At 57.1% G+C, this 57,671-nt stretch carries 45 protein-coding genes (2 of these 45 cut by a window edge); 27 read left to right on the forward strand and 18 right to left on the reverse strand.

Features of this window, described 5'->3' with window-relative positions:
• The 7 genes in view from KDX30_RS00290 to alc are tightly spaced (at most 34 nt apart) and all read left to right on the forward strand, a layout consistent with a single transcriptional unit that may run on beyond the window.
• Positions 1-552 carry the 3' portion of a transporter substrate-binding domain-containing protein gene (locus tag KDX30_RS00290; RefSeq protein ID WP_027898546.1) on the forward strand. The gene continues 300 nt to the left of window position 1, outside the view, so the window shows 552 of its 852 coding nt (coding positions 301-852); its start codon lies beyond the left edge, outside the window; its stop codon occupies positions 550-552.
• Between the two features lie 8 nt (positions 553-560).
• Positions 561-1,178 (forward strand): DUF1989 domain-containing protein, encoded by a 618-nt coding sequence (locus KDX30_RS00295; protein WP_095097686.1) that lies wholly within the window; start codon positions 561-563, stop codon positions 1,176-1,178.
• 9 nt (positions 1,179-1,187) lie between these two features.
• Positions 1,188-1,832: an urea carboxylase-associated family protein gene (locus KDX30_RS00300; RefSeq protein WP_231674618.1), complete on the forward strand. Its 645-nt coding sequence runs from the start codon at positions 1,188-1,190 to the stop codon at positions 1,830-1,832.
• 3 nt (positions 1,833-1,835) lie between these two features.
• Positions 1,836-2,495 carry an amino acid ABC transporter permease gene (locus KDX30_RS00305; protein ID WP_027898549.1) on the forward strand — a complete coding sequence of 220 codons (660 nt, stop codon included), beginning with the start codon at positions 1,836-1,838 and terminating at the stop codon, positions 2,493-2,495.
• Positions 2,495-3,157 carry an amino acid ABC transporter permease gene (locus tag KDX30_RS00310; protein ID WP_231674619.1) on the forward strand — a complete coding sequence of 221 codons (663 nt, stop codon included), beginning with the start codon at positions 2,495-2,497 and terminating at the stop codon, positions 3,155-3,157. Before KDX30_RS00305 ends, KDX30_RS00310 begins: the two co-directional genes overlap by 1 nt.
• 19 nt (positions 3,158-3,176) lie before the next feature.
• A complete protein-coding gene (locus KDX30_RS00315) occupies positions 3,177-3,863 on the forward strand; it encodes a DUF1989 domain-containing protein (protein WP_027898551.1) in 687 nt (228 codons plus the stop codon).
• Positions 3,864-3,897: 34 nt separating this feature from the next.
• Positions 3,898-4,902 (forward strand): allantoicase, encoded by a 1,005-nt coding sequence (alc, locus tag KDX30_RS00320; protein ID WP_231674620.1) that lies wholly within the window; start codon positions 3,898-3,900, stop codon positions 4,900-4,902.
• A 208-nt stretch (positions 4,903-5,110) separates the two neighbouring features.
• Here alc and KDX30_RS00325 read toward each other — a convergent pair whose 3' ends face one another.
• Complete coding sequence (locus KDX30_RS00325; protein WP_231674621.1) at positions 5,111-6,022, reverse strand: LysR family transcriptional regulator; 912 nt, start codon at positions 6,020-6,022, stop codon at positions 5,111-5,113.
• A gap of 121 nt (positions 6,023-6,143) precedes the next feature.
• Here KDX30_RS00325 and KDX30_RS00330 point away from each other — a divergent pair, with 121 nt between their 5' ends.
• Positions 6,144-7,070: an alpha/beta hydrolase gene (locus tag KDX30_RS00330; protein ID WP_231674622.1), complete on the forward strand. Its 927-nt coding sequence runs from the start codon at positions 6,144-6,146 to the stop codon at positions 7,068-7,070.
• 177 nt (positions 7,071-7,247) lie between these two features.
• On the opposite strand, the gene KDX30_RS00335 is transcribed toward KDX30_RS00330, so the two are convergent.
• Positions 7,248-7,694 (reverse strand): GNAT family N-acetyltransferase, encoded by a 447-nt coding sequence (locus KDX30_RS00335; RefSeq protein WP_231674623.1) that lies wholly within the window; start codon positions 7,692-7,694, stop codon positions 7,248-7,250.
• A gap of 190 nt (positions 7,695-7,884) precedes the next feature.
• On the opposite strand from KDX30_RS00335, the gene KDX30_RS00340 reads away from it, so the two are divergent.
• The 4 genes from KDX30_RS00340 (at position 7,885) to KDX30_RS00355 (ending at position 11,490) form a co-directional block, all read left to right on the forward strand.
• Positions 7,885-8,358, forward strand: coding sequence for a hypothetical protein (locus KDX30_RS00340; protein ID WP_231674624.1), 474 nt, complete (start codon positions 7,885-7,887; stop codon positions 8,356-8,358).
• A 113-nt stretch (positions 8,359-8,471) separates the two neighbouring features.
• The gene (locus KDX30_RS00345; protein ID WP_231674625.1) at positions 8,472-8,969 is read left to right on the forward strand and encodes a hypothetical protein; all 498 of its coding nucleotides are present in this window, start codon (positions 8,472-8,474) and stop codon (positions 8,967-8,969) included.
• A 135-nt stretch (positions 8,970-9,104) separates the two neighbouring features.
• On the forward strand, positions 9,105-9,560 hold the full coding sequence (locus KDX30_RS00350) for a GNAT family N-acetyltransferase (RefSeq protein ID WP_231674626.1): 456 nt from the start codon (positions 9,105-9,107) through the stop codon (positions 9,558-9,560).
• Positions 9,561-9,636: 76 nt separating this feature from the next.
• On the forward strand, positions 9,637-11,490 hold the full coding sequence (locus KDX30_RS00355; RefSeq protein WP_231674627.1) for an ABC transporter ATP-binding protein: 1,854 nt from the start codon (positions 9,637-9,639) through the stop codon (positions 11,488-11,490).
• A gap of 93 nt (positions 11,491-11,583) precedes the next feature.
• On the opposite strand, the gene KDX30_RS00360 is transcribed toward KDX30_RS00355, so the two are convergent.
• The 9 genes from KDX30_RS00360 to KDX30_RS00400 all read right to left on the reverse strand — a co-directional run bounded on the left by KDX30_RS00360 (position 11,584) and on the right by KDX30_RS00400 (position 24,204).
• Complete coding sequence (locus tag KDX30_RS00360; RefSeq protein ID WP_027898404.1) at positions 11,584-12,606, reverse strand: ABC transporter permease; 1,023 nt, start codon at positions 12,604-12,606, stop codon at positions 11,584-11,586.
• A gap of 36 nt (positions 12,607-12,642) precedes the next feature.
• Entirely contained in the window at positions 12,643-14,196 is a 1,554-nt protein-coding gene (locus KDX30_RS00365) for a sugar ABC transporter ATP-binding protein (RefSeq protein WP_231674628.1), read from the reverse strand.
• Positions 14,197-14,266: 70 nt separating this feature from the next.
• The gene (locus KDX30_RS00370) at positions 14,267-15,202 is read right to left on the reverse strand and encodes a sugar ABC transporter substrate-binding protein (RefSeq protein ID WP_231674629.1); all 936 of its coding nucleotides are present in this window, start codon (positions 15,200-15,202) and stop codon (positions 14,267-14,269) included.
• A gap of 475 nt (positions 15,203-15,677) precedes the next feature.
• Positions 15,678-16,688, reverse strand: a complete 1,011-nt coding sequence (locus tag KDX30_RS00375) for a Gfo/Idh/MocA family protein (RefSeq protein ID WP_231674630.1) — start codon at positions 16,686-16,688, stop codon at positions 15,678-15,680.
• Positions 16,689-16,895: 207 nt separating this feature from the next.
• Positions 16,896-18,827 carry a 3D-(3,5/4)-trihydroxycyclohexane-1,2-dione acylhydrolase (decyclizing) gene (gene iolD, locus KDX30_RS00380; protein WP_231674631.1) on the reverse strand — a complete coding sequence of 644 codons (1,932 nt, stop codon included), beginning with the start codon at positions 18,825-18,827 and terminating at the stop codon, positions 16,896-16,898.
• Between the two features lie 181 nt (positions 18,828-19,008).
• Positions 19,009-20,511, reverse strand: coding sequence for a CoA-acylating methylmalonate-semialdehyde dehydrogenase (locus KDX30_RS00385; RefSeq protein ID WP_231674632.1), 1,503 nt, complete (start codon positions 20,509-20,511; stop codon positions 19,009-19,011).
• A gap of 24 nt (positions 20,512-20,535) precedes the next feature.
• Entirely contained in the window at positions 20,536-21,324 is a 789-nt protein-coding gene (iolB, locus tag KDX30_RS00390) for a 5-deoxy-glucuronate isomerase (protein WP_231674633.1), read from the reverse strand.
• Positions 21,321-22,214 carry a myo-inosose-2 dehydratase gene (iolE, locus tag KDX30_RS00395; RefSeq protein ID WP_231674634.1) on the reverse strand — a complete coding sequence of 298 codons (894 nt, stop codon included), beginning with the start codon at positions 22,212-22,214 and terminating at the stop codon, positions 21,321-21,323. Before iolE ends, iolB begins: the two co-directional genes overlap by 4 nt.
• Before the next feature lie 52 nt (positions 22,215-22,266).
• Complete coding sequence (locus KDX30_RS00400) at positions 22,267-24,204, reverse strand: bifunctional 5-dehydro-2-deoxygluconokinase/5-dehydro-2-deoxyphosphogluconate aldolase (protein ID WP_231674635.1); 1,938 nt, start codon at positions 24,202-24,204, stop codon at positions 22,267-22,269.
• 284 nt (positions 24,205-24,488) lie between these two features.
• Between KDX30_RS00400 and KDX30_RS00405 the strand changes: the two genes are divergently transcribed.
• Both KDX30_RS00405 and KDX30_RS00410 read left to right on the forward strand, forming a co-directional pair.
• Complete coding sequence (locus tag KDX30_RS00405; protein ID WP_231666559.1) at positions 24,489-25,409, forward strand: MurR/RpiR family transcriptional regulator; 921 nt, start codon at positions 24,489-24,491, stop codon at positions 25,407-25,409.
• 198 nt (positions 25,410-25,607) lie between these two features.
• On the forward strand, positions 25,608-26,723 hold the full coding sequence (locus KDX30_RS00410; RefSeq protein WP_231674636.1) for a Gfo/Idh/MocA family protein: 1,116 nt from the start codon (positions 25,608-25,610) through the stop codon (positions 26,721-26,723).
• A 47-nt stretch (positions 26,724-26,770) separates the two neighbouring features.
• Here the strand turns inward: KDX30_RS00410 and KDX30_RS00415 are convergent, their stop codons facing one another.
• Positions 26,771-27,772, reverse strand: coding sequence for an NADP-dependent oxidoreductase (locus KDX30_RS00415; RefSeq protein WP_231674637.1), 1,002 nt, complete (start codon positions 27,770-27,772; stop codon positions 26,771-26,773).
• Between the two features lie 193 nt (positions 27,773-27,965).
• A complete protein-coding gene (locus KDX30_RS00420; RefSeq protein ID WP_231674638.1) occupies positions 27,966-28,754 on the reverse strand; it encodes an SDR family NAD(P)-dependent oxidoreductase in 789 nt (262 codons plus the stop codon).
• 304 nt (positions 28,755-29,058) lie between these two features.
• Between KDX30_RS00420 and KDX30_RS00425 the strand changes: the two genes are divergently transcribed.
• The gene (locus KDX30_RS00425; protein ID WP_231674639.1) at positions 29,059-29,628 is read left to right on the forward strand and encodes a TetR/AcrR family transcriptional regulator; all 570 of its coding nucleotides are present in this window, start codon (positions 29,059-29,061) and stop codon (positions 29,626-29,628) included.
• Positions 29,629-30,183: 555 nt separating this feature from the next.
• On the opposite strand, the gene KDX30_RS00430 is transcribed toward KDX30_RS00425, so the two are convergent.
• Both KDX30_RS00430 and KDX30_RS00435 read right to left on the reverse strand, forming a co-directional pair.
• Positions 30,184-31,380, reverse strand: a complete 1,197-nt coding sequence (locus KDX30_RS00430; RefSeq protein WP_027899671.1) for a GGDEF domain-containing protein — start codon at positions 31,378-31,380, stop codon at positions 30,184-30,186.
• Between the two features lie 132 nt (positions 31,381-31,512).
• Entirely contained in the window at positions 31,513-33,537 is a 2,025-nt protein-coding gene (locus tag KDX30_RS00435) for a methyl-accepting chemotaxis protein (RefSeq protein ID WP_231674640.1), read from the reverse strand.
• Between the two features lie 542 nt (positions 33,538-34,079).
• On the opposite strand from KDX30_RS00435, the gene KDX30_RS00440 reads away from it, so the two are divergent.
• From KDX30_RS00440 to KDX30_RS00470, 7 genes are all read left to right on the forward strand, one after another.
• The gene (locus KDX30_RS00440) at positions 34,080-36,512 is read left to right on the forward strand and encodes a TonB-dependent receptor plug domain-containing protein (protein ID WP_231674641.1); all 2,433 of its coding nucleotides are present in this window, start codon (positions 34,080-34,082) and stop codon (positions 36,510-36,512) included.
• Positions 36,513-36,796: 284 nt separating this feature from the next.
• Positions 36,797-38,038 (forward strand): multidrug efflux RND transporter periplasmic adaptor subunit MexE, encoded by a 1,242-nt coding sequence (mexE, locus tag KDX30_RS00445; protein ID WP_027898638.1) that lies wholly within the window; start codon positions 36,797-36,799, stop codon positions 38,036-38,038.
• A gap of 12 nt (positions 38,039-38,050) precedes the next feature.
• Positions 38,051-41,242, forward strand: coding sequence for an efflux RND transporter permease subunit (locus tag KDX30_RS00450; RefSeq protein WP_099269507.1), 3,192 nt, complete (start codon positions 38,051-38,053; stop codon positions 41,240-41,242).
• Positions 41,242-42,639 (forward strand): efflux transporter outer membrane subunit, encoded by a 1,398-nt coding sequence (locus KDX30_RS00455; RefSeq protein ID WP_231674642.1) that lies wholly within the window; start codon positions 41,242-41,244, stop codon positions 42,637-42,639. Before KDX30_RS00450 ends, KDX30_RS00455 begins: the two co-directional genes overlap by 1 nt.
• Before the next feature lie 954 nt (positions 42,640-43,593).
• Entirely contained in the window at positions 43,594-44,406 is an 813-nt protein-coding gene (gene xthA, locus KDX30_RS00460) for an exodeoxyribonuclease III (RefSeq protein ID WP_231674643.1), read from the forward strand.
• 197 nt (positions 44,407-44,603) lie between these two features.
• Positions 44,604-45,941, forward strand: coding sequence for a substrate-binding domain-containing protein (locus KDX30_RS00465; protein WP_231674644.1), 1,338 nt, complete (start codon positions 44,604-44,606; stop codon positions 45,939-45,941).
• A gap of 284 nt (positions 45,942-46,225) precedes the next feature.
• Positions 46,226-46,402, forward strand: coding sequence for a DUF2970 domain-containing protein (locus tag KDX30_RS00470; RefSeq protein WP_080238313.1), 177 nt, complete (start codon positions 46,226-46,228; stop codon positions 46,400-46,402).
• Here the strand turns inward: KDX30_RS00470 and KDX30_RS00475 are convergent.
• The gene (locus KDX30_RS00475) at positions 46,355-47,497 is read right to left on the reverse strand and encodes an ABC transporter substrate-binding protein (RefSeq protein WP_122703659.1); all 1,143 of its coding nucleotides are present in this window, start codon (positions 47,495-47,497) and stop codon (positions 46,355-46,357) included. The genes KDX30_RS00470 and KDX30_RS00475 overlap by 48 nt on opposite strands.
• A gap of 496 nt (positions 47,498-47,993) precedes the next feature.
• On the opposite strand from KDX30_RS00475, the gene KDX30_RS00480 reads away from it, so the two are divergent.
• Positions 47,994-49,652: a nitrite/sulfite reductase gene (locus KDX30_RS00480; RefSeq protein WP_231674645.1), complete on the forward strand. Its 1,659-nt coding sequence runs from the start codon at positions 47,994-47,996 to the stop codon at positions 49,650-49,652.
• Positions 49,636-50,130: a DUF934 domain-containing protein gene (locus tag KDX30_RS00485; protein ID WP_027902228.1), complete on the forward strand. Its 495-nt coding sequence runs from the start codon at positions 49,636-49,638 to the stop codon at positions 50,128-50,130. Before KDX30_RS00480 ends, KDX30_RS00485 begins: the two co-directional genes overlap by 17 nt.
• A 532-nt stretch (positions 50,131-50,662) precedes the next feature.
• Here KDX30_RS00485 and KDX30_RS00490 read toward each other — a convergent pair.
• Positions 50,663-54,280 (reverse strand): NEL-type E3 ubiquitin ligase domain-containing protein, encoded by a 3,618-nt coding sequence (locus KDX30_RS00490; RefSeq protein WP_231674646.1) that lies wholly within the window; start codon positions 54,278-54,280, stop codon positions 50,663-50,665.
• Between the two features lie 140 nt (positions 54,281-54,420).
• On the reverse strand, positions 54,421-55,443 hold the full coding sequence (gene sohB, locus KDX30_RS00495) for a protease SohB (RefSeq protein WP_027899115.1): 1,023 nt from the start codon (positions 55,441-55,443) through the stop codon (positions 54,421-54,423).
• Between the two features lie 192 nt (positions 55,444-55,635).
• Here sohB and KDX30_RS00500 point away from each other — a divergent pair, with 192 nt between their 5' ends.
• From KDX30_RS00500 to KDX30_RS00510, 3 genes are all read left to right on the forward strand, one after another.
• Entirely contained in the window at positions 55,636-56,343 is a 708-nt protein-coding gene (locus KDX30_RS00500; RefSeq protein ID WP_231674647.1) for a histidine phosphatase family protein, read from the forward strand.
• Positions 56,344-56,386: 43 nt separating this feature from the next.
• Positions 56,387-56,701, forward strand: coding sequence for an SCP2 sterol-binding domain-containing protein (locus tag KDX30_RS00505; RefSeq protein WP_027899113.1), 315 nt, complete (start codon positions 56,387-56,389; stop codon positions 56,699-56,701).
• Positions 56,702-57,062: 361 nt separating this feature from the next.
• Positions 57,063-57,671, forward strand: partial view of a phosphotransferase family protein gene (locus KDX30_RS00510; protein ID WP_231674648.1) — the 5' portion only. It continues 459 nt past the right edge of the window; 609 of the gene's 1,068 nt are visible here — the first part of the coding sequence; it begins with the start codon at positions 57,063-57,065; its stop codon lies off the right edge, out of view.

The following is a 57,671-nucleotide window of genomic DNA, read 5'->3' on the forward strand; positions in this document are numbered from 1 at the left end:
GAAGGCTCGTCCCTCAACGTCACCGCCGAGCGGGCGAGCAAAGTGCTGTTCGTGGCGCCGTTCGGTAAAAGCGTCAATGCGGTCATGACCCGTGCCGATGACAAGCGCCTGGACCCTGCCAGCCTGAAAATCGAAAGCCTCTCCGGCTTGAGCGCAGCGGTTAAAACCACCTCCGCGCCGGAACAACTGGTCAAACAATTTAACGTCGAACTCAAAGCCAAGGGGCTGGCACCGATCAAGATCGTCGGCGTCGACAGTGTCGATCAGACACTCTCAGCGCTGATGACCAAGCGGGCCGATTTCATCCTCGACGACATCACCGTACTGGGCAGCCTGCGCAAGCAGCATCCTGAAAACCTGCGCCAGGTCGGCGAACTGGGCGACAGCCAGTGGATCAGTTGGGCCACACGCAAAGATGATGTTCGCCTGAACAAAGTCATCAGCGATCAGATCATCGCCATGAAGAACTCCGGCGAATTGCAGAAGCTGCAACAGCAGTATCTCGGGGTGACCTTCGACCTGCCTTCCAGTGACTTCATTCCTGCCAAATGAGTACCCACATGTCTTCCCCTGTCACCCAAGTCCATGTACCGGCCGGGCACGGCCGCACGTTCGAAGTCCGCAGCGGCCAATTCATCACGGTGATCGACCGTGACGGCCAGCAAGCCGCTGACTTCGTCGCCATCGTCAACGGTCAGCCCGAGCAATATCTTTCGCCCACCCACACCCGTCGACGTCTGAACTCGCTGTTTTTTGCCATCGGCGACAGCCTCTACTCAAACGCCGATGAGCCTTTATTGCAGGTACTGCATGACACCGTCGGTGTGCACGACGCCAACGTTCCAGCCTGTGACTGCACGCGCTTCAGCGTTGACTTCGGGGTCGACGGCCATCGCAATTGCCTGGACAACATGCACGAAGGCCTGAGCCATTACGGAGTGCTGCCGGTAAACGTGCCCGAGCCTTTCAACCTGTTCCAGAACGGCCCGGTAACCGCCGACTGCCGGATGCAGGTCACCGATCCGACCAGCAAGGCAGGAGACAGAATCGTCTTTCGTGCCTTGAAAGACCTGGTCTGCGCGGTGTCCTCCTGTCCGCAGGACATCATTCCGGGTAACGGGCTGCTCGTTACTCCCATCGACATCGTCATTTCCGATGACGAACCGTCGCACGCCTGAGGCCCTCCCATGCTGATCATGAAAGACGCCATCGAAACCCGAGCGCCACTGCCACCCCAGTCCGTCAGGGTGCCCGCCGCCAGCGCCGGATCAATCCTCGTCAAGCGCGGCCAGTTGCTGCGTGTTACAGCCCTGCAAGACGGCGCCGTGGCAAGCCTTTTCGGCTTTAGCGAACTGGAGACCAGCGTCCATTTGTCGGTGCATCACACCCGGGTGTTCAGCAACTCGTACGTGCTGGGTGCGGGCATGCGCATGGTCAATAATCGTCGACGTCCGGTCATGGTGCTGGGCAAGGACAGCGTCGGTAAACATGACCTGCTAATGCCGGCCTCCACGACCGCCTTCCTGGCAGCCAACGGCTATCCAGACCAGACCGGCTGCGTGGAATCGCTCAAAGCAGAGCTGCAACGTCTCGGCCGTCAGCAACCCAAACTGCCGGACCCGATCAACCTGTTCATGAGCGTGCAGCTGGATCAGCAAGGAACGCTGAAGCCGTTACCGAACACGGTCAAAGCCGGTGACTCGGTGACCTGTCGCGTGGTGCTGGATACGCTGTTCGTAGTGTCCACCTGCTGCACGGGCATCGCGGGCAATGATCAACCCGGCGCGGTCGAATTGTCAGTGGCTGAAGACCTCAGTGAATTTCCGGTTTAATCCATGAGTTCATACGCGCAACTGCTAAATGCCCTGCCTGATCTTGCGAACGGGCTGTTGGTCACGCTGGAGTTGACGTTGCTTGCCGCCGTTACCAGCTTCGGCATGGGCCATGTCATCTGGTGGCTGCGCGGACGATCGACGCCAATGTGGCGCGGCCTTGGGCATTTGTACGTCAGCCTGATGCGTGGGGTCCCGTCGATTGTCCAGTTGTTCATCGTGTTCTTCTCTCTGCCCCTTATTGGGTTGGGTGGCAAACCCTTGCTGGCTGCGGTACTCGCCATAGGCCTGAACAGTGCAGCGTATGTCGCCGAAATCCTGCGCGCCAACTACCGCAACCTGCCCGGCGGGCAGACCGAAGCGTCTTCGGCGCTCGGGCTCTCAGCCTTTGAAACGTGGTGGTATGTCTCGGCGCCGCAAGCCTTGCGTGCCAGCCTGCCCGCGCTGGTCAATGAGTTCACCCTGGTGGTCAAGACCACGCCATTGGCGTCAGTGGTGGCAGTGACCGAATTGACCTACGCCGGGCAACTGGTGATCGCTCGCACCTACGAAGCCACCCCGGTGCTGGCAATCGTCGTCGCCGGTTACCTGCTGATTTGCTGGCCGACACTCAAGCTCGCGCGACGCCTGGAAAGTCGCTTCAACCGCTCCAGGAGGCAATGATGGATTGGTCAGCGATTCTCTATAACGCACCTGATCTGGCAGCGGGCCTGCTGGTGACCTTGCGCCTCAGCCTGATCTCGGCGTGCACCGCCCTTACCTTTGGTGCGCTGTTGGCGTGGGCTCTGCAGCGAGGTCAGCCGTGGTTGCACGCAATGGTGCGCGCCTATATCGACTTCGTGCTGGGCTTGCCGATGCTGGTGCTCATCTATCTGCTGTTTTTCATCTTGCCGGAATACGGCATCACACTCAGTTCACCGGTAGTGGGGGTTACCGCATTGACCCTGTATTACGGGCCGTACATGGGTGAAGTATTACGTTCCGCATTTGGTGGCATTGCCCGGGGCCAGTATGAAGCCAGCGCCGCGCTGGGGCTGCGTCCTTGGGAAACCCTGCGTCATGTGCTGCTCAAACAGGCACTGCCCGTGGCGCTACCGCCATCGATTGGCTTGTTGATAGGCCTGATCAAGGACACCGCGCTGCTCTCGGTAGTGGGCGTGGAAGAGTTCATGTACGCGGCCAAGCAAGCCATCTCCACCAGCTATGCCCCACTGGAAATTTACCTTGTTGTCGCCCTCGCCTACTGGCTGATCACCCTGTTGCTCGATACCGCCGCGGGCGCTGTTGAGCGCCGTCTCAATCGCCATCGTCTGGCCCGAACCTGAATCTGAACTGGAGTTTCCCATGTCTGTAATGCCGACTTCCTCCCTGACCATTCCCGCTGGCCACGGTAAAGCTGTGCGCCTGAAAGCCGGGCAATCGGTGCGTGTGATCAATACCCACGGCACCCAAGTGGTGGACTGCTGGGCCTGGAATGCCTATGACCTTGAAGAGTTCATGTGTATGGAAGCGACCCGGGTATGGACTCAGCACCTGAATCCGGTGGTGGGTGACAGCTTCGTCACCAGTGCGCGCCACCCGATCCTGACGCTGGTTGAAGACACATCGCCCGGCGTGCATGACACCTTCATGGCAGCCTGCGACCGCCGTCGTTATGAACTGCTCGGCTGCACTCACTATCATCGCAACTGCAGCGATAACCTGTTCGAAGGCATGCTGGAACTGGGCGTGACGCCGCCGCGACGGAACCTCGCTTCGTTCAACATTTTCATGAACATCCGCGTTCAGCCAGACAACATCACCCTGGCCACTTTGCCCACAGTCACCAACCCCGGTGACTACATCACGTTGCGCGCGGAGATGGATTGCTTCGTCGCGTTTTCCGCATGCCCGCAGGACATCGTCAACATTCAGGGCCAGGGCGACAACACGCCCAAGGACGCTGATTTACAGATTATTGACCAGGCATTTCCAGCCATTCAGGTGAAAGGCCCCTGGGTGCCGGACCACGTGAAGTCAGCGCAACAGTGACCAGCGCTTTGCGCGACATTTCAGAGGTAGCGTCATGAAGATTCCCCAACACGCATTCGAAAAATACCTGAACCTGGCAGACGCACGCCTGGGCGCAGTCGCCTTGTCCGTCACGGATGACTGGTTCGCCGACGTCAATCGTCTGTTTCAGCACGCGCCCGCGGTATTCAAGGCCGATGTATTCGACAACAACGGCAAATGGATGGACGGCTGGGAATCCCGCCGCAAGCGCCACGAAGGTTACGACCATGCGGTGATCCGCCTGGGTGTGGCGGGCACGCTCAAGGGCGTAGACATCGATACCTCGTTCTTCACCGGCAACTTCCCGCCGTCGGCATCCATTGAGGCCTGCTTTCTGGAAGGCGCCGATCCCGACGAAAATACCGTCTGGACCGAAGTGCTCGGTGCAGTGGAGTTGAGCGGTGACAGTCACCATTATCACGCCATCAACGACGATCAACCCTACAGCCACTTGCGCCTGAACATCTTTCCCGACGGCGGCGTCGCGCGGTTGCGGGTCTACGGCATCCCGCACAAGGACTGGTCAAACATCCATCCGGACGAGAACGTGGACTTGTGCGCCGCCCTCAACGGTGGTCGCGCCATCGCCTGCTCGGACGAGCATTACGGCCAGATGGGCAATATCATCAATCCCGGTCGCGCCGCCGTCATGGCCGAAGGCTGGGAAACCGCCCGACGTCGCACACCGGGTAATGACTGGGTGATCGTTGCGTTAGGTGTGGCCGGAGTCGTTGAACGCATTGTGGTCGACACGCTGCACTACAAAGGCAATTATCCGGATCGTTTGTCGATCCAGGCCGCCTGCGTAAAAGGTGGCACTGACGGCCAGATCGAAACGCAAAGCCTCTTCTGGCGCGAGCTTTTGCCGGAGCAAAAAATGGAGATGGATCGAGAGCATTTCTATGAGGCAGAACTGGCCAGCCTGGGAGCGATCACCCACGTACGATTGAACGTCTTCCCGGATGGCGGCGTTAGCCGATTGAGGCTGTTCGGCAAACCGGTGGCTGGCGCTGTTTAATGACATGAACGATAAGATATGGGGGATCCGTAGCGTGATGTCGCCATCAGAGCTGCCCCCCATCGGCGAAGAATGTGCAAAAACGCGCTGGAGCATGAAAATCGAGATTGTGGACGGATTTGATTTGCTGCCATCGGTGGCGATCAGGTTTCCACTGAGCGATGGGGAATGCCAACCTTTCAAGCCAATTTCAGTGTACTCAACCGAATCATTCCCCCCATGGCGGACGAGGCGACCAAGCCTCCACAAGCTTATCGATGAAGAGTCGAATTTTTGGTGAAAGATGCCGCTTGCTAGGGTAGATCACCCGAATAGGCTCTTCGGCCTCTGCATAGGCTGCGAGCAATTGAACAAGCTTGCCGCTTCTCAAATCCTCGTTAACCACGTAGGAGGGAAGAGTCGTAATGCCAAGGCCAGCGACAGCTGACTGATGCAATGACTCAGCGCTGTCCATCTGTAACCTCCCACCATGGAAAACGGGTACAGAGCTACCATTCACTCGATAATTCCAGGGAAGCAATCGTCCCCCGCTCACAAAATGCAGGCACTCGTGACCGGATAAATCTTCAGGCGTTTCAGGTGGGGCATGCTCAGCGAGATACCTGGGTGAAGCGCAGGTAATCATTTGTTGGTAAGCCACTGTGCGCGTCAGCAACCGAGAATCTTCCTTGGGAGGCCCAATCCGAATGGCCAAATCAAAACCCTCATCAATCAGGTCCACCAGCCTGTCGGAAAAAGCGATATCCACGCTCAATGATGGCCAATCCTTCAGGCAACGCTCCACGTGCTGGAGGACGTGGAGCCTGCCGAGTGCAACCGGCAGGCTAATCCGCAGTCGTCCACTGGGTGTCGAGCGACGAAAAGCAAGGGCATCTTCTACGTCGTCCAGATCCTGAAGAACCCCCACACAGCGCTCATAAAGAACCTGACCGTCATCCGTCATGCTCAAACTACGCGTGGTGCGATTGAGCAAACGTACCTGTAAGCGAGTTTCGAGTCTGACTATCGACTTCCCCACCGCCGAGCGTGTGAGGCCGAGGTGCTTTGCCGCTCCAGTGAAGCTCCCAGCGTTTACCGAACTTACAAAGGCGGCTATATCGTTCAGGTTGTGAAGTTCCATGGAGCCTCTGCAGTCTCAAGGTTCGGGCTATTTGGCACCTGCTATGGGGAACCCTATTCCCCAATTCCAAGCATAGTATCTCAATTAGCTAATCCACCGCCCAACGATCAATTGAGGTTTTATGAAAACTGAAGTACAAGCAGCCGTCCAAACCTGGGCCAACAGCCTTGGCGATCTGGTACCCGTTCTGAAGGGCATCGACACCACCACAAAAATGAGCGACATCCGCGACTCCTACGCAAAGATGCTCGCGCAAAATCCTGCGCCTGCTGGCGTCAAATTTGAATCAGTCGACATGGGTGGTGTGCCTGGCACACTGGTTACTCCAGATGAAGTCAAAACCGATGCGGTATTGATGTACATCCACGGCGGGGCTTACATTGTCGGGCGTCCAGACGGCTATCACGGGATCGGCGGCAACTACGCAAAAATGCTGGGTGCTCGTGTTTATATGCCGGACTATCGCCTCGCCCCAGAGCATAAGTTTCCCGCGTCCATCGGCGACACATTGCGCGCCTACGAGTGGTTGCTGGAGCAGAAAATCCCGGCTAACAAGATTGCATTTTCTGGTGAGTCAGCTGGCGGTGCGATGGTTGTCAGCGTGATGGTGGCGGCGAAATCCAAAGGACTTCCATTACCTGCGGTTGGCTCATCCATTTCTCCGTGGGCAAACCTTGAACATACCGGCGCCTCGATGAGCAATCGTGAGGGGCTGGATCCTCTGAACTCCAAGCCAGTGCTGGATATCCTTGCCAGAGCGTTCCTGGGCGACACATTGGCCAATCATCCTCTGGCCTCTCCTGTATTCGCGGACGTCACAGGTCTTCCGCCAATTTTGGTTCAAATCGGAGAAAACGAGTTGATGTTGAGTGATGCGATGCGTCTCGCAACTCACCTTGCTGACAACCGCGTTCGCGTCAATCTGGAAGTATGGCCAGCGATGTTCCATGCCTGGCACTTCTACGCCACCCTGTTGCCGGAAGGTCAGCAAGCGATGGAGAGTTCCGTTCGCTTCATTGAGATTGGCCTGGCAGACGCTAGTCGCTAAACAGGCAAATAGACCGCGACAGTTTTCTCGGCTGTCGCGGTTAACCCATAGACTGGATTTGTCCGGCGTTCAGGCTGATAGCATCGCGATAAACGTTCCCGGGCTTCACACTTTCTTCCCGAGAAGTTGTTTTCCGAACAACTCAATTAGCCAGACGGAACGCACCTCCGAACTTCATCAGACCAGTTTTTTTTCGAAATAGACGCGTTCGAAACCATGCTCGGTGCGCCGCCCCACCTCGATATAGCCAAGCCTGGGGTAAATCAGGAGGTTGTCCGCCATCTTCTCGTTGGTATAAAGATGCACTGCATTGATTCCGAGCTGTCGGCTGGTTTCTTCACAAAAGCGGATCAGTGATTTGCCTACCCCGCGTCCTGTTGCGCTGGGCATCACCGCCACATTTTCCAGCAGCACATGCTGTTGCTCGGCATAAAACACCACGAAACCTTCAAGCGTGGCGTTTTCATCGGTTGCCACGTAAACGATGCCCGCCGCGATTTGCGCCGCAAAGTCGGCTGTCATGGGCGCAGGTTTGCGACCGATTGCAGGTACATAGCGGGCGTAGGCCTGTTCAGCGCAGTGCCTTATTGCAGGCTCATCTTTTGCTTCAGCGAGACGGATCAAAAATATACCTTCTGTGAGGGACATGGCGTGCGATTGATACTCTGGCAGATCATAAGCGCAGATGTCGACAGGCTGTTTTCGGGCGACCGGAGTCGGACACACCATGTAAATCGCCAGTTTTTGATAGGCTTATATGAAACCTTAAATGACTTTCCGATACGCTATGGTCAGTTCAACCCTTGAGCCCCGCATGAATATCATCAGCGCAACAATGTACCAATCGAAACACACGAGAGCGCCACACCCGGTGCTCACCATTGACTCCATTCCACTTGCGAACTGGGTTAAAGGCGTCGTTTACGACGGTGAGGGCAACGACGAAACCAACGGACTGGTTCCTGCGCAAGGCTGGTTGATTGACGACGATGACTCGAACTACGCGTGGAAGATTCTCGAACCTGTCATGGAAAACTGTTCGACCATCGTGCCACTGTTGGTCTGTTCGGACGACATGGACCTTAGCTGCACGGTTGCGGTGGTTGAGCAAGTGATACGGGGTGACACCGTCATTTGGGAGCGTTTTGGTCGAGCCGTCGATACCATTTCCGGCGTCATCACTGCGGTGGACTGGAATCAGATGAATCAGCGAGTGTCTTTCCCTAGAGCTCAGTTTCAAGAGGCGCTGTCAGAATTCAAAAGGCTGACCGAGCACGAGTGGGCCTGAGTGCGATCGGCCAAAAGCGGTCAGACGATTGTCGGTCGCCGCTTCACATGCCCCCTCTGGACACGCAATCAAGCTGAAGCACTCTCTGACGCGTTCTCAACACGAGGCCAGGTATGTTCGATCACTCCACCTACCCTGAAATCGCTGAATGGTTCGCCAGCTTCGGATTGGACGAGGTCTCATACAGTGTCTGCTCCTTCGATCTGAGCAATGAGTCCCCCGAACACTGGTTCTATAAGCGCAACAAGCTGCGGCCCGACAGCCTGAAACTCGATCTGAACATCCCGGCCAACGGGAACTGGCGGGTCGACCTGTCTCGACATGACAATCTGTTCAACGTTCAGTGGCGCTCGAATGACGACCTGCGCGTCGAGTCTCAGGAACTGCGCTACCGCAAGCTGATCAAGTGGCCGCGATTGCACAGCCTCATGGACTTCCCCCTGCTTGCCGAGCAACTGGAGCAGTGCCTAGGGGTGCACTTCTTGCGTCATGCCAATGTCGGGGCGCGCTTGCTGGAACCCGAGGTCCTGGCGCGCAATCCAAACATCCGGCAATGGTTGGCACCCTGTGCCGACACTTTGGGCTGGAACCGGAAAATGCAGCCGGAATAAGGTGGTACCCGAACCGCTGGGCAACAAAAGCGGTTGATCTACAGACTTCACTCTCGGGCAGTAAGCTCGATTGTCTGATGGATGATTAACCCTCCAGTCGCCCACCCATCAACTCAATGCACGAACGAGTACCCAATGGATTGTGTCATTCGAAACGCGATAAATACGGACGCCCCCGCCATCAGCAGGATTATCGTGGCAGCACTGCGCGAATCCAATGCTCAGGATTATTCGTCAGACATCATCGAGCGCGTACAGCAAAGCTTCTCACCCACGGCGATTCTGCACTTTATGACCTGCCGCCAGGTGTATGTCGCGTGCTTTGATGATCATGTCATTGCAACCGCAAGTCTTGATCAAGACATCGTGCGGAGTATGTTTGTTGAGCCGTCCCATCAAGGGAAAGGCATAGGCCATCGACTGATGTCGAACCTCGAAGCCGTCGCAACGCAGAGCGGGATCAAACGGTTGCGGGTGCCCTCCTCAATCACGGCCGAAGGGTTTTATCTGTCGCTGGGCTTCCAGAAGCTCAGGGACGAGTTCCACGGCGCAGAGCGCACGATCATCATGGAAAAAGTTCTGAACAAGTAACTTCCCATCCAATCAAAAATCCTTAAGCCGCCTTTAAGTGCAAGAATCTTCGCACTGGATCGTTTTGGAGATCACCATGCTTCGCGCGTTTGAACAATGGCTCGACCCCTTCCCGCCTGATGAAGTACCGCCACCGCCCGACGGCCTGGCGCGGTTTCTGTGGGCATGCACGCGGGGTGCCCGTGGCTACATCGTTGCGTTTGCGCTGCTCAGCGCAGGGGTATCGATTTACGAAGCCTGGCTGTTTTCATTCCTCGGGCAGGTCGTGGACATGCTGTCGACCTGGCAGGCCGGCGGCGATGCGGCCGCTCAGGAAAGCCGCGTGCTGTGGAGCATCGGCATTATATTGGTCACCAGCATCGGGCTGGTGGCGTTGCGCACGATGGTGCAGCACCAGGTCCTGGCGATCAATTTGCCCTTGCGGCTGCGCTGGGATTTCCACCGGTTGATGTTGCGACAGAGCCTTTCTTTCTTCTCCGACGAGTTCTCTGGCCGGGTTACCACCAAGGTGATGCAAACGGCGCTGTCCGTGCGCGAGGTACTGTTTACCCTTATCGAGATCGCCCCCGGGATCGGGGTTTATTTCATTGCGATCATCGCATTGGCAGGTAACTTCGACCTGAGGTTGATGCTGCCTTTCATTGCCTGGATCGCGTTGTTCGGTCTGGCCATGCGGTACTTCGTACCTCGCCTGGGCAAAGTCGGCCAGGAACAGGCCAATGCGCGTTCATCAATGACCGGACGTGTTTCGGACGCCTACACCAACATCACCACGGTAAAGCTGTTCTCGCACTCGAAACGGGAAGCGCATTTCGCGCGTGCAGCGATGGAGGACTTCAAGGTCACTGGTTTGCGCCAGATGCGTCTGGTCAGCCAGTTCGAGATCGTCAACCAGGCTTTGGTGGTGGCGTTGATCATGGGTGCAGGTGGTTACGCCCTGTGGCTGTGGCATCAGGGTGAGGTCGGCACAGGTGCTGTGGCGGCGATTACCGCCATGGCGTTGCGCATCAATGGCATGTCCCACTGGATCATGTGGCAAATGACATCACTGTTCGAGAACATCGGCACCGTTCAGGATGGCATGGCCACTTTGACCCGCGGCCCCAAAGTTCAGGACGCGCCAAACGCGGCCACGCTGGTGACAAAGGGCGGCGCGGTCACCTTCGACAACGTGAGCTTCAACTACAACGGCGAACGTCAGGTGCTGGATGCCCTGAACCTGACTATTCGTCCGGGCGAGAAAATCGGCCTGGTGGGTCGCTCCGGTGCTGGTAAATCAACCCTGATCAACCTGCTGTTGCGTTTCTATGACGTGGACAACGGCACGATCAGCATCGACGGGCAAAACATCGCGCACGTTACTCAGGACAGCTTGCGCAGCGCCATTGGCATGGTGACGCAGGACACTTCCCTGCTGCACCGCTCCATCCGAGACAACATTGCCTATGGTCGGCCCGACGCTACCGACGAGCAAGTCCGTACTGCCGCGGTCAACGCCCAGGCCGATGGGTTCATCAGCCAGTTGAGTGATAAGCAAGGCCATTCCGGTTACGACACCCTGGTGGGTGAGCGTGGTATCAAGCTGTCGGGCGGCCAGCGCCAACGCGTGGCCATTGCCCGGGTGATGCTCAAAAACGCCCCGATCCTGCTACTTGACGAGGCCACCAGCGCGCTGGATTCGGAAGTCGAAGTGGCGATTCAGGAAAGTCTTGATGAAATGATGCAGGGCAAAACCGTGATTGCCATCGCTCATCGCCTGTCCACCATCGCTGCCATGGACAGGCTGATCGTCATGGATGACGGTCGTATCATCGAACAAGGCACCCACGCCGAGTTGCTTGCCAAGAATGGTACCTATGCGCGGCTATGGCACCATCAGAGCGGCGGTTTTCTGGGAGAAGATCAGGGCGTAGTCGAGACGACGGAATAAGCTTGAGCTGCGGTTGATTGGTTAATTTGCGACTTGATTAACATGCATAGAATCCAGCGCTGCCGTCGACCAAAAACGGCAGCGCTGACCCTTTCAGCGCTTGAGTTTGCGCTTGTTGCGGTACTGGTCGATGACCACCGCAATCACGATGATCAAGCCCTTGATGATGTCCTGAATGTAAGCATCCACGCCGACAAAGGTGAACCCGCTGGCCATTACGCCAAGGATCAGCGCACCGATTACCGTGCCGGTGATGCGCCCTACTCCGCCCGCCAGACTGGTGCCGCCGATAACCGCGGCAGCAATCGCATCCAGCTCGTAGGACATGCCCATCCCGGCCTGACCGGTGGCCGCACGTGCCGAGGCCACGACACCGGCCAGCCCCGCGAGCAAACCGGCGATGCTGTAGACGATGATCAAATGACGCTTCACGTTGATCCCCGACGTGCGCGCCGCCTGCATGTTGCCGCCAATGGCGTAGGTGTACTTGCCGTATTTGGTGTAGCGCAAAGCAATATGGAAAATCACCGCCACTACCAGAAAGATAATCACCGGCATCGCACCATGACCAATGGCCGTGTACGAATCCGAAAGCATGCTCACTGGCTGGCCTTCGGTGTAATAACGGGCCAGGCCACGGGCCGAAACCATCATCCCCAGGGTCGCAATAAACGGCGGGATACCCGTGACGGCGATGATGCTGCCATTGATTGCGCCCGCCAGTAGCCCCACACCAAGCCCCATCGCCACCGGGATCCAGACCGGTAAGTCCGTCAGGCTGGGAAACACCGCCCGGGAAAAGTCAGAGGTTTGCGCCAGGCTGGCGGCAATCATCGCAGACAACGCCAGCACCGAGCCCGAGGACAGATCGATGCCCGTGGTGATAATCACCTGAGTCACGCCGATTGCCAGCAGGCCGATAATCGATACTTGCAGGATCATCAGCACCAGGCGCTGGGAGTTCATCAGGAAGCTTTGATCGCGCACGATCCAGCCGAACAGTTCAAACACCAGACCAATGCCGATCAGCACAAGGAAGATGCTGAGTTCGGTAGGCATACGTCGACGATTTTTGGTCGGCACTGTGGCCGATTTGTTTTCCGTTATTGCGTTCATAGCCCGTCACCTTTTTTATTCTGCTTATTCTGTGGATCAGTGGAGCGCCGTCATTCCGGAAGCCAGTTGCATGACTTTTTCCTGGGTCGCTTCATCGCGATCAAGGATGCCCATCAGGTCGCCCTCATGCATCACCATGACCCGGTCACTCATGCCCAACACCTCCGGCAACTCAGAGGAAATCATGATCACTGCCATGCCTTCACTCGCAAGGAAAGAGATCAGGCGATAGATCTCGGCCTTGGCGCCGACATCGATGCCACGGGTGGGTTCGTCAAGGATCAGAAGGCGCGGGTTGGTCATCAGCCAGCGCGCCAGCAAGGCTTTCTGCTGGTTGCCACCGGACAGCGTGTCGATGCACTGTTCAAGGGAGGGGGTTTTCACCCGAAGTTTCTTGCACATGTCCTCGCACAACACGCGCAGGGCTTTTTGTTGAATAAAGCCGTGGCCCGAATAATGCGGCAGCACCGCCATCTCCATGTTTTCCAGCACCGACAGGCATGGGAACAGGCCACTTAGCTTGCGATCCTCGGTCAGCAGGGCAAAGCCTTTGTCGATCGCCATGTGCGGATCGGTAATACGCAGCGCCTGACCGTCGAGAAGTATCTCGCCGCCACTGGCGGGGGTAATGCCAAAAATGGTTTCCGCCACATTGGTACGACCCGAGCCCATGAGTCCGGCGATGCCCAGAATCTCGCCAGCGTGCAGATCAAAGGATACGTCCTTGAACACGCCATCCAGGCGCAGGTCTCGTACCGATAAGAGCAAATCGCCGATGGGCTTCTCGCGCACCGGAAACAACTGGCTCAGCTCACGGCCCACCATCATCGAAATAAGGCTGTCGCTGTTCATGCTGTCGGCGCGCTGCAAGCCGATGTAACGACCATCGCGAAATACCGCTACCTCATCAGCAATAGCGAACACTTCGTTCATTTTATGGGTGATGTAGATGATGCCTTTGCCCTGAGACTTCAGGTCGGCAATGATCGAAAAAAGGTGGGCCACTTCCTTCTCGGTAATGGCCGAGGTCGGCTCATCCATGATCAGGATGTCGGAGTCATATGACACAGCCTTGGCAATCTCAACCATCTGCCGTTCGGCGATGCTCAGGTTGCCCACATGCTCCTCAGGGTCGAGATTGATGCGCAGGCGCGCCAGCAGTTGGGCGGTACAGCGGTGCATTTCACGGTGGTTGACCATGTGCAGGCTATTGAGCTGCTCGCGGCCGATCCAGATATTCTCGGCAATGCTCATGTGGGGCATCAGGTTGAGTTCTTGATGGATCATGGCGATCCCGGCCTTCTGGGCCGACAGCGGTGTTTCAAAAACTATCGGTTTGCCGCGCAGACGAATTTCACCGGCATCAGGCTGGTAGATACCGGCGATGATTTTCATCAGCGTCGACTTGCCCGCACCGTTCTCACCCATCAGCGCCAGCACCGAGCCCGGTCGCACGCGCAGTTGCACATCGTCCAGAGCAACAACGCCGGGAAAACCTTTGCTGATATTGACGATTTCCAGCAGGTAAGGCTCTTCCGGCAGCCGGGGCTGGATGGCGGGAGGCTGCGAGACAGTCGCTTGAGCGAACATAAAGCGGTACTCCATCTGCGAGGCGGCCGAAGCCGCACTGTCAGCTGATTGTTTTGTTGTTATGCCAGGGCTATTTGAAGTCTTTGACGTTATCCGGAGTGATCAACTTGAACGGGATGACAATGTTCTGTTCGATCGTCTCTTTCTTCGCCATCCGGCGTGCCGCCTCAAGGGAGCCGACGCCCTGGCCTTTGGCATCCTGAAACACCGACACGGCCATCTCGCCTTTGGAGATCGCGTTCAGGCCATCCGGCGTACCGTCCACACCTGCAATCAACACACTGCCAGGCTTGGTGCCGGCCGACTTGAGCGCCATGGCTGCACCAATTGCCATTTCATCGTTATTGGCAAGCACCGCGTCAAACTCACGCCCTTGGGTCAGCCAGTCGTTGACCAGCGTCATGCCTTTGTCGCGCAGCCAGACGCCGCTTTGTTCCTGCTCAATTTTGATGCCCGGGTACTTGGCCAGAACTTCCTTCACTCCCTTCGTGCGGTTGGTGGTGGAGTTGTTCGCCAGGTCACCCAACAGAATCACGATCTTGCCCTTGCCGCCGAGTTTGTCGGCGATGTACTGCATTTGTAGCCTGCCCGCTTCTTCGTCATTGGACGTCACAGCGGCAACGCCCTTGGGCAGATCAGCCTGGTCGGGACGGCGATTGACATACACCAGGGGGATACCCGCCTCGATTGCTTCCTTGCTGATCCGCGCCGTGGACGCCGTATCCACCGGGTTGACGATGATTGCATCGACTTTCTGGCTAATGAAATTCTCGACCTGACTCAGTTGCTTGACCACGTCGGCACGTGCGTCTTCGAACTGCAGTTGCACACCGTCGCCCTTGGGATAGGACTTGGCTTGCTTGTCCATGTGCTCACGGACGTTGGTCAGATAGGTGTCGTCAAACTGCGACATGCTCACGCCGATCTTCAGATCGGCAGCCGTGGCAAATCCGCTGGCGAGCAACAGGGACAAAGCCAGCGCGGTAAAACGGATCGGGGTCTTCATGAACGGTCTGTCTCCAGTATTTTTGTTTTTAAGACGTTGCGTTGATCAGAGCGGGTCGTGCGAGGTCAGCAGTCGAACCACTGGTGCACCTGGAATACAGGGAATCCCGGCGTCTTTGTGTTCGACACGCAGCATCTTGGGAAGGGGGAAGAGGAATGGCCGGGCGCTTGGCAGAACGCGGGGCTTGCAGACAGGGCATTAACTCGCAGTACAACGTTGAAGACTTTCATCTGACGGTACCTGGTTGTTTGATCTTGTTTTTGTAGAGTCGCCCAAATCAGGTTCGGGACGTACTTCATGCAACCTGAAAAAGACTTTATTGGAAAATAATTTCCATATCAATATATTTTAGAATTTAATTCCATTTCTTTATTGAAGCCACCCGTGGGGGCTAGTCGTTCATTGAAATAAAACCCGTCACGCAGCAGAGGCAGACTGCCTGCGTGCACGTTCTGACCGGCTCTCATCAATAAAATCAGCCGTAGAAGCGCGGCCGTTCCGGCAAGCTGACCTTCACAATCTGCTCACTGCCTTGCGCTTCGATACATGCATCTGCGGCCACCGCTGCCGCAAACCCATCCCACGCAGAAGGTCCGCCGACTTGCCCGGCTCGCACTCCATCGATAAAAGCCTGCAATTCCACGTCATAGGCACCAATGAAGCGATCCTTCCAGTCCATCAGAATTGCGTTGGACAGCTTTGCCCCACTGCGTAATTGCACTTGGGACGGTTCAGGCAATTTGGCGATACCGGTCTCCCCCACCACTTCGCACTGAATGTCATAGCCGTACTGGCAGTTCACGAACACCTCTACATCAATACGCGTGCCTCTGGCGGTTTCCAGTAGCACGATCTGCGGATCACGCAGATGAGCCAGGGCTTTGCTGGACTTGCGCGGAAATACCACTTGCACCGACACGTAGTCATCGTTGAGCAGCCACCGCAACACATCCAGCTCGTGGATCAGCGTGTCAGTGATCGCCATGTCGGTCCTGTAGTGCTCGCCCACTGTCGGGTTGCGGTGCGCGCAGTGCAACATCAACGGCTCGCCGATCTGGCCGCTGTCGATCACCGCTTTCAATGCGCGATAACCTTCATCGTATGGGCGCATGAAACCGACTTGTACCAGGCGCTTGCCGTGAGCCACTTCTGCGTCGACGATAGCGCGGCAGCCAGCAGCGGTGACTGCCAGAGGTTTTTCGCAGAACACCGGTTTGCCAACGGCAATGGCGGCGAGCACAAACTCTTCGTGGCTCGGCCCCCATGAGGTCACCAGCACGGCATCGACCTGTGGCGAATTGATCAGCGCATGTCCGTCGGGGTACACCTCGGCGTCCAGCTTGAGGTCGGCAATCACCCTGGCGGCCTGCTCGAGGTCTATGTCGGTGACCGCAACGACCTGGCTATTAAGCAAAGTCTGGCTGCAACGACGAATATGGTCACGGCCAATAGCGCCGGTACCGATCACTCCTAGCTTCAACGACATACACAGTTCTCCGATCAAAAAATAACTGACTGATTTGGAATTCATTTCTGTAGGAGCGCGCTTGCCCGCGATTGCATTGGGTCAGGCAACACATTTTTCGCCGACGCACCGCATCGTCTCAATGCGGACCAAACCAAGCGCGCTCCTACAAGTCCCCGTTTGCAGCGCGACAGCGTGGTGCCGGGAACGCCGCGGCGACTCTTGCTTTTAGTACTGTCGGGCCTTGGCCAACTGCTCATTAACTTTTTTCGCTGCGGCATTGGTGCGTTCGCTGGTGGACTCCTGCGCCACACCCACCCGCCACCACGACAGGTAGCCGTGGATCATGGTCTTGGGCAGTACCTTGATATCAATCAGGGTCGAGACGGTTTGAGTACGCGCATCGGCCAAAGAGGCCTGCAGTTGCTCGACGGTGCTGACCTTGTAGGTCTTGCAGCCATAGGCCTGCGCGCTCATGGCGAAATCCACTGGCACCAGGCCGCCATCTAGCTTGCCGCTCTCAGGGTCGCGGTAGCGGAATTCGGTGCCAAAACTGTCCATGCCATTGCCGATCTGCAGGTTGTTGATGCACCCGAAAGCCATGTTGTCGAGCAGCACAACGTTGATCTTGCGCCGCTCCTGAATCGAGGTGACCAGTTCTGAATGCAGCATCATGTAAGAGCCGTCACCGACCAGGGCGTAGACCTCTTTGGTGGGGTCGGCGAGTTTCACGCCAAGGGCGGCGTTGATCTCATAGCCCATGCACGAATAGCCATACTCGACGTGGTAGGTGTTGACGCCCTTGCTGCGCCACGCGCGCTGCAGATCACCCGGCAGGCTGCCGGCCGCAGCGACGATGATCGCGTCGTCGGCCAGCGTTTCATTCAACACGCCGAGCACCTGGCTCTGGGTCAGGCACGAGCCAGTCAACTCGATGAATTCGCGCAATACCGCACGATCAAGACGGTCATCAACCTCTGGCACGAAGTTGTCGCCCTGGTAGCGAACCTCATAAACGCGGTCCACTTCTGCCTCCAGCTGCGCCTTGGCAGTGCTGATCTGCTCACCCCAGCCGGAACGGTAATCACCCAATAGGTCAGTCAACGCCTCAAGCGCGAGGTGTGCGTCGGACAGCACTTGCACGCCGTCCAGTTTCAACGCGTCGCAAGGGTTGATATTGATATTGAGAAACTGCACATCCGGGTGCTTGAACAGCGACTTCGACGATGTGGTGAAGTCGGTATAACGCGTGCCGATGCCGATGATCAGGTCCGCCTGCGGCGCCAAAAGGTTTGCGGCAAGGCAACCGGTTTCGCCGATACCGCCAAGATTCAGCGGGTGGCTGGAAAGCACTGCACTTTTCCCGGCCTGGGTTTCGGCAAACGGGATATCGAAACGCTCCGCAAATGCCTGAAGTGCAGCATTCGCGCCGGAGTACTTCACCCCGCCACCACAGATGATCAGCGGACTGCGTTTACCGCGGAAGGCGGCCAGAGCATCCCCTATCATCGCTTCAGTCGGTGGCCGACGATCCAGACGATGCACGCGTTTCTGCAGGAAGTAATCGGGATAGTCCCAGGCTTCGGCCTGTACGTCCTGCGGCAGAGCCAGGGTGACAGTGCCGGTTTCTGCCGGATCGGTCAGTACACGCATGGCGTGGATTGCCGCTGTCATCAACTGTTCTGGGCGGTTGATGCGGTCCCAGTATTTGCTCACAGAACGGAAAGCGTCGTTGGTGCTGATGCTCAGGTCATGAAACTGCTCGATCTGCTGCAACACCGGATCAGGCTGTCGACTCGCATACACATCGCCGGGCAACAGCAGCAGCGGAATACGGTTGGCCGTGGCAGTTGCGGCAGCGGTGAGCATATTGGCCGCGCCCGGGCCTACCGACGAGGTACACGCGTAGATCTTGCGCCGCAGGTGTTGTTTGGCAAAGCCGATGGCGGCATGGGCCATGCCCTGCTCATTGCGCCCCTGATGCACCACCAGATCGCCGCTGTACTGCTCAAGGGCCTGGCCGAGGCCGAGCACATTGCCGTGGCCGAAAATCGTGAAGACTCCGGCGACAAACTTGCTCTGCACACCATCGACTTCGATGTATTGGTTATCCAGGAACTTCACCAGGGCCTGAGCCATGGTCAGTCTCGTTGTAGTCATGTCGCGCCCCCTTATTGGTTTTTCTGGAGGACGCAGCAGGCGCCCGATGCCTGCTGAATATCCACCGGGGAACGCTTGAGCGCGTCCCTCCGGTCAAGGGCAAAACGTAGAGACGTTTGCATTATTGTTGTGCTCCACTATTTGTTATGCGCCACTATTTGTTAAACGCCACTGGGAAATGTCACTTGGCAGTCGGCATGCTGAACTCAGGGCCCTTGGCAATACTGTCAGGCCAGCGTTGCATCACGCTTTTGTAACGGCTGTAGAAGCGAATGCCCTCTTCCCCATAGGCGTGATGATCGCCAAACAACGAGCGTTTCCAGCCACCGAAGGAATGCCAGGCCATGGGCACCGGGATCGGCACGTTGATGCCGACCATGCCCACCTTGATGCTGCGGGCAAAGGCTCGGGCAATGCCGCCATCGCTGGTGAAGCAGGACACGCCATTGCCGAATTCATGGGCGTTGATCAAGGCCACTGCGCTGGCGAAATCTGCCACGCGCACAATGCCCAGTACCGGTCCGAAAATTTCTTGCTGATAGATGCTCATTTCCGGGGTGACGTTATCGAACAGCGTCGCCCCCACGAAGAACCCGCCCTCGGCGCCCGGCACCTTGAAGCCACGCCCGTCGACAACCAGTCTGGCGCCCTGGGCCACACCCTGATCGATAAAACCCTCGACTCTGGCCTTGTGCTCCCCTGTGACCAAGGGCCCCATATCGCTGTCGCTGTTCATGCCGTTGCCGACCTTCAGCCGGTCGATGCGCGGCAGCAATTTGTCGATCAGCTTGTCACCGACATCGCCAACCACAACGGCAATCGAGATCGCCATACAGCGCTCACCTGCCGAGCCGTAGGCTGCGCCAATCAACGCGTCTGCCGCCTGATCGAGATCAGCGTCGGGCATCACGATCATGTGGTTCTTCGCACCGCCCAAGGCCTGCACGCGCTTGCCGCGTTGGGTCGCCTGCTGATAGATGTACTCGGCAATCGGCGTTGAGCCGACAAAGGAAATCGCTTCGACGTCCGGATGCTGCAGCAAACCGTCGACCGCACTTTTATCGCCTTGCACCACGTTGAATACGCCCTCGGGCAGTCCGGCCTCGGTGAGCAGGCGCGCCATCAGCAAACTGGCGGAAGGATCGCGCTCGGACGGTTTGAGGATGAAACAGTTACCGGTGGCCAGAGCCATCGGGATCATCCACAGCGGCACCATCACCGGAAAATTGAACGGCGTGATGCCGGCACATACGCCCAAGGGCTGGCGCACGCTCCAGTTGTCGATACCCCCGCCGATGTTGTCGCTGAAACGGGTGGTCAATAGATTGGGCGCACCGCAGGCGTACTCGACGATCTCGATACCACGAGTCACCTCACCTTTGGCGTCGGAAAAGACTTTGCCGTGTTCGCGGCAGATGATCCCGGCCAACTCGTCATGGTGCTGTTCAAGCAGCTCCTTGAACTTGAACAGCACCCGCGAACGACGCAGGGATGATTGCTCCGACCATTCCGGAAACGCCTTGAGGGCCGCGGCGACGGCATCATCGACGGTCTTCTGGCTGGCCAGGCCCACGCGCGCCTGGACCTCGCCCGTGGCCGGATTGAATACCTCGCTGAAACGCTCGCTTGCGCCGTCCTGCACCTGTCCGTTGATGTAGTGGCCGATTACCTTGATGCTGCTCATTGTTCTTGTTCTCCGTCGAAAAGGTTAGAGATCGAGCAGCCAGCTGTGCTGCGGGTCATTATGGAAATGCCAGGCGCGTTTGGGACCGGCCATCACATTCAGGTAATAAGACTCGTAGCCATACGGCACGCTCACCGGGTGATAACCCTTTGGCACCACTACCAGATCGCTGTTTTCCACGGCCATTGCCTCGTCGATGCTGCGGTCATCGGTGTAGACGCGCTGGAACACATAGCCCTGAGGCGGATTGATCTGGTGGTAATAGGTTTCTTCAAGAAAGCTCTGGTGCGGCAGGTCATCAGTGTCGTGCTTGTGCGGCGGGTAACTCGACGAATGCCCGGACGGCGTACGCACCTCTACGACCAGCAGTGAATGCGCTGGCTCGATGTCCGGCAGGATGTCGCACACATAGCGAGTGTTGGCACCTTTGCCGCGCACGCTGCGCTTGCAGGCTTCGGGTCGAATCAGCCGCGGCTCATAGCCCTGCGCACCCGGCGCAGCGCAGACGGCGATCTGCACGTCGCTCAAGGCAGTCACCTGAGCACTTGTGCCCGGCGGAAGGTAAGCGGCAAAAGGCGACTTGTCGTCAAAGACCGACTGACGATCCCCCAGATTTTGCCAGTTGAAGGACTCACCCTCGATGTTCACGCGACCGCAGAGCAGCACCAGGCAAAGCTCCTTGTCGCCAGCACTGACCGGCAGGGTTTCGCCCAGACTCAGGTGGTACGCAGCGAAACCTACGTAATCCAGACGGCCGTCTTCCAGGGCGACCATGGTTTGTCCATGTTTGTTGCTTTTGACCAACAGACTCATTGTCCAACCCTCTCGTTGAGAAGTGCACGCAAAGTGTCATAACCCTTTTTGGCGTAGATGTAGCTGGGCGCCACGGCCGGGTCCTGCTCGGCTTCCACCACCAGCCAGCCCTCGTAGTTCGCTGCGAGCAGTACGTCCAGCAACGACGCGAAGTCGATATCGCCATCGCCGGGCACCGTGAAGGTGCCGTTGACGATGCAGTCAGGAAAGCTCCACATCTGGTTACGAGCCAGTTGCACCACTGGTTTGCGCACGTCCTTGAAATGGACATGACAGACACGATCGATGTGTTTGCGCAGCACTTCGATGGGCTCGCCACCGCCCATGTAGCAATGGCCCGAGTCAAACAGCAGGCCCACTTCAGGGCCCGTCCGGCGCATGAGCTGGTCGATGTCTTCAGGGGATTCGACGTAGGCGCCCATATGGTGGTGGTAGGCAAGACGCACACCTTGCGACAAGGTGAAGCGCGCCAGTTCGGTGAGTTTGTTAGCGTAATCTTGCCAGGCCTGCTCACTATGAAAGCGTGGTCGTTCGATAAGGCGGATGGGTGAACCCTGGATAGAGTCGGCGACTTCGCCATAGACCAGCACCGAAGCGCCATTTTGCCTGAGCAGGTCGAGGTGTCCGGCAATGGCATCGACCTCTTCGGCGACCGAGCGCCGCGCCAGACGGCTGGAGTACCAGCCGGAGACCAGAGCCAGGCCGTAAGGCCGCAGCACATCACCAACGCCCTTGGCGTCTTTGGGAAATTTGCCGTTGAGTTCGAAACCTTCGTAGCCGATGTCCTTGCCTTCTGCAAGGGCAGTGCTCAAAGGCGTTTCACCGCCCAAAGCCGGCAGATCGTCGTTGCTCCAGGAGATCGGGTTGATGCCAATTCGGATTGCGGGCATGGCTGCACCTTTTATTGTTATCAGAAAGCAATGAGATCTGCTTTATTCCGCCTCAGGCCCGCGCGCTGCGCCAGGCATTGATCAACTGTTCGAAGGTGGCCTGCACCTTCTGGATCAGGGTTTCATCATCAATGTCACCCGCCATCCACGCCCGGCTCGGCTCCTGAAAAATCGTGCGACCCACAGCAAAACCACGGCAGGTTGTGCTCTGACTGGCTTGCCTGAAGCCATCAGCAAGGGATTCGATCGACGCGTTAAGCCCCAGCAGTACAACGCCGCGGCAATACGCGTCGCGCTCCTGAATCAGTTCGTCGAGCTTTTTCCATTCCTCGGCTGACTGTGCCTCGATCTTCCACCAGGCCGGGTAGATGCCCAGGTTGTAAAGGCGCTTGATGCTGCGATAAAGCACATCGGGATAAGTGGACGGATGATCCTTGGGCGGAATAACTTCCAGCAGCAATTCGTGACCGCTGACCAGAGAAGCCTCGTACACCGCCTTGAGTTGCGCCTCCTGCTCCAGACGCAACAAAGGTTCGTCATCGGGATGAAACTGCACCAGACACTTGATGATCTGCTCCTGAGGCCAGGCGATCAGGTTGCTGCCAAGCGAGCGCCCGTGCTCAAAGCCCAACGGACGCGAGTTCTGAATCTCCACCGGACGGGCGATCCACCATCCGCGGCCAGTGGCAGCATTGAGCGCATCCTGACCGAAACGCTGGTCGGCAAGCAGGCCCACATCAGCCTCGACACCCTGCGCGTGCAATTTTTGCTCGACCCGCTCCACCGCCTGAATAAACAGCTGCTTGATAGCGGTAAGGCGCGCCGGATCCTGACCGGCCTTATGCGCCAGGTCCACGAACTGCCAGCGGTGGTCGAAGGCAAACACGAACAGCTGTTTCCAGGCCTTGCGTGGCACCGTAACCCGGTGCAGGCGTTGCAGGATCGGGTCCTGATCCGGGCGAGTGATCGGAACCGGGCTGCTGAACAGATACTCCAGCTCAGCGGGGGTCGGCATGGCGGGCGCACAGGCGTGACGGGAAACGACCAGGCCACCGCAGGCATTGGCCAGCTGGCAGCAACGCTCGTCGCTGGCATCGTTTAACCAGCCACTGAGGAAGCCCGACATAAAGGCATCGCCCGCACCCAGCACGTTAAGCACTTCAACCCGCACGCCGGGGTAGACTTCACCGTCCTGCAACCGTGCCGGGATAGCACCATGAATCACCGTACAGCCTTGCGGGCCCAGCTTGACCACCAGGGTCGCCGAAGTCACTTCACGCACGGTACGCAAGGCGGTCAGCAAATCCTCACTGCCACCGGCAATCAGAAACTCTTCTTCAGTGCCAACGATCAGGTCGAAACGCGGCAGAATCTTCTGCACATGCTGACTGACAGTCTGGTCGGCGACAAAACGGGTTTCTCCATCCGCCTTGCCCGCCAATCCCCACAACACGGGGCGATAGTCAATGTCCAGCACACGCCGGACGTTGTGCCGCTCGGCGTAATCCAACGCCTGGACGCTGGCTTTGTAAACGCCATCGGTAGAGAAATGCGTGCCGGTAATCAACAGTGCTTTGCTGGAAGCGATGAAGGCTTCACTGATGTCTTCAGCGCGCAACGCCATGTCGGCGCAGTTTTCACGGTAGAACACCAGAGGAAAGGTTTCGCGGTCCTTGAGGCCCAGCAGTACCAGGGCGGTGAGGCGTTCGGGATCAACCTTGATGCCACTGACGTCACAGCCTTCGCGAGCCAGGGATTCCAGAAGGAAGCGACCCATGTGGTCGTCCCCTACCCGGCTCAGCATTGCCGACTTCAACCCCAGCCTGGCCGTGCCGAATGCGATATTGGCGGAAGAGCCACCGAGGTATTTGGCAAAACTGGACACGTCCTCAAGTCGCGCACCGACCTGCTGTGCATAGAGGTCGACGCCCAGGCGCCCGAGGCAAATCAAATCCAACTGACGCCCATTGGCAAAACGAGTCTGGCCCATGCTGGCTCCTGTTATTTTTATAAGCCTGCGTTGCACCGCCATCGAGACGGCAAACGCTCTTGGTGCAATCAGACTAAAACGTTCAGAAGCACCAATCAATATTTATTCCATAGTTATTTTATATGGAATTTATATTCCATACATCCCGCGTATACTCCTGGTGCCGACCCACCCTGTCTGTCGGTCAGGGTCGACGTGATGCCAAGGTATTTTTTTACGCCTACCCTGTAGACTTGCGCCACCCATCAGCGCACCAGAATAAATAACAAGCAGAAGGATTGCCCATGCCCCGCACCGATCAGCCGGCCAAGCCAGAGACGACTCAGGAAGACGTTCTCGCCAGCCCCCCGATCAATGCCGAACGCCTGTTGCAAATGATCACCGATGAGTACGAAAGTCTGCCGCGCCAGCTCAAACGCATCGCCAGCTACATGAGTCAGCAGAGCGACCGGATCATGGTTGACCGCATCAGCGACATTGCTGGCGAATGCGAAGTGCACCCTTCAGCCATCGTGCGCTTTTCCCAGCGCTTCGGGTTCAGTGGGTTCAGTGAAATGCAGGCGCTGTTTCGCGAGGCGTACACCCACAAGACCACGCCGGTACAGAACTATCAGCAACGCATCCGCAGCATGATCGTCAATAAATCGCAGAAAGCCAGTGGCGGCGACCTGGCACGAGAATGCGTCAACGCAACGCTGTCTGGCATCGAACGGCTGGGCATGGAACTCGACGATGCTGCCTTCGACAAGGCGGTAGACCTGGTGGTCAATGCCGACAACATCTACGTAGTCGGCGTACGTCGCTCCTTCGCTGTCGCCGACTATCTGGTCTACAACCTGCAGCACACCAACAAGCGCATTCATCTGATCTCCGGTCTGGGCGGCAGCTATCGCGAGCAGATGCGCAGCGTGCGGGCCAATGATCTGGTGATCGCCATCAGCTTCACGCCGTATGGCAAGGAAACCCAGCATTGCTTGCGCATTGCCCAGCATCATCAAGCGAAGACGCTGATTATCACTGACAGCAATCTGTCGCCGCTGGCAAAGCGCGCCAGTACGGTGTTATTGGTCAATGAAGGAAGTTCGTTCGCATTTCGGTCTTTGAGTGCAACATTATGCTTGTGTCAGGCGCTGTTTATTGCCGTGGCGTATCGGCTGGAACTGAAGGTCGATGAGATTCATGAGCAGTTGGGGTTTGAAGACTGACCGAGCGATCAAGGGCGAACCTCGCAGGACCGCCTTAAGGCGGGAGGACGTCGGGAGATTCACTGGATTTCTTTCGCCAGAAAAGCTGTCCTCCCGGCTAAGACCGCCTTCCGTAAATTTTTATTCCATTAATTGTCATAAGAGAATATTTATTCTATAAATCACCCCTCTGAAAATAAAAATCAAAAAGGGTGAGTCATGCGTAAACTCGGAATCGGGCTTATCGGCACGGGCTTCATGGGGCGTGCCCATGCGTTGGCTTTTCGAAACGTCAGTGCAGCTTTCGAACTGCCTTTCACGCTTCATCTCGCTGCCCTGGCCGATGCCAATCCCGCTCGCGCGCAATCGTGCGCGACGGCCTGGGGGTTTGAACGCGCCTATGGCGACTGGCAACAGTTGATCGATGATCCTGCGGTCAATCTGATCGCCATCACCACCCCCAACCACCTGCACTATCCGATGGCCATGGCCGCGATTACCGCTGGCAAGCCGGTCTATTGCGAGAAACCGCTGGCGGTGAGTCTGGAACAGGCCACTGCCATGCACCAGGCGGCAAAGGATGCAGGCGTGGTCACCCGTGTCGGCTACAACTACCAGCACAACCCGGTCATGGGGTTGGCAAGACAGCTGATCAAGAACGGTGAACTCGGTGAGATCATCAGTTTTCAAGGCGAATTCAGCGAAGACTTCATGGCCGACCCTGCGTCGCCCTGGTCATGGCGCTGTGAGGCTGCACACGCGGGAGGTGCGCTAGCGGATCTGGGCAGCCATTTGCTGGGCATGGCGCGGTATCTGCTCGGCGATATCGAAGCGGTATGCGCCGACCTCCAGACCGTGCACCGCCAACGCCCGGCCACGGCCGGTAGCCCGGAACTGCGCACAATCGCGGTAGACGACCTGGTCCATGCGCTGCTGCGTTTCACCAATGGCGCGCGCGGCACCTTCAGCAGCAGCTGGCTCAAGCACGGCTATAAAAACCATTTGAGTTTTGAAGTAAGCGGCACCAACGGCACGTTGTCGTTTGATCAGGAGCGCTTGAACGAGCTGCGTCTTTGCCAAATGGGCCAGGCAGGTTTTCAGCGTTTACTGGCGGGCCCGGACCTGCCCGGATATGCAGCGTTCAGCCCTGCGCCGGGTCATCAATTGGGCTACAACGAGCTGAAAACGCTGGAAGTGCATGAGCTGATCATGGCCTTGGCCGGCCAGGGACAGCTCGGCACTGATTTCGGACAAGCGCTGGAAGTCGAGCGACTGGCGTCGGCGATTCGACTCGCTGCTCGCGAACAGCGCTGGGTCAACCTTGGAGAGGTCTGATCACCGAAAACCAGGGTCGGGGTGGGAATCAACCCAATGACCGGTGCTCATCTGATCTTCACAACGACCTTGCCTTTGGCGCGCCCCGTGGCTAGATATTCCAATGCTTGCTTTGCCTGCTCGAACGTAAAGACCTTGTCGATCACCGGTCGAACATGCCCGGACTCAAGCAGCTTACCGATCTCGCCCAGTTGGGCGCCGTCGGGGCGAACGAAGAGGAATGAATAGGCAACGCCTTTGCTTTTCGCGAGCCGGATGATTTTGCGGCTCATCAATCCAAAGACGAAACCGAGGAAGGCATTCAATCCGCGAGCCCTGGCGAACGCTTTATCCAAGGGGCCAACCAGAGAAACGATCCTGCCGCCAGGCTTGAGGACATCAACGGACTTTGCGATCACGTCGCCTCTGAGCGTACCGAGCACCAGGTCGTAGTCATGCAGAACGGTCTCGAACGCTTGTTTCTTGTAGTCGATCACTTCATCTGCGCCGAGGCTGCTGACGTTCTGCACATTAGGCGTACTGGTGTTGGTGGTCACCTTTGCGCCGAGGTGTTTCGCAAGCTGGATCGCGAAGCTGCCAATGCCTCCGGACCCGCCCGGGATAAACACTTTCTGGCCCGGCTGAAGATCGCCGCGCTCTTTGAGTGCTTGCCACGAGGTAAGTCCTACCATCGGAATGGACGCCGCTTGAACGAAGTCCAGATTGGCAGGCTTCAGCGCGGCAGCGCTTTCCGGTACGACCGCACACTCAGCAATTGACCCGGTACCGAGGTCGAACAGGCTGGCATAGATCTCATCCCCGACCTTGAAACGAGTCACCCCGCTGCCTACCTGAATCACCACGCCTGCCAGGTCACTGCCCAGAATGGCCGGCAGTTGAAACTTCAGAACAGGCTTGAAAATACCGGTAGGGATCATGTTGTCGATGGGGTTGATCCCGGCAGCATGCACCTCGACCAGGAGTTCATTGGGCTTCAAGACTGGAAGTGGCACCTCAGCAAAGCCAATTTCCGGGGATTTGCCGTAGCGTTTGAAGGTCAGCGCTTTCATAGAGCCTTGATTCCGGGAAGGTCTGGAATGATTTTGTGTAGTTCACGAGCACCGCGAGGCAGCGATGGCGTCCTGTCTGATACATCGCCATCGCGGCCTCGCGGTGCTCGTGCGCTCCGACAGATCCAATGTTTGCTTCGCAACAGCGCGGTGTCACGACACCGGCGCGGCTCGCGTCAACACGCAACAACCATTAGGCTTTCGGCTGATAGCGCTCGGCGGCATTGGCCTGGCGGATATCCGACAGCAATCCCTGGCGCGCGGCATCCAGTGCATCCCAACGCTCCGCGACATGCAGCGGCGGGATGGTGACGAGTTCGCGCCGATCAAAGCCGACAAGCGCCGCGTCGACCAGTTCTTCAACGTCCATCACATCAGCGATGGTATTAACGTCGATTCCCGCCCTCTCCCATATCTCGGTACGCGTCGCCGCAGGCAGTACGGCCTGGACGTATACGCCACTCGGCGACAATTCCAGATTCAGGCCTTGAGACAGGAACAGAACGAACGCCTTGGTAGCGCCGTAAACCGTCATACCAAATTCCGGCGCCAAGCCCACTACCGAACCGATATTAACGATTGAGCCAGTACCCGTCTGGGCAAAACGCGGGGCGACTGCGGCGGCCAGACGGGTCAGCGCGGTGATGTTCAAGGTGATCAGCTTTTCAATAGCGTCAGCTTCCTGCTGGACGAAACCGCCCGACTGCGCCATGCCAGCGTTGTTGATGAGAATGCCGATTTGAGTGTCTTCGCGCAGACGAGCTTCCAGCGCGGTAAGGTCTGCAGACTGGGTCAAATCTGCCTGAAGTACCTCAACAGCAACGCCGTTTTCTTCACGCAGTTGTAAGGCCAGCGTATCAAGGCGTGCCTTGTCCCGCGCAACCAGAACCAGATCGTGGCCGCGACTGGCGAAGCGTTTGGCATAGATGGCGCCGATGCCGCTGGAGGCGCCAGTGATGAGTACAGTTGCAGGCTTTGTCATGGGAAAAGTCCTTCAAATAATCGGGTTTTACAGGGTTGGAAAACAGGCGTTTCAGCCGGCAATACTGGGGTTAGCCGAGGCATCCGCCGCACAACTGCCATAGAGCGTGTCTCGATTGAGCTGCGCCTGAGGCGATGTGGTTTTCTGGGAAGCAACGAGCGTTTTGCCGGGCATTTTTGTTTGGCTTCTGGCGTGAGAACGGAGCCAATGATTACGGTCACAATCTAAAATGTCAACATTTTGATGTCGAACGACATCAATGTATAGTGTTGAGCTCATGTTGGACAAAACTGCTGGATGAGCGATGAAAGTCACCAAGCAACAGGCGCAGGCAAATCGCGCACATATCGTTGAGACCGCGTCGGCCCTCTTTCGCGAGCGCGGTTATGACGGCGTTGGCATTGCCGATCTGATGGCCGCAGCGGGCTTCACTCAGGGAGGCTTCTACAAGCACTTCGGCTCGAAGGCAGATCTGATGGCGGAGGCAGCGGCTTGCGGCATCAGCCAGTCGGCAACGCTGACAGCCAGTACGTCAGTGAAGGAGTTCATGGAGTTTTATCTTTCCCGCGAGCACCGCGACAACCGCGCCACGGGTTGCACCATGGCCGCGTTGTGTGCAGATGCAGCCCGCAAGGAAGAAGAGGTCCGCGCAACGTTCGCTGCGGGCATCGAAACCCAGCTGGCCGTGTTGCGCGATGGCGCCGGGCAGTCGGAGGATGAAGACTCTGCTCAGGCAAGAGCCAGGCGACTGGCCATAATGGCGCAAGCACTGGGCGCTATCGTCTTGTCGCGGGCATGTCCGGATGACTCGCCATTGGCAGATGAAGTTCTGGCGGCGAGTCGCGAGGCTATTCTCGGGAAAAAGTTTTCCTGAATACTGCATTCACTGCATGGCTTAAATCCTGAGTGCAGCGCTTTGTCCGATTCGAACAGGTTGGCTATGGTCTCAGGCTCATTAGCACTGGTGGGACCGAATTTATTCGGGAAAGCGATCTTTCAGGCGATACGAATGCTGCGTATGCACCGGCCTCTTCGCGAATGAATTCGCTCCCACCGGGATCAGTGCTTGCAGGCGAACATTAAGTCTTTCACAGATACCGTTTCAGGCGGATCGCAAATCCCTGTGGGAGCCGGGCTTGCCCGCGATAAATGAGACGCGGCTGGAAGACACACCGCGTTATCCTTTATCGTCCGCATGCGGCTCGGCCCAGGCGCCGCTCACAGATATAGGTAATCACCTGTAGGAGTGAGCTTGCTCGCGATGAACGATGACACGGTCTAGCTGACAAACCGAGTCGTCTGCATCGTGGGCAAGCCTCGCTCTCACAGGTTTACAGGCCAACATATAACCTCCCACAGGGATTGTGTCAGGAGCCAAAATGGAGTCGCCAGAGTTCGCTCAAAACGGCACTGCATCAAGTAATTCGAGCTAAGCACAGCGAAGGCAGTCACGCCCGGCATGCTTGGCGGAATAAAGCGCGGCGTCAGCGGCCCCGATCAAGGCTCCGGCGCTGACGTGAGGCGCGACGGCGGCCGCGACTCCCAGGCTGATGGAGACTCGAGCACCTTCGCCCAGTGCCGGGTGCGGTACATCGAGGGCAGCGACTGCCGCTCGCAGCCTCTCCGCTAACGCGCTGGCTTTGGCGAGATCGGCATTCAGCATCAACACCAGAATCTCTTCACCACCGAAACGAAACGTCAAAGCCCCCTCTTTTTTAGCAATCTGCTGGATAGCGCCGCTCAACAGTTTCAAACAGATATCGCCCTGCGGATGACCATAACTGTCGTTGTAGATTTTGAAGTGATCTATATCCAGGAGGATGACCGCGACTTTTTTGGGCGAGCGCGCCGCGTGATCCCAGACCGAGGTCAGCACTTCGTCCTGATACCGGCGATTGAACAGTTGAGTCAGGGCATCAGTGCGGGCCATTTCCATCAATTGCACCTGCAACAGACGTCCTTGCAAGGCGAACAGATAGCTCATCCGGCTACCACGCTCAAGAAAATACGATGCCATCAACAGCAGTGCCACTGTCGAAACAAACAACAACGCATTGGCTTGCCAGATCAGAAAATCAGCGATATCTGCCATGTAGGTCGTTACAAGCTGGATGACCAGCATCAGGCTCATCGCCAGCGCGGCGTAACGCAATGGCAGTTGCTGGATCATGGTGCAATAGACCATGAGCAGCAGCATTCCCAACTGGTAGTGAAGCCGATACGGACTGTCGCTATAGATCATCACGATCAGTGGCATCAGCGAGGCGACGACAGTGCCAGTCGCCGCAATGGCTTCCAGCGCCCAGCGCTTTTTCAGACGCTGGATCCACAACAGGAAGACGATAAACATCGGCGTGATCAGGCACAGCCTGCCGAGTGCTACGTAAGCAAATACATCGCGCAGTGTCAGCCAGTCGCTGATCAGGAACAGGTTGTAAACCAGTCCTCCTCCAATGCCGACGATGGTGATGAATTGACGCCGCTGTTCCAGTGTTTCGGCCTCGTAGCGTTGCTCAAGATCGTCACTGAAGCGCAATGCACGCACCCCTGACGCGATGGTCTGCTCGACCTCGATCAGAATTTGAGGATCCTTGGCACTTGGGCGATCCAGGAGGGTATTGAGCATGGGGCACCGGAACAGCAAAGAGAATTCGGTTGGATAGCGCAATGCAGCCTGCTGCTACCCTGATAACCGGAGCGATCTGTAAAGACGACCGCTCCGTTCACACGTCATGAGATGAGTGTTGTCAGCCACGTTCTACATCTTGAAACGTGACACCACCATTCGTAGCTCACCTGCCAACGTCGACAGCTCGTTGGCAGTGACGGCGTTATCTTCTATCTCTTCCCTGAGCGCTTCGCTCCCGTTGCGAATTTCGGTGACGTTACGGTTGATGTCTTCAGATACCGCATGCTGCTGTACAGCCGCACTGGCGATCTGGGTATTCATCCCGACAATCCGCTCGACACCCTCGTTGATTTCATCAAGGCTGGCCGCTGCCTGATCTGCAGAGGCAATACAATCCTGCGCCCGGTGCCTGCCGGCTTTCATTTGCTCCACCGCCGCGGTTGTTGCCAGTTGCAACTCCTGGATAATCCGGCGGATTTCTTCTGTCGAATTCTGCGTGCGTGAAGCCAGGGTCCGAACTTCATCAGCAACCACCGCGAAGCCACGGCCCTGCTCCCCTGCACGGGCAGCTTCGATGGCAGCATTCAGCGCCAACAGGTTGGTTTGATCGGCGATGTTGCGGATAACCTCGATCACGCCGCCGATTTCCTGGCTGTGCACGGCCAGCGCAGAGACCTTCTCGGCGCTGACTTCAACTTCACTGGCCAGTTCTTCAACGGTCAGTCGGGTGTCGCGCATGACTGCAAGACCTGTGCTTGACGCCTGGCTGGCTTGCTCGGCGGCACGTGCGGCGCCCTCGGTATTCTGCGCAACATCCGCAACACTCGCGGTCATTTCATTGATGGCCGTGGCAACCTGTTCGGTCTCACCCTGCTGGGAGGTCATTGAGTGTCTTGCTCGCTCGATTGACAATCCGAGGCGTTGAGCTGCGTCCGATACGGATTGTGAGCTTTGTTCAACCTGAGTCAGCGATGTGCTGAATGCCTGTGCCATATGGTTGAGGCCATTGCCAATGTCCGCCATCTCATCTTTGCCCTGCACTTTTGCGCGGGCCGTGAGATCGCCTTGCGCAATCAGTTGGGTAGCACTCAGCACGCTATCGATTGCCCGGCGCATGGAACTGTAGATCCCGCTGAATGCGTAGATCAGCAACAGCCCCATGAACGCCAAAGCGCCCAGAATCAGCATTCTTTCGCCTGACTTCTCTTCGATACGCTGATCCAGCAAAGCCGACAGAGAATCCTGCAGCATGTCCTGGGCCTTGTACAAATCGGCCACTACAGCGTTGCCTTTTGCTGGCAGGTCCTGCACGCCACTGATGGTGTCGCTGGTCGAAGCGATCAGCGAATCAAGGTCGTTACGGAAACTGTCCAGATTCACCAATGCGTTGGTCACAGGGAGTTGAATCCGGTCAGCCAGAGCGGGTTCCTTGCGACGCAACAGATTGAGGCTCTGTTGCAGTTCTATGCGGATCTGCGCTTCAAGCTTCAGCAGTGACTGCAGCGTAGAACGTGTGCCGTCAGTCAACGGTTGCCCGTTGCGCAGACCGCTGGACAAGCCCCGTAGTTGTCCCACTACGTTGATCTGGCGAGGTAGCCTGATTGTGCTCTGGTCGATCATGAACAGCGAAGCGTAATCCTCATCCAGGACCATGCCGGAAGTGGCAGAGACGAAATAGATGAAGTTCAGCGTCTGAACAAGCTGATCATTCCAGTCATCGAATGCCTTCCATGGGTTGGCACCCGGCCTGGCCTGATCGATGAGGCGCTGAGCCCCGGCGCGCAAACGTTGCACGCGGTCGCCGGTTTCCAGCGCCATATTGTATTGACGGTCAGTGGAATCAAGCTTTGAAAAAGCATCCAGCAGCTTCGCCTGGTTGGCCGAGAAATCAGCCTGGACCGTCGGATCGCCACTCAGCAAGCGGTTGGTAAGCGCACGTTGCATCATCGATAGGCGAAGTACCGGGGTGACGTCCATCAAATAGCGCTGGCCCACTTGTTCGGAATGCACCCCATCGATGCTCGCATTGATCTGGCTGACGATTCGGCCACCCAGCAGCGACAAGGGGATGAGGACTATTAATGCAAGCAAAGCGAATTTTGCGGGAAAACGTAAACGGCTGGACAGGTACACGGCAGGTGCAAGGATGTTCATGAAGATTCTCACAGCCCTGATGGGCAATATTTTCTTGATGGGGGTGAGAACGATCCGTTTCTCTAAACAATCAGGGACTTCTTTGGCCCCTTGAAGCGCACTTCGAACGATGATTTCACAAGCTAACTCAAATACTGGCTATGAGACATCATTCAGGTTACAGCTCCGACTCGCGGATTCTGTAAAAAGTTGCGCGGCTTGATTATGTTTCGGCTGAATTTCGATTTTTATTGATCTTTATCGACGAATGGCTATGTGCCACCTCGAATATCTACAATCAGGGTGCTGCTGCCCATGCGCGGGTGTATTAGGTAGAGCGCTGTTATACGCGCCGCAGCCTCATCAATTACTTTCATATCTTTTCTTTATAGAATGCCGATAACGAATAATATCAATATTCCAAAAAAGCATTTCCAACGCTTTTATTATGCAAATACTATCCAGTGCAGACGACATCGTTCCAGCTTTCACACCTTTCTATCAGGCCAACTCATCTGCACCCTCGCCACGGGCCAGTGCCAGTTCAATGGACACCGCCCGACATGACAACGACGCTCGCAGCAAGCGCTGCCAAAACGTTTCCGCTTTCAACACTCGCCGCCGCTCTGTTGCTCGGGGCATTCTCGCCAGTCGCCGAGGCCGCCGACGACGAATCCCGGCTCAGTACAGTGACAGTGATCTCCACCGGCGTACGCGGACAACAACGAACAGTGGCGGACAGCCCGGCGCCTATCGACATCATCAATAGTGAGCAGTTACTCAAGACCGGTCGCGCGGAGCTTTCGGAAGCCATCGCGAAACTGCTGCCCTCTTTCAACTTCGGCACCAACATTGCGGGCTATAACTCGGTCACACGGCCATTGAGCAACCGTAGCCTTGGCCCCGCCTACACACTGGTATTGGTCAACGGCAAGCGCCGCCACAATGGCGCAACAGGCCAGCGCGGTTCCATCGATAACAGCGGTGCCAACGCGGTGGATATCGACCTGATCCCGGTCAGTTCCGTGGACCACATCGAAGTGCTCAAGGACAGCGCCGCGGCACAGTACGGTTCCGATGCAGTCGCCGGGGTGATCAACATCATTCTTAAATCCGGTGATTCTGGCGGACACTATGAAACCACCTACGGCAAGCTGTTCTCCGGAGCCGGGGAAACCATCAAGATTGCTGGCGACCAGGGTTTCACCCTCGGTGAAGAAGGCTTTTTCCACTTTTCAGCCGACGCTCGCAAACGTGGCGAGGCGTCCTGGAACAACAAGGCTGACAGCAGCGTTCGCGCGTTCAGCGACCCGGTAAAAGAGGCGGCCTGGGATCGGGTCGCGATCAAAAACGGCGATCCGGATCTCAAGGCCTTCAACCTGGCCTACAACGCCGAACTGCCCCTGGAAGACCTGACGCTGTATTCCTTCACAACTTACGGTGAGCGTGACGCCGAGGCTGCCAATTACTTCCGCTTGCCCACCGGCACCGCAGCAGTACCGGAAGTATTCCCCGACGGTTACTACCCGCTGAACAACATCAAGGACACGGATTACCAGTTCCTGTTCGGTGGCAAGGGCGAAGTGGCTGACTGGAACTGGGACCTGAGCACCACTTACGGGCGCAACAACGTTCATCACTCCAGCGACCTGAATATCAACCCGTCACTGGGCACCGCGTCGCCCACCCGATTCGACAACCTGGCGACGTTTCGCTTTGAGCAATGGGTCAACAATCTGGACTTTACGCGTCGCTATGACAGCCTGTTCCAGCTGACCTCGCCGGTGCAGGTATCGGCAGGCCTGGAACATCGCTGGGAACGTTTCAGTACCTTTGCGGGGGATCCCGAGGCTTATATCACTGGCACCTATCCAGCTGCATCGGGCGCGCAAGCGGCAGTCACCATTCGCCCGGAGGATGAGGTCAACCTGATTCGCAATAACTATGCGGGTTACCTGGATCTGGGCTTTGATCTGACCGATCGCTGGTTTCTCGACGTTGCCGGGCGGGTTGAACATTACGACGATGATTCAGGCAACACCTTCGGCCTGAAGGTGAACTCCCGCTATGAACTGACAGACACGGTCGCCGTAAGAGGCACAGTCGGCACCGGTTTCCGGGCACCCTCCCTGACCCAGATCGGTTATACGGTTGCAGACAACCGGGTCGCCGTCGATGTGAACGGTAACGTGGTACCCGCCGTGACCCGGCTTACTCCGTCAGGCAGCAACCTGGCCAAAGCCTTGGGCGGCGATGATCTGAAGCCAGAAAAATCGCGCAACCTTGGCTTGGGTTTGACCTGGCAACCAGCACCACGCACTAGCGTCACGGCCGATGCCTACCTGATCGACATTGATGACCGCATTGCCCTGACCAGCAACATTTATGATCAGGGTAATGGCGTCATCAATGGCATTCTCGCCGCTCAAGGCGTTCCTTCGGGAACCTGGGTCAACTATTACACCAACGCGTTCGACACCCGCACACGCGGACTGGATATCGTTGCTGACCACACCACGGCATTGAATGGCTGGGGTGATGTGCGCTGGAGCCTGGGGTTCAACTGGAACAAGACCACTATCGAGGGCGTGACCGACACCCCCGCCGCGCTGGGCAGTTCGGGCGTAACCCTGGTCGGCCGGGACCGCGAAGGCGACCTGACCGAAGCCTCACCCAAAACCAAATGGATTCTGGGTGCCAACTGGAAAGTCGAAGACCTGGCGGTCAACCTGCAGACCAGCCGCTACGGGGCCGTCAAGACACTGGCCGTCAACCCAGGAGGCGACCGGAGTTTTGGGGCCAAATGGATTACCGATCTGGATATCAGCTACACCTTTATTGACCAACTGACGGTGAGCATTGGCGGCACCAACATCTTTGATGTGCGGCCGTCGAAAAACGCTGTGTACAGCAACCTTGGTCTGGCACCTTATGGCAACCCGCCGTTCTACCCGGGTGGCGGGTACTGGTACACCAAGCTGGCTTATGATTTTTAGTTGATTAGTGATACTGCGCTATTTATCTGCGAATGAGGATCTGTGGGAGCAGAGCTTGCTCGCGATAAGGCTGGAAGCGGTCCAAAGTGAATCGCGTCCAGCCTTATCGCGAGCAAGCTCTGCTCCCACAGGATTCTGCGCAACTCCGCAAACCATCGGATTATTACTGGCAGAGACATACTCAATATCATTCCGAATGATATTAACTTTTGTTTCATTCGATTCGTGCAATACAACCCTCAAGAACAGAATCCGCCCATCTTAATATTCCGGCGGACATTCCCATGGCTCAGAAATTCAATCAATTGCGCTTCCCTCTCGCCGCGTTGGCGTTGGTGGTGATCAGCGCTTGCGGCGGAGCACCTGAAGCGACGGTCGCGCCTGCTGCCGCTAAAGTCAGCGTGGCGAAAGTGCTGGAGCAACCCGTCAACGAATGGGATGAATTCACCGGACGCCTCGAAGCACCGGAAACTGTTGAAATCCGCCCGCGGGTTTCCGGCCAGATCGACTCAGTGGCTTTCACTGATGGCGCACTGGTCAAGAAAGGCGATGTGCTGTTCCAGATCGACCCTCGCCCTTTCCAGTCTGAAGTTCGCCGCCTCGAAGCTCAGCTGCAACAGGCTCGCGCTACTGCAAACCGCAGTGACAACGAGGCCCAGCGCGGCGAACGCCTGCGTACCAACAATGCCATTTCCGCCGAACTGGCCGACTCGCGTACCACCACCGCACAGGAAGCCCGCGCCGGGGTAGCCGCCATTCAGGCGCAACTGGATCTGGCAAAACTGAACCTGAGTTTTACCCGCGTGACATCGCCGATCAGTGGCCGTGTCAGCCGCGCCGAAATCACTGCCGGTAACATCGTCACCGCTGATGTCACCCCGCTGACCAGTGTGGTTTCCACCGACAAGGTCTACGCCTACTTCGACGCTGACGAGCGTGTCTTCCTTAAATACACCGAGCTGGCGCGCAAAGGCCAACGTGGCCAGGCCACCCCGGTGTACTTGGGTCTTTCCAATGAAGTGGGTAACCCGCATCAGGGCCAGATGAACTTTGTCGACAACCAGGTCAACCCGCGGACCGGCACCATTCGTGGTCGCGCTGTGTTCGACAACAGCGATGGCAGCTTCACTCCAGGCCTGTACGCACGGGTCAAGCTGGTGGGCAGCGGCGTTTACTCAGCGGTGCTGATCAATGACGAAGCGGTGGGCACCGACCTCGGCAAGAAATTCGTACTGGTCATGGGTCAGGACAACAAGCCGACGTATCGCACAGTCGAACTGGGTCCGAAAGTCGAAGGCCTGCGAATCGTACGCAGCGGCCTGAGCAAAGACGACACCATCGTGGTCAAGGGCCTGCAACGCGTCCGTCCCGGTCAACCGGTCACACCGGAAGAGACCCCGATGGCCAGCGCCGAGACGCTCGCTGCACTGCTCAAACAACGCCAGGCTCTGGAAGCCAGCAACCTGCCGCAAGTGAAGCCTAAAGCACCTGAAAAAGTTGCCGGCATCTCCGCGCCACGCGGTTAAGGGAAACCACTGATGAACTTCTCTCAATTCTTTATTTCGCGTCCGATCTTCGCGGCAGTACTGTCGCTGTTGATTCTGATCGCAGGCTCCATCTCGCTGTTCCAGTTGCCGATCAGTGAATACCCCGAAGTTGTGCCACCTACCGTCGTCGTTCGCGCCAACTTCCCGGGCGCCAACCCAAAGGTCATCGGCGAAACCGTAGCCGCTCCGCTGGAACAGGCCATCACCGGCGTCGAGAACATGCTGTACATGTCCTCGCAATCCACCGCTGACGGCAAGATCACCCTGACCATCACTTTCGCACTGGGCACTGACCTGGACAACGCGCAGGTACAGGTTCAGAACCGGGTCACCCGGACCGAACCGAAACTGCCTGAAGAAGTGACGCGCATCGGTATCACCGTGGACAAGGCGTCGCCCGATCTGACGATGGTGGTCCACCTGACCTCGCCGGATAAACGCTACGACATGCTGTACCTGTCCAACTACGCGATCCTTAACATCAAGGATGAGCTGGCGCGCCTTGGCGGTGTCGGTGACGTGCAGTTGTTTGGTATGGGCGACTATTCGCTGCGGGTCTGGCTGGATCCAAACAAGACCGCCTCGCGCAATCTGACCGCGACCGACGTTGTGAACGCTATTCGCGAGCAGAACCGTCAGGTCGCTGCGGGTCAGTTGGGCGCGCCGCCCTCGCCTAGTGCTACCAGCTTCCAGATGTCGGTCAACACCCAGGGCCGCCTGGTCAGCGAAGAAGAATTCGAAAACATCGTGATTCGCTCCGGAGCTGACGGCGAGATCACTCGTCTGCGCGATGTCGCCCGTGTCGAGCTGGGTTCCAACCAGTACGCCTTGCGCTCATTGCTTGATAACCAGCCTGCAGTGGCGATCCCGATCTTCCAGCGCCCTGGCTCCAACGCCATCGACATCTCCAACGAAGTTCGGGCGAAGATGACGGAGCTGAAACAGAACTTCCCGGAAGGCATGGATTTCAGCATCGTTTACGACCCGACAATCTTTGTTCGCGGCTCGATTGAAGCGGTTATTCATACGCTGTTCGAAGCGTTGATCCTGGTTGTGCTGGTGGTCATCCTGTTCTTGCAAACCTGGCGGGCCTCGATCATTCCATTGGCAGCTGTGCCAGTGTCATTGATCGGTACATTCGCCGTCATGCACATGTTCGGCTTCTCGCTCAACGCGCTATCGCTTTTCGGACTCGTGCTGGCCATCGGTATCGTGGTCGACGACGCCATCGTAGTAGTGGAAAACGTCGAACGGAACATCGGACTCGGACTGAACCCCGTTGAAGCCACCAAACGGGCCATGAAAGAAGTGACAGGACCCATCATCGCCACGGCGCTGGTGCTCTGTGCGGTATTCATCCCGGCTGCGTTCATCTCCGGATTGACGGGGCAGTTTTACAAACAGTTTGCCCTGACGATCGCGATTTCCACGGTGATTTCGGCCTTCAACTCGCTGACCCTTTCACCGGCGTTGTCCGCCGTGTTGCTCAAGGCTCACGACGCGCCCAAGGATCGCTTCTCACGTGGCCTCGACAAAATGTTCGGGAGTTGGCTGTTCCGCCCGTTCAACCGTGTGTTTGAACGCGCCAGTAATAGCTACGTGGGGATTGTCGGGCGTGTAATTCGCAGCAGCGGCATTGCACTGGTGCTGTACGGCGGCCTGATGGTGCTGACTTACTTCGGTTTCGCCACCACACCGACCGGTTTCGTACCGCCGCAGGACAAACAGTACCTGGTAGCTTTCGCCCAGTTGCCGGACGCTGCCAGCCTGGACCGTACCGAAGACGTCATCAAACGCATGTCCGACATCGCCCTCAAGCAGGACGGCGTGGAAAGTGCGGTAGCGTTCCCGGGCCTGTCCATCAACGGCTTCACCAACAGCCCGAACGCTGGCATCGTGTTCGTGACCCTAAAACCTTTTGAGGATCGCAAAGACGCCAGCCTTTCGGCAGGCGCCATCGCGGGTGCACTGAACGGCAAGTTCGGCGAAATTCAGGATGCCTACATGGCGATCTTCCCGCCGCCACCCGTACAAGGTCTGGGCACCATCGGCGGCTTCCGCCTGCAGATCGAAGACCGTGGCAACCTGGGTTACGACGAGCTCTATAAAGAGACGATGAACATCATCGCCAAGAGCCACAGCGTGCCGGAACTGGCCGGGCTGTTCACCAGTTACACCGTGAACGTACCGCAGGTCGATGCTGCCATCGACCGTGAAAAAGCCAAGACCCACGGCGTGGCGATCAGCGATATCTTCGACACGCTGCAGGTTTACCTGGGCTCGCTGTACGCCAACGATTTCAACCGTTTCGGCCGTACTTATCAGGTCAACGTTCAGGCTGAACAACAGTTCCGCCAGGACGCCGATCAGATTGGTCAGCTCAAGGTGCGCAACAATCTGGGCGAAATGATTCCGCTGGCAACCTTCATCAAGGTCAGCGACACCGCAGGGCCGGATCGAGTCATGCACTACAACGGCTTCATCACCGCCGAGATCAACGGCGCTGCGGCTCCGGGTTACAGCTCGGGTCAGGCTCAGACCGCCGTGGAAAAACTGCTCAAGGACGAACTGCCTAACGGCATGACCTACGAGTGGACCGAGATCACGTATCAGCAAATCCTGTCAGGCAATACCGCACTGCTGGTGTTCCCGCTGTGCGTACTGTTGGCCTTCCTGGTGCTGGCTGCTCAGTATGAAAGCTGGAGCCTGCCACTGGCGGTGATCCTGATCGTACCGATGACATTGCTGTCGGCCATCACCGGGGTGATTCTGTCGGGTAGCGATAACAACATCTTTACCCAGATCGGACTGATTGTTCTGGTGGGACTGGCCTGTAAGAACGCGATTCTTATCGTCGAGTTCGCCAAGGACAAGCAAACCGAAGGCATGTCGCCGCTGGAAGCCGTACTGGAAGCGTGCCGCCTGCGTCTGCGTCCGATTCTGATGACGTCCTTCGCGTTCATCATGGGGGTTGTGCCTCTGGTGTTCTCCAGCGGTGCCGGTGCAGAAATGCGTCACGCCATGGGTGTAGCGGTGTTCTCGGGGATGCTCGGGGTCACCTTCTTCGGCCTGCTGCTGACGCCGGTGTTCTACGTGCTGATTCGTAACTATGTCGAGCGCAAAGAGGCTCGCAAGGCGGCCAAGGTACAACGCCTGCAAAACCTGAACCCGGAGGCGCATTAATGAATTCGTTAAAGCTGTTCATGCCCAGCCTGCTGGTTCTGGCGCTGGCGGCGTGCGCTGTCGGCCCTGACTACAAGGCTCCCGACACCGCCGCTGCCAAGGTCGCTTCGGCGACCCAGGACAAGTTTGACCGCAGTCATCAGGAAACCATCTGGTGGCAGCAGTTTGAAGATCCAACCTTGAACCAGTTGGTCGCCAAATCGTTGAATGACAACCGCGAACTACGTGTCGCCTTCGCCCGCCTCAAAGCGGCTCGGGCAATCCGCGACGACGTCAGCAATGACGCCATGCCTGTTGTTACCAGCCGGGTCAGCAGTGACCTGGGCAAAGGCCAGCAGCCAGGCATCACTGAACGCCGGGTCAGCAGTGAACGTTACGATCTGGGCCTGGACATGGCCTGGGAGCTCGATTTGTTCGGCCGTATTCAGCGCGAGCTGGAAGCCAGCGAAGCCGACGAGGACGTCGCCGAAGCCAATCTGTACCAGCTTCAGGTCACACTGACGGCCGAAGTGGTCGACGCCTATGGCCAGTTGCGTGGTGCGCAATTGCGTGAGGCCATTGCTCGGGAAAACCTGAAAAACCAGCAGGAATCCCGCGGCGTTACGGCCCAACTCCGCGACGCCGGGGTAGGCAACGAGCTGGATGTCATGCGTGCCGATGCGCGTCTTGCCGCCGTCGAAGCCTCGGTTCCGCAATTACAAGCCGAACAGGTGCGTCAGCGTAACCGCATTGCAACGTTGCTGGGTGAGCGTCCGGAAAGCCTGAGTGTCGACCTGAGCCCGGCGAAACTGCCGGCGATTGCCAAGGCGCTGCCTATTGGTGATCCAACGCAGGTGTTGCGTCAGCGCCCGGACATTCGTGCGGCTGAACGTCAACTGGCCTCCTCCACTGCGCGTATTGGTGTGGCGACGGCTGATTTGTTCCCGCGCGTCAGCCTGAGTGGTTTTCTGGGCTTCACCGCTGGCCGGGGATCGCAAATCGGTTCGTCAGCCGCCAGAGCCTGGTCGCTGGGGCCAAGCATTTCCTGGGCTGCGTTTGATCTGGGGAGCGTGCGGGCACGGATTCGTGGCGCTGATGCTGATGCTGAAGGTGCGTTGGCGAACTATGAGCAGCAGGTGTTGTTGGCGCTGGAGGAGTCGGAGAACGCATTTAGCGACTATGACAAACGTCAACAACGCCTGGTCTCGTTGATTCGTCAAAGTGAAGCGAGCCGCGCTGCGGCTAATCTTGCCTCGATTCAGTATCGGGAAGGCACCGCAGACTTCCTGGTGCTGCTGGACGCAGAACGCGAGCGTCTGGCGGCCGAGGACTCGCAGGCTCAGGCCGAGATTGAGCTATATCACGGCATCGTCGCTATCTATAAAGCACTGGGCGGAGGCTGGCAGCCACAGGCTTGATGGATTGAATGCTTAAACCAAAAAGCCCCGCTCCTTTTGGACTGCGGGGCTTTTTGGTGTCTGGCGTTTGGTTATTCTTGGGTACATATCCGTTACTGCGTTATTGGCTTCTATTGGTTGCGCCCTTACGGCGCCTCACTTTTGATAGAGCGCAAAAGTAAGCAAAACGCTCTTGCCCCACCACTCGGTCCCTCGCCTAGGCTCGGGATGCCCGCCCGCAGATCCTGAACCGTGGACCGCCGCAACGGGCCATCCATGGCCCAATGCGGCTAACCCGGCATCCTTGCCGGGTTGCCCACGGTTCAGGATCTGCGGCGGCCAGCGTGGTTTCACGGGGCGCCTAAGATCAAAATCAAAAGCGCGGCGGCCTGATAGCCGACCTGATGTTGGACTTTACCGCTGTTTTGTAGGAGCTGCCGAAGGCTGCGAAGCGGTGTGCCAGACGAGGCTTGTGTTGGATGGGCTGCCGTCTTGCGAACAAGTTCGCTCCTACCGTTCCGGGGTGAAACACGGTCCGGGGCGTTACCGCTGTTTTCGCTCTGCTTTTGATCTGCTTTTGATTTTGATCTTAGGCGCCCCGTTAAACCACGCCGGCCGGAATTCGACATTGCTGCGTGGGGCAAACCGGCAGGGATGCCGGTTTAGCCGCCTCAGGCCATGGATGGCCGGTGGCGGCGGCCCCACGCAGCAATGTCGGATTACGGGTATGCCGAGCGACAGCGAGGGACCCAGTGGTGGGGCATACCGGCAAGAGCCTTTTGCTTACTTTTGGGCTCCTTTCAAAAGTGAGGCGCTGTAAAAGCGCAACCAATATCAGCCGTTACCGCTACAAAGGATATGCACCCAGGAAAGGACGTGTGAAGAACTCCACGCTGAGTTCCCAACTCCACACTGGAGATGAAACGCCATGTCAGCTAGCATCGCTTTTTTTGTATCTGCCAGGACTGCCTGCCCATGAAAATCGTTTCATTCAACATCAACGGGCTTCGCGCCCGCCCTCATCAGTTGGCAGCACTGATCGAAAAACACCAGCCCGACGTCATTGGCCTGCAGGAAACCAAAGTCTCGGACGAACAATTCCCCCAGGCCGATATCGAAGCGCTGGGCTATCACGTGCATTTCCATGGCCAGAAAGGCCACTACGGCGTCGCGCTGCTCTCCCGCAAAATGCCTCTGGCGATGCACAAAGGCTTCGAAACAGATGATGACGAATCGCAAAAACGTTTCATCTGGGGCACATTCGCTGACGACAACGGACAACCGATTACCATCATGAACGGCTACTTCCCACAAGGAGAAAGCCGCGACCATCCGACCAAATTCCCCGCCAAACAACGTTTCTACAGCGACCTTCAGACACTGCTGGAAACCCGCTTCAGCAACGACCAACCACTGATTGTCATGGGCGACGTGAACATCTCTCCGGAAGACAGCGACATCGGCATTGGCCCGGACAACGCCAAGCGCTGGCTGAAAACCGGTAAATGCAGCTTTCTTCCTGAAGAACGCGAATGGATGGCACGTTTGAAGAACTGGGGGCTGGTGGACAGCTTCCGCCACCTGCACCCGGAAGTCATCGACCAGTTCAGCTGGTTTGACTACCGTAGCCGCGGTTTCGAGGATCAACCCAAGCGCGGCCTGCGCATCGACCTGATCATGGCGTCCAATGGATTGCAGCCTCGCATCAAGGCAGGCGGAGTGGATTATGAACTGCGTGGCATGGAAAAGCCGTCGGACCATGCGCCGATCTGGCTGGAGTTGAGCTGATTCCCAACTGATGGCGTGAGACCGGTGTTAGCCGGAAGGCTGCATTCCTGCTGACACATGTACAGCATATATATCGGCCTCTTCACGGTTTAAACCGGTCACACGTCGTAACGCACCTGCACGAACCCAACTGTCATCTTCCCGTAACCAATCCGACTTAATCTCCCGGCACTTTCCTGATATTTAAGGTGCCGCACATGCTGCGCGCTGTGTCTTTGCTGGCCGCCCTCGCCTTGTTGGCGTTTGACGCGACAGCCAGTCTCCCCTCATCCACACGCGACGATCCTGTGCTACGCATTCATGGCTCCAACACCATCGACGCGCAGCTGGGCCCCGCACTGGTTGAAGGACTCATGCGCAAACAAGGCTTGCGTGCCGTGCGTACCGAACCCGGCCCCTCGGTTAACGAACTGCGGGTCGTAGGCACGAGCGCTGATGGCAAGCCGCTCAAGGTTGAGATTGCCGCTCATGGCTCCGGCACCGGATTCAGCGCACTGAAGGCCAGTACAGCTGACATCGCCGCGTCTTCACGCCCGATCAAGGAAAAAGAAATCCAGGATCTCGCGGAAATCGGCAACCTGAAAAGCCCAGGCGCCGAGCAAGTCATCGCCATTGATGGGGTCGCGGTGATCCTGCACCCCGGCAATCCCATACGGGAACTGACCACTGAGCAACTGGCCCGCGTGTTCGCCGGGGAAATCCGTAACTGGCAGGCGTTGGGTGGCAAGGATGGGGAAATCCATCTTTATGTTCGCGACGAACAATCAGGCACTTTCGAGACGTTCAAGGAACTGGTCCTGCTCAAGTACGGCAAGACACTCGCTGCCGGTGCGAAGCGCTTTGAGTCCAGCGAACAACTTTCCGACGAGGTCAGTGGGGATCGCAACGGTATCGGGTTTATAGGCCTGCCCTACGTTCGACACGCGAAGGCTGTAGCAGTGGCTGACGGCGAGTCGCGACCGATGTTGCCAACGGTGAGCCTGATTGCCACCGAGGATTATCCGTTGTCGCGACGTCTGTATCTTTATCTGCCGATCGAAGCGCGCCAGCCCTGGGCAACTGCGCTGGTGGATTTTGCCCAGAGCGCGGAAGGTCAGGCGATCGTCGCGCAAAACGGCTTTGTCGCGCAGACGGTACAGACCATCAAGGTTCAGGCCACGGCGCAAATGCCAAGTGAATACCAGACACTGACCCGGGAAGCCGAGCGTTTGTCGGTCAATTTCCGCTTTGCCCAAGGCAGCGCCAAACTGGATAACAAGGCTTTGCTGGACGTGCAGCGGGTCGCGGATTATCTGAAACAGCATGGCAAGCTCGACCGGCGCGTTACCCTGGTTGGCTTTGGCGACGCCAAAAGCGATCCCCAGCGCGCGCAACTGCTTTCCAGGTTGCGCGGCATGGCGGTTCGGCGGGAGTTGATGAAGAGCAATATTACCTTGCGGGAAGTGGTCGGTTTCGGTGACGAAATGCCCGTGGCCGCCAATGATCTGGATGACGGTCGTATCAAGAACCGGCGGGTGGAGGTCTGGGTGGATTAATGGGGTGTTGCCGATAATCTGATGTGAGTCTCCAGGCCTGCCCCACTCCGGTGGGCGAATTCACTCGCGAAAGCGCCTTCCCGACGAAGTGGAGCGGCGCCCCGATCAATCCCACCTGGCAATCCAGGCTTGAGATCATGATCAACCTTTGGAAGCCCCATTAAGACTCCCGCTCGGCTATCCTCCCAAATACCAGAAAAGCAAGAAAAGGAGGCATTGTGAACCCATCATCAGAAGATGAGCCTTCAAAGCCTCAAGACAGCAAGCCACCCACATTCTGGCAAATGCTGCACAGCGTTCTGGCCGCCGCATTCGGTGTGCATGGCGGGAAAAATCGGGAGCAGGACTTTACTCACGGAAAACCGATACATTTTGCAGTCATAGGGCTGTTGTTCACCCTGTTCTTTGCAGCGCTATTGTTCGGTGCCGTGCATCTGGTCCTTTACTTCGCCCTGAGCTGAAGACACTGGCGCATGATGGGGCTGACTCGACAAGAATGAATAACCTGTTCCAGCAGGTTTGCCCTCCAGACTCAAGGCACGGAAATCAACGCCGTAATCATCGCGTTTGCTGTCGATACGGATCTGTTTCAAATCACTGATACGCACTTCTTTCATGACAAGGGCCAGGCGAGCACCGATACTTTTCCGAGTCGCCAGATCACCAGCATCGTAATCATGCAGGATAACCATCGCCAACCCACCCAGCATGAAGTGCCCGCCGGCCAAAGCGCTGATACGCCCATCCTGTAAAGCGTCCAGGGATTGCGGCGACCAGTTGATTGAACTGAACAGCACACTCTTGCCCGGTTCCCGGCCGGTAGCTCGGGCTGCATCCATAGCGCCGAATGCCATCTGATCATTCGCAGACCAGACCAGGCTGATATGCGGGTAGCGCTTGAACAGCATCAGCGCTTGCTCATAAGCCCGATCGCGTCGCCATCCGCCCAAAACGATCTGCCTCAGACGGATTTCAGGATGCTCGGCCAGCGCACGGTGCAAGCCCTGCTCGCGCTTCAAGGAAACCGGTGTGGTGTTGGTACCCGCGAAGGCGAGCATTTCCATCGTTTCGCCTGCGGCTAACGGCGCATGCAGGCCAATAAGGCGTTTAGCCGTCAGGTAACCACCCTCCTCGTCATCCCCGACCAGGCTGCCGATAAAGTTTGGATAGCGTTGCGGCAGGTCGCCAAGAATGCGCAACTGGTCAGCGGTCAACGTGTTGTTTACGGCAAAAAGCTTCACATCGCTGCCTTGGGACAAGCGAAGAATTTCAGGGGCGATATTGAGCTCGTTCGAGAACATCAAATAATCCGGACGACTCTCTCCCTGCAGGGCATCCCGCGCCAATTCAACCAGTTTTCGCGTATCACGATTGCTGTAGCGCACGGTGAGGCTCATGTCGAGCCGGGTTGCCGCAGCCTGCATGAAGCGCGCGTAAGTCGACCAATAGCCGTCCGATGACGGACCGGGGCTTAGAAATACCACTGAAGCAGCGCTGGCTGAGTTCAGCCAGCAACCTAAAGCAATAGCGAGCACGCCGCAGAAAAATCGGGTCATACCAACAAGCCTTGAGAAGTAGTCAAAGATCAATTGAAGATCTTTGATTAGCTATCGGCCGCTGACCCGATTGTCTGCACCGTGAAATTTAGCTGATGGCGATTATTAGTGACTGACCCAGAATAAGGCCGCGCCCATAACGAGGATAATAATGAAGAAGATAGCCCAGGCGTCGACATGGCTATCTTTTCTGGACATTTTCGGGTGATTGCTCATACACATTGCCTCTTGTCTGTTTTATTAGTGGCAGCACGGATCAAACAATGAGTCTTTGGTCATTTCAGGTCAGACTCGACCCTAGTAAAGCCGAGGGATGCCCTTACCACAAGCAGGGTTAAAGGCGTCAGACCGAATGCTTATCACTTTTAGCTATTTGCATATATGTAAACGCCACTTTTGCGTATATCCGCAAACTGGTATCTTCCCCCGGCTCCGTAAGGAGTGCGCGGCCGTGCGCGCAGATTTGCTGTGGTAATTGCCTGAGAACAGGACCTATATGTACGTATACGACGAGTACGACCAGCGGATCATCGAGGACCGTGTAAAACAGTTCCGTGATCAGACCCGACGCTACCTCGCGGGAGAACTCAGCGAAGAAGAGTTTCGCCCGCTGCGCCTGCAAAATGGCCTCTATATCCAGCGTTTTGCGCCAATGCTGCGCGTGGCAGTGCCTTACGGCCAGCTGACCTCACGCCAGGCACGGATGATGGCAAAAATCGCTCGCGATTATGACAAGGGCTACGCGCACATCAGCACACGGCAGAACGTTCAGTTCAACTGGCCCGCGCTGGAAGACATCCCCGATATCCTGGCTGAGCTGGCAACGGTGCAGATGCACGCCATTCAGACCAGCGGCAACTGCCTGCGCAACGTCACCACTGATCAGTTCGCCGGCGTAGCGGCTGACGAGTTGGTTGACCCGCGCCCTTGGTGTGAAATTGTCCGTCAATGGACAACGTTCCACCCGGAATTTGCCTATCTACCACGCAAGTTCAAGATCGCGATCAACGGCTCCACCAGTGACCGCGCCGCCATCGAAGTTCACGATATTGGCCTGGAGCCGATTCGTAACGAAGCAGGCGAGCTTGGCTTCCGTGTTCTGGTTGGCGGTGGTCTTGGCCGTACGCCCGTCGTTGGCGCCTTTATCAACGAATTCCTGCCGTGGCAGGACCTGTTGAGCTATCTCGACGCGATCCTGCGGGTTTACAACCGCTACGGCCGTCGTGACAACAAGTACAAGGCGCGGATCAAGATTCTGGTCAAAGCACTGACACCGGAAGTCTTCGCCGAGAAAGTCGAGGCGGAAATGGCCCACCTGCGTGGCGGCCAGACCACATTGACCGAAGCTGAAGTGCATCGCGTCTCCAAACACTTCGTCGATCCTGAATACAAAGCGCTGGAAGATTTCAGCGCAGAGCTTGCAAAACTGGATCAGGACCACCCGGGCTTTGCCCGCTGGCGCACGCGTAACACCCTGGCCCACAAGAAGCCGGGTTATGTCGCCGTCACCCTGTCCCTCAAGCCTACCGGTGTTGCACCGGGCGACCTGACCGACAAGCAACTCGATGGCGTCGCTGATCTGGCCGATCGTTACAGCTTTGGCCAACTGCGTACCTCTCACGAGCAGAATATTATTCTTGCCGACGTCGAGGAGTCTCAACTGTTCACGTTGTGGCAGGAACTGCGTGAGCAAGGCTTCGCCACCCCTAACGTGGGTTTGCTGACCGACATCATCTGCTGCCCTGGCGGCGATTTCTGCTCGCTGGCCAACGCCAAGTCGATCCCGATTGCCGAATCCATCCAGCGCCGTTTCGACGACCTGGATTACCTGTTCGACATCGGCGAGCTGGACCTGAACATTTCCGGTTGCATGAACGCATGCGGTCACCACCATGTCGGCCATATCGGCATTCTGGGCGTGGACAAGAAAGGCGAAGAGTTCTATCAGGTCTCCCTGGGTGGCAGCGCGAGTCGTGACGCCAGTCTGGGCAAGATCCTCGGCCCTTCCTTCGCCCAGGACGCTATGCCGGACGTGATCGAGAAGCTGATCGACGTTTACGTTGAAAAACGTAACGAAGACGAGCGCTTTATCGACACTTACCAGCGTATCGGCATCGACCCTTTCAAGGAGCGCGTCTATGCAGCGAATAATTAAGAATAACGAAGTCATCGATGAAACCTGGCACTTGCTGCCCAAGGAAACGTCCTTTGATGAGTTGTCCAATTGTGACGACCTGATCGTCCCGCTTTCGCTGTGGCGCGAGCACGGTCACGCCCTGGCTGCCCGTGACGGCGGCCTGGGTGTCTGGCTGGACAGCGATGAAGAAGCTGAAGAAATCGGTGCTGATGTCGACAAGTTTCAGGTCATCGCCCTGAACTTCCCTGCCTTCACCGACGGACGCAGCTACTCCAACGCCCGCCTGCTGCGTGATCGTTATGGCTACAAGGGTGAATTGCGCGCTATCGGTGACGTACTGCGTGATCAACTGTTTTACCTGCATCGCTGCGGCTTTGATGCGTTCGCGATTCGCGCTGACAAAGATCCCTACGAAGCACTCGAAGGCTTGAAGGACTTTTCGGTGACCTATCAGGCTGCAACCGACGAGCCGCTGCCGTTGTTCCGCAGACGTTAAGTTTTTCGTTGCACGATCAAGCCCAGGTCTGGATTTCCAGCCTGGGCTTTTTCTTTTTCGGTCGGAGCGACCGGGATAGCACACCACCTTGTTCATGAGGCGGCATTCAGGCTCGACATCTCGCGAACTGGTTCTTCTGCCGATCACCAGAACTGTGGGAGATTCTATATTGGCCTGCAAACACAAATCCGTGGGAGCGAATTCATTCGCGAAGGGGCCGGTACATTCGATGTATCTGCACCGTCAGGAACGTCGCCTTCCCGAATGAACTCGGTCCCACAGGCTCTTCATGAGCCGAGTCGTGCGCAATCCCGTGGGAGCGAATTCATTCGCGATGGGGCCGGTACATCCGATGTATCTGTGCCGTCAGGAATGCCGTCTTCGCGAATGAATTCGCTCCCACCGGGATCAACGCTTGCAGGCGAACATAGAATCTCCCACAGGGATCACCCAATCAGCCGACGCGATTTACCTCTTACACAGCGTTATCGTTTTTCACGGGCGAACTTCGCTGTAACAGGCCCCCGATCAATCAAACCCCATTGGCTGCAAGGCCTCCTCCCACCCACTCCGCCTGGGTCAATTGTGTCATCAGCTCCTCTTCATCTCGCTGCCGCTGTTTCATAATCGCGTCCGCCTGATCTTTGTAAGCCGCGTCCGACATGGGGCGTTCGCTTTGCAGATCATCAAGGGCCTCCATACGCAATGCAGTAGCGCGCTGACAGGCTACAAACTCATCGGCGTACTGGCGTTTCAAGTAGTCAATCCAGAAATCACGTCTTATGGCAAAGGCAGTCAGTTCCTCGGGCGTTTCACGGCTCAATACGTATTGTTCAGCCCTGCTCAGCGCATCATCGGTAACGTCCGCGGAGGTGGAAAACTGCATGGTGCGGGAGCTGATCGGCAACTCCAGGCGACTGGCAAGGCCGACACGATAAGCCAACTGCACTTCAACATCCTCGGTGAAGCCGACGCGTGCGGCGGCATCCAGGCGCGCAAGACCATCGACTTCTTCAAGACGAAACAGCCCCCGTAACAGCTTCAGCAATTGCGGACCTTCTCTCCCGCCAGTTGCCAATGAGCGGGCGCGACTGACAAGGACCTCCAGTTCCATGTTGCTGAAAATCACGGCCGCACCGTCGACGCAGGTTTCAGGGAACGCCGCCATCGCGATCAGTCTGGAGCGCAAAAGCTCATCTTCGGCCCCCGCCTCCAGAAGATCCCAGACCCTTTGCGTGACGGCTGCACGACTCAAGCTGAAATCTGCAGAGCCCTGCAAGCGCGAGATAATTTCAAAGAAGTCAGCGGCATGCATCTCGCTCCAGAACAGACTCCATACAGCTCGCCGATGCACACGCTCCATCGCAGGCGTCTGAGCCAGCCAGAACTCTACGTTGTCGGCCACTTCAGTAAAAATCATCGGGCCGCCAACCGAGCCGATACGGATTCGGGTGCCAATGGAAAGAGGATTGCCGTCCAGCAGCGTGTGATCCGCTGCGCCGGGCATTTCGAAGAAGGACTCAGGCAGCGTCGTCACCTGATTGCCGCGCAGGTCCAGTGCCACCAGACCGGGAATATCGAACACGCCGGCGGGAGCGTCCACAAGGCCGGTCCCGCGCAGAAAAAGATTGAGCAGTTGCGGCATGCCCCGGACATCAAGCAGCGGCCCAATGGGATTTCGGTCAAGGTTGAGCAACCGCAGGTTAGGCAGACGTCTGAGCGTTTGCACCATGTCGGCAGTAAGCACGATGCGGTTGTTGGCAAGGGTCAGACGAGTCAGGTGTCGCAGATTGCGAATACCTGCGGGTATCACGGACAGGAAGTTGTTTTCGACATTCAGCCAACTCAGTCCGGGGCATTTAGCTACAAGGGCGCTTACCGACTGTTGCGACATATAAGTGCGCGAAAGATTAATAGCCGTGACATGGCTAAAGTCGCCGGGCAGATAAGGCAGATCGCCAATCACCAGACCAGACAGGTCGATCATATAGCCATTGAGGTGCCGGGCAGCAACGCCTGTGACCGGTGTTTGGCGCTGCCAGCAGCGCTTGATGATGTCAGCCGCATTGCGCCGGGACATGCTGGATACCGGAATCGAATGGGTTTCAGTCACCGGTCGCCAGCCCACCGGGCCGTTGACCCAGCGCTCAAGGCTGCGGTCCAGCGCCTGAAAGTCCATCGACAGTCGCGCCAGCTGTATCTCGATTGAAGTGCCGCTGGCGCGCAGGCCGGAAATAAACTCAGCGGTCTGCTGCGAGGTGAAGCCGGGATAAAGCGCCTTGACCTGTTGGTGCAATGAAGTTTGGGGCGCGCCCGTACTGACGAGAGATACGGCGTTGTCTTCCATTCCACCCTTGAGGCCACCGAGATCAATGTCCCACTGATCGGTGTCCAGCTGCTTGATGAAAGGGCCAACCCTGCCCGTTCCATCCGGAGCAGTAATACGCCACTGACGCGCAGACTGCGCCCAGCAAACTTCGTAAGCCTTGTCATGAATCGCCACGAAGTAATGCCCATCTGCATAGTGGATATCCAGCATGCCATTGGGCCCATGCACAGTCGGCTCGCCCAGCAATGACGCGGGCGGTGCCTCGAATGATTTCAAGGACTGACGCAGGCCGGAATCCAGTGATCGCAGATTGGGAGGCGCCATTTCGAAGCGCAGACGCGGCCCGCTCCCAGGCACTACGCGTTGCCCGGCCAATGATTCTGTCTCATCGACAACAGTCAGCGGCTCAATGGTTGATGTTGCATCAGACAAACCGACAGCGACTTTGACAAAGCCTTCCGCGGCCAATGGCAGCGCGTTGAAGACGCCAAATTCGATGCGCTGCGCTGCTCGTTTGCGCTCTTCAAAGGTTTTACCTTGATTTGCCTGAACCGCTCCCACGCCGATCAACGTGGTGGAAAGACCGATAATGAACGGCACAGCCTCAGGCACCATCAGCGCGATCAGCCCTGTAAACACCAGACTGCGCGTCAGGCCTTCGGCCAATCCCTCGAGGTGTGCGTCGCTGCGGGTATGGATAACCGACCTGGCGTCAGCCCTCAAGCGCGCTTGCAAACTGTCACGCACGGCGTCAAAGGGATCACCGACAATCTGTTTGCCCGCGTGCACATATTGGTGCGGCGGCCAGCTGCCGGTGGCTCTGTTAAGCCAGTGCGGATAGGCAGCTACACCCTCCAGGGCCGTATACAAGCCACTCAGGAACAACCCGTCGCTGTCGTCTCGCTCTTGAAAATGCGCCGCCAGGGCCAGACGTTTGGCGGGCTCGCGGCATTGGGTCGCCAGCCAATACGAGAGTTTGCTTTCATTTTCAAAACCCTGCAGGGGCGATGAATTTCCAGGGATATACAGCAGCGTGCGGTTACTGCGTTTGTTCTTGATCAGCAGGATGTCGGTAGCGGTGTAGTGATGGACTTTCAACGGTGAAACGACAATATGACTTGCGACTCGAAACGACTCGGCAAGCCTTACCGGTGTGAGCGTTTCCCAACGCTGCGCTGCCGTAAGGCCCGCGGATTCAAGTGCCAGTTGCCAGTCAACCTCGCTTAATGTTTTTTCACGCACCTGCAGGAAAGCGGCTTTGATAAAGGCTGCTTTAGCCAGGACCGGAAATGACTGCGCATGTGTCGAGAGCAACTGCTCGATGTAATCACTGTAGAGAGTGCGCAGGTCCGTGTCTTTGACGAACTGCTTGAACTGGTCAGGGCTGATACTGATGTGAGTTGAAGCGTCATAGCGCTGTGGCATGGTTCGCTTGTAAAGCCCTTCATAAGTACGCACCGTGAAATTCGGCAACAGATTCTCGACCCGTTTCAAGGCAATGCCGCCGGGCCTCCAGACCTGGACGACATCCAGAAACCTGAACAGACTTGAACGACGCTGTACATGACTCAGCAGCGCCTCAGTCAGCGTCAGCGACGTCTGCACAACTGCCGGATAAGGAGCGTTAGCGGGTGGCGAGTTGAAACGAAGTGTTGTCAGGCAAATGGCGTCCGGATCAATGTCCATCGCCCAGTATTGAGTGGCGTGTGCTTTGATCAAATCTCGGGCAAAGCTCGCCGGGCCTTTAATAACAGCCCCATGAGCGCTGACGAAAGTATCCAGAAGCGGGTTGTTGGCGAGGTAGTCGACGGGTGTCGGCATTTTAGGCAATTTCCTTATTGCAAAGAGACTGCCAGTCTTGTCGATATAGCGGCGCGGAGTGGCCTGTATAAATACCGCGCGTTGATTTATTCGAGACAATAAAAAGCGCCGCCTGCAATTGCAGGCGGCGCTCGAAGGTTTTACCAGAAACGTTGTTGAGTCAGACGACTCCACCAGCCCAGGAGGAGTCGGTCCACTGAACCGGCCGCAGCCATGCCCATGCGCTCTTGCAGGCTTTTACGCTGCACATAATGCAAGTGGAACACTTCGGCGGTCTTGGCGCGCTCACCGATGTACTCGTCGCTGGTCTTGAGCTCATCGACCAACTGCTTATCGAGTGCTGCAACGCCCAGCCATACCTCGCCGGTGGCCACTTCATCAATGGCCAGTTGCGGACGGTAATTGGCAACGAAGTTTTTGAACAGGTCGTGGGTGATGTCCAGATCCTGTTGAAATTTCTCACGGCCTTTTTCGGTGTTTTCGCCAAACACAGTCAAGGTGCGCTTGTACTCACCAGCGGTCAGCACTTCGAAGTCGATGTCATGTTTTTTGAGTAGACGATTGACGTTAGGCAACTGCGCGACAACGCCAATCGAACCCAGAATGGCGAAAGGCGCGCTGATGATCTTGTCTCCGATGCACGCCATCATGTAGCCACCGCTAGCCGCCACTTTGTCGATACAAATGGTCAGCGGGATGCCGGCCTGACGAATGCGGGCCAGTTGCGAAGAGGCCAGGCCATAGCTGTGAACCATGCCACCGCCGCTTTCCAGACGCAGAACCACCTCGTCCTTGTCGGTGGCCAGGGTCAACAGCGCTGTAATCTCGTGACGCAGGCTCTCAGTGGCAGAAGCTTTGATATCGCCATCGAAGTCCAGCACGTAGACGCGGGACTTGGGCTCGGCCTGCTTCTTGTCCTTCTTGAGACTTTTGGCCTGCTCTTTACGCAGCGCCTTGAGACGATCCTTGTCCAGCAGGGATTGCTCAAGGCGCTCACGCAGGGCTTTGTAAAAATCGTTGAGTTTGGTGACTTGCAACTGCCCGGCTGACCGACGGCGACCTTTGCCGCGCATAGAAGCAATAGCCACCAGCACAATGACGATAGCGACAACCAGGGTGACCGTTTTGGCCAGGAAGCTGGCGTAATCGGCTAAAAACTCCACAGAGACTCCTCACTTGGATTGCGCCCTTACCATTCAAGGGTCGCGGATGGATCAAGCATACCGGTGCGACCAGATGGCGACCAGCCGCCAATCGTTTCATAATGGCCATTCAAACAAGCGTATGTTTTTTCATTGACACGCCTTAGGCATCCTCATAACCTCGCAAACACTTCAACGTACCGGGAAACGGACGTGGGCAGCATCTATCTGATACGACATGGACAGGCATCCTTTGGTGCCGACGATTACGACGTGCTGTCGCCGATCGGCATTCGTCAGTCAGAATTACTCGGTGCACATATCGCCCGGACCAACTTCAGGTTTGATCGCTGTATCACTGGCAGCTTGCGCCGTCAGCAGCACACTGCCGAACTGACGCTGGGTCAACTTGATGCTGCCGGGCTGAAAGCTCCGGAACTGGAAATCGATCCAGCGTTCAATGAATTCGACGCGGAATCCGTCATCCGCACCCTGCTACCCACTCTTGAAAACGAACCCGAAGCGTTGCACGTGATGCGTAATGCCGCTCAACACCGTGCCGAGTTTCAGCGCCTGTTTTCAATGATCGTCTCTCGCTGGCTCAGCGGTAGCCACGACGATGAAGGCTTGCAGAGCTGGCAGGCATTTGTTGCTCAGGTTCAGGCTGGATTACGTCGAATACTTGAGCGGGCTGAACGCGGCGAACATATTGCCGTGTTCACCTCGGGCGGCACCATTACCGCCCTGCTCCACCTGATTACTCAAATGCCGGCCGAGCAGGCTTTCCAGCTCAACTGGCACATCGTCAACACCTCGTTCAGCCACCTCAAATTTCGTGGTCACGAGGTTGCCCTGGCAGGCTTCAACAATTTTGCACACTTGCAACTAATCAATACGCCGGAACTCATCACTTATCGGTGATCCAGGCAAACCTTGCAGAACAACCACTAGAAAGGACCGAACCATGACCTCCGTAGCCGACGCCGTTCAAGCCATGAAAGCCAAGTTCAACCCAAGTGCCGCCGCTGGCCTGGACCTGGTTTTCGGCTTCCGTATCGATGAAGACAAACATTTCTCGCTGATCGTCAAAGACAGCACCTGCGAGCTGCAGGAAGGTGAAAACCCTGATGCGCAGGTCACGCTGGTGATGGACGGCGAAACGCTGGAAGGTATTGTCAGCGGCGAGACCGACGGCATGCAGGCGTTCATGGGCGGCAAGCTGCGCGCTGAAGGCGACATGATGCTGGCGATGAAGCTCAGCGAATTGTTCCCGGCCTGATTGCAACGCTCTGAACATGAAAACCGAAGCCTGCGTGCTTCGGTTTTTTTTTGGCTGTTTTTTCTGGGTTTCTATAAAAATACAACTACCTGATTTCAATAATTTTCTGTAGGAGCTGCCGAAGGCTGCGAAGCATTTCTCCTGATACACCGCGATCGCAGCCTTCGGCAGCTCCACAGGTCACCCGTTTGCTGCGTGACAGCGTGGGGTCAGGGATACCAAGGCTATTTCTACAGTATCAAGCCCATCAAAACCGATGATCAACCTGCAACACGGCGACCAATAAGACAGTTTGAACATTGTTAGCTACATTCGATTAGTCAATGATCTACGCGCACCATAATAAGCAGAAGGGATAAGCATGGCGCTTACTGACCAGTCCACAGAGATCCGTGCAGGCGAAGAGCTGGATGCCGCGCTCATAGACCCGTACCTGAAAGCGCAGATTCCCGGCCTTGAAGGGATACCGCACATCAGCCAGTTTCCCGGTGGCGCGTCTAACCTGACGTATCTGCTGCAGTACCCTGATCAGGAGTTCGTACTGCGACGCCCGCCCTTCGGCCACAAAGCCCGGTCGGCCCATGACATGCGGCGGGAATTCCGCATCATCAACCAGCTCAAGGATGCCTTTCCATACTGCCCGAAAGCTTATCTGCACTGCGTGGATGAGTCAGTGATCGGTTCCGAATTCTATGTAATGGAGCGAATCAAAGGCATCATTCTACGTTCGGACTTGCCAGCGGATCTGAACCTGGATGCCAGCCAGACCCAAACCCTGTGCAAGAGCTTCGTTGACCGCCTGGTGGAATTGCACCGCGTGGATTATCAAGCCTGCGGCCTGGGAGACCTGGGCAAGCCCGAGGGCTACGTGGAGCGCCAGATTCGCGGCTGGACGGAGCGCTATGACAACGCCCGCACACCGGATGCGCCCGAATGGACGCAGGTCAAGGCATGGCTCTCGGATAAAATG

The sequence above is a fragment of the Pseudomonas quasicaspiana genome, assembly GCF_021147825.1.
GTDB classification, from domain to species: Bacteria; Pseudomonadota; Gammaproteobacteria; order Pseudomonadales; family Pseudomonadaceae; genus Aquipseudomonas; species Aquipseudomonas quasicaspiana.

Coding starts and splice junctions, on each gene's coding strand:
- KDX30_RS00295 (WP_095097686.1), top strand. CDS start 561: ATGTCTTCCCCTGTCACCCAAGTCCATGTACCGGCCGGGCACGGCCGC.
- KDX30_RS00300 (WP_231674618.1), top strand. CDS start 1,188: ATGCTGATCATGAAAGACGCCATCGAAACCCGAGCGCCACTGCCACCC.
- KDX30_RS00305 (WP_027898549.1), top strand. CDS start 1,836: ATGAGTTCATACGCGCAACTGCTAAATGCCCTGCCTGATCTTGCGAAC.
- KDX30_RS00310 (WP_231674619.1), top strand. CDS start 2,495: ATGGATTGGTCAGCGATTCTCTATAACGCACCTGATCTGGCAGCGGGC.
- KDX30_RS00315 (WP_027898551.1), top strand. CDS start 3,177: ATGTCTGTAATGCCGACTTCCTCCCTGACCATTCCCGCTGGCCACGGT.
- alc (WP_231674620.1), top strand. CDS start 3,898: ATGAAGATTCCCCAACACGCATTCGAAAAATACCTGAACCTGGCAGAC.
- KDX30_RS00325 (WP_231674621.1), bottom strand. CDS start 6,022: ATGGAACTTCACAACCTGAACGATATAGCCGCCTTTGTAAGTTCGGTA.
- KDX30_RS00330 (WP_231674622.1), top strand. CDS start 6,144: ATGAAAACTGAAGTACAAGCAGCCGTCCAAACCTGGGCCAACAGCCTT.
- KDX30_RS00340 (WP_231674624.1), top strand. CDS start 7,885: ATGAATATCATCAGCGCAACAATGTACCAATCGAAACACACGAGAGCG.
- KDX30_RS00345 (WP_231674625.1), top strand. CDS start 8,472: ATGTTCGATCACTCCACCTACCCTGAAATCGCTGAATGGTTCGCCAGC.
- KDX30_RS00350 (WP_231674626.1), top strand. CDS start 9,105: ATGGATTGTGTCATTCGAAACGCGATAAATACGGACGCCCCCGCCATC.
- KDX30_RS00355 (WP_231674627.1), top strand. CDS start 9,637: ATGCTTCGCGCGTTTGAACAATGGCTCGACCCCTTCCCGCCTGATGAA.
- KDX30_RS00360 (WP_027898404.1), bottom strand. CDS start 12,606: ATGAACGCAATAACGGAAAACAAATCGGCCACAGTGCCGACCAAAAAT.
- KDX30_RS00365 (WP_231674628.1), bottom strand. CDS start 14,196: ATGTTCGCTCAAGCGACTGTCTCGCAGCCTCCCGCCATCCAGCCCCGG.
- KDX30_RS00370 (WP_231674629.1), bottom strand. CDS start 15,202: ATGAAGACCCCGATCCGTTTTACCGCGCTGGCTTTGTCCCTGTTGCTC.
- KDX30_RS00375 (WP_231674630.1), bottom strand. CDS start 16,688: ATGTCGTTGAAGCTAGGAGTGATCGGTACCGGCGCTATTGGCCGTGAC.
- iolD (WP_231674631.1), bottom strand. CDS start 18,827: ATGACTACAACGAGACTGACCATGGCTCAGGCCCTGGTGAAGTTCCTG.
- KDX30_RS00385 (WP_231674632.1), bottom strand. CDS start 20,511: ATGAGCAGCATCAAGGTAATCGGCCACTACATCAACGGACAGGTGCAG.
- iolB (WP_231674633.1), bottom strand. CDS start 21,324: ATGAGTCTGTTGGTCAAAAGCAACAAACATGGACAAACCATGGTCGCC.
- iolE (WP_231674634.1), bottom strand. CDS start 22,214: ATGCCCGCAATCCGAATTGGCATCAACCCGATCTCCTGGAGCAACGAC.
- KDX30_RS00400 (WP_231674635.1), bottom strand. CDS start 24,204: ATGGGCCAGACTCGTTTTGCCAATGGGCGTCAGTTGGATTTGATTTGC.
- KDX30_RS00405 (WP_231666559.1), top strand. CDS start 24,489: ATGCCCCGCACCGATCAGCCGGCCAAGCCAGAGACGACTCAGGAAGAC.
- KDX30_RS00410 (WP_231674636.1), top strand. CDS start 25,608: ATGCGTAAACTCGGAATCGGGCTTATCGGCACGGGCTTCATGGGGCGT.
- KDX30_RS00415 (WP_231674637.1), bottom strand. CDS start 27,772: ATGAAAGCGCTGACCTTCAAACGCTACGGCAAATCCCCGGAAATTGGC.
- KDX30_RS00420 (WP_231674638.1), bottom strand. CDS start 28,754: ATGACAAAGCCTGCAACTGTACTCATCACTGGCGCCTCCAGCGGCATC.
- KDX30_RS00425 (WP_231674639.1), top strand. CDS start 29,059: ATGAAAGTCACCAAGCAACAGGCGCAGGCAAATCGCGCACATATCGTT.
- KDX30_RS00430 (WP_027899671.1), bottom strand. CDS start 31,380: ATGCTCAATACCCTCCTGGATCGCCCAAGTGCCAAGGATCCTCAAATT.
- KDX30_RS00435 (WP_231674640.1), bottom strand. CDS start 33,537: ATGAACATCCTTGCACCTGCCGTGTACCTGTCCAGCCGTTTACGTTTT.
- KDX30_RS00440 (WP_231674641.1), top strand. CDS start 34,080: ATGACAACGACGCTCGCAGCAAGCGCTGCCAAAACGTTTCCGCTTTCA.
- mexE (WP_027898638.1), top strand. CDS start 36,797: ATGGCTCAGAAATTCAATCAATTGCGCTTCCCTCTCGCCGCGTTGGCG.
- KDX30_RS00450 (WP_099269507.1), top strand. CDS start 38,051: ATGAACTTCTCTCAATTCTTTATTTCGCGTCCGATCTTCGCGGCAGTA.
- KDX30_RS00455 (WP_231674642.1), top strand. CDS start 41,242: ATGAATTCGTTAAAGCTGTTCATGCCCAGCCTGCTGGTTCTGGCGCTG.
- xthA (WP_231674643.1), top strand. CDS start 43,594: ATGAAAATCGTTTCATTCAACATCAACGGGCTTCGCGCCCGCCCTCAT.
- KDX30_RS00465 (WP_231674644.1), top strand. CDS start 44,604: ATGCTGCGCGCTGTGTCTTTGCTGGCCGCCCTCGCCTTGTTGGCGTTT.
- KDX30_RS00470 (WP_080238313.1), top strand. CDS start 46,226: ATGCTGCACAGCGTTCTGGCCGCCGCATTCGGTGTGCATGGCGGGAAA.
- KDX30_RS00475 (WP_122703659.1), bottom strand. CDS start 47,497: ATGACCCGATTTTTCTGCGGCGTGCTCGCTATTGCTTTAGGTTGCTGG.
- KDX30_RS00480 (WP_231674645.1), top strand. CDS start 47,994: ATGTACGTATACGACGAGTACGACCAGCGGATCATCGAGGACCGTGTA.
- KDX30_RS00485 (WP_027902228.1), top strand. CDS start 49,636: ATGCAGCGAATAATTAAGAATAACGAAGTCATCGATGAAACCTGGCAC.
- KDX30_RS00490 (WP_231674646.1), bottom strand. CDS start 54,280: ATGCCGACACCCGTCGACTACCTCGCCAACAACCCGCTTCTGGATACT.
- KDX30_RS00505 (WP_027899113.1), top strand. CDS start 56,387: ATGACCTCCGTAGCCGACGCCGTTCAAGCCATGAAAGCCAAGTTCAAC.